Below are 48,876 nucleotides of genomic sequence, written 5' to 3'. Positions count from 1 at the left end.
GTGTGGCCGAGTTGGTGTACACCTTCGATTCCGTTGGACCGCACGAGATCCACGTCGTCTACTCCGGTGGCCCGGGTGTGGAGGGCTCGACCTCGCAGGTGCAGGTGCTCGACGTCACCGAGTCCGGTGACTCGGGTGAAGGTTCGTTGGGCAGCCTGGACATCGCGGATATCGCGGGCGTCCTGGGCATCCTGGGCGTCCTGGGCAGCTTGGGCGACTGATTCACAGTCCTGACGGCTGACGCATGAACAGGCTGTGGGCCTCTGCCCGGGCAGGGGCCCACAGCCTTCATGGACACACGAGCATCTGGGTCCTTGAAACTCCCTGATTCCGCTCATCCGCAAAAGAAAGCGACTGAGCGTTTTGTCCGAAAAGTTGACACACGTTCCAGTTTTGCCAGCTATCGTGCTCGGGCACGGGTGTTGAACCCGCTGAGCACTTTTCGATTGTTCTTTTAGGAGTCCGGTGAATCCCTCTTTAGCGAAGCGCTGCGCCGCAGCGCTCACAGGTGCCGCCCTGACGATGGGCGTGATGCTGGTCGCCGCCCCTGCGGGTGCGGAAACGTCCACTCTCGAGTTCAAGAACACTTGTAGGGCTACCCCCGGTATCGTCAGTCCGGTCGACCAGACTCGAGACACTGCGATCACTGTCGATGCGCCTACGACCGTGGCGCCGGGTGAGACCTTCTCCTTCCGGTTGCAGACCGGCGGCCAGTTCTACCCCGACACGGAATCCATTGCGACGACGACGTATCTGACGCGGCTCAAGAACGACTACGAGATCCCCGCGAACGCCACCTTCGTCAGTGCGGAGATCGTCCCGAACACGGGGATCCATTTGGAGGGCGTACCGCCGAGTGTGATCCGGGTCAACGACGACGGACTGCCCGACGCGAACGGCAACATTCTGCGGATCTCCGGCAACAACGAGGTGATTGCCAACGGTGCCTCGAACAGCAAGAGCAAAAAGGGTGGGATCACCGCTACCAAGACCAAGAGGGATCTAGACGGCAACCCGACTTCGAACGGTGATTCCTGGTTCCGGATGCCGGCTATCGAAGTGACCATGGTGGCCGGTCAGTCCGGCGTCATCGAGCCGAAGCTCCGCACGAGCGGAGACGCGGGCAAGTTCGACAACGACAAGAATTTCAGCACGCAGTTGGCGCTCGCAGATGCGGGGATCTTCGGCGATCAGTGGACGCCGACACGCTGCAGCCCCCGCAACTCGGCGTCGAGCGGTCTCAATGCCGGGGCAGGGCCGCTGGCAACCATCGAGATCGTCGCCATCGAGACATCCACCACGCTGACCGTCCCGGACACCACGCCGACCGGCACCTCCGTGCAGCTCAGTGCGACGGTGGAACCGGCCGACGCATCGGGCACTGTGCAGTTCAAGGACAACGGCGACGCGATCGGCGCACCGGTTCACGTGTCCAACGGCACCGCGACCCTGGAGCATTCGTTCGGTACCCTCGGCGCCCATAGCATCACCGCCGAGTTCTCGAGCACAACGGGTTTCGCGTCGTCGACGTCGGAGGCACGGACAGTGACGGTGACGCCGCCCGCCGTGGCGACCACGACGTCGGTCACGGTGCCGCCGACCGCGACCAGTGGTCTCGCTGTCGATCTCGTCGCGGCAGTGACCCCGCCCGGCGTCGACGGAACGGTGCAGTTCAAGGACGGTGACACCGAGATCGGGGATCCCGTTCCGGTCGCCGGGGGTATCGCGACGCTCTCGCATGCCTTCACGACGACGGGTGACCACAGCATCACCGCGGCCTTCTCGGGCAGTGCGGCCTACGCGCCGTCGACCTCGGGTGCGCGCGTGGTAGCCGTCTCGGAGCCGCTACCGGACGCCGTGGCGACCACCACTGAACTCACCGCGCCCGCCACCACAGAGGTCGGTGCGGAAGTGACGTTCTCGGCCACCGTTTCCCCGACCCCCGTCGACGGCACCGTGCAGTTCCGTGACGGCGCAACGAATCTCGGATCACCGATTCTGGTCGTGGACGGCGTCGCGAGTCTCTCGCATACCTTCATCCGAGGCGGATCGCACCCCATCACCGCGGTCTACAGCGGAGGTGTGGGTTCGCTGGGTTCGACAGCTACTCCAGTGACCGTGGAAGTAACGGCGACGAACATCGGCACCGCCACGTTGCTCAACGCGCCCGGTGAGGCGAAGATCGACAAGCCGGTGGACCTGTGGGCGAGCGCGTTCGACCTGTGGGACGGAGCCCCGGTACCCGAGGGGGGCACGGTGCAGTTCCGTAACGGCGGGGCTCTCATCGGAGGCCCGGTTCCCGTGGTCGACGGTTTCGCCAAGCTGACGCACACCTTCGACTCGACTGGCGTACACACGATTTCGGCAGAGTTCAGCGGAGTGGGTGTCTTCGAAGGCTCGACCACCGACTCTCAGGACATCAATGTGACAGTGCCGTCGGCCGCTGATCTCGCGACGGCAACCGAACTGGGATTGCCGGCAGTCGGTACTGAGGGTGAGCCAATGATCCTCGACGCGCGCGTCGTCGCCCCACAGACCCCGAACGGCACCATTCAGTTCTTCGCGGGTGACAAGCCGCTCGGCGAGGCAGTGCAACTCGTCGATGGATACGCAAGCCTCACGCACACGTTCGCCGAGGCCGGATCCTACGAGATCACCGCAAAGTACAGCGGCGCAGCTGGATTCACGGAGTCGACATCCGTCCCCGGAACCCTTGTGATCAACGAGGTCTCGAGCTCGCTCGGCACCATGTTCGGTTCGTGAGCGGAGATGACGATGCGACAGGAAATTTCGAAGGCAGCGACAGCGCGAGAAGGACGGGCGATCGGGATGACTGGTAGGACGAGTCGGCGGCTGACCGCCGGTGCGGCCGTGGCCGCGCTGTCAGCAACCCTCCTCGGAGGATTCAGTCCGGGTGTGGCCAGTGCGGCATCGGAAACGGTGTCGTGGTCGGACGCCTCCACCCACTTCACCCGCACGATCAGTGACACGACGGCGTCGGTGGGTCAGATCATCGAGGTGAAGACGAAGATCGAACGTACCGGTTCCGTCGTGACCCTCTCAGAGGTTACGGACTTCCGTCCGGCGTGCTGGGAGTTCGTGAGCAGCAACCGGTCCAACCCGATAGTGGAGGAGACCTACACCCGGGTGCGGGGGTCGTGGACTGTCTGGCCGAACCTCAGCCCGAACTCGCAGACCTTCACGTTCGAGTATCGGGTGACCGCCGAATGCGAGCGCGACACTCCGTTGGACAACGGGATGGGCTACGTCATCGGCATTCGCGCCAACGACTTCCAGACCAAGGGTCCGGCGGTCACGGTGGCCAAGGACACCACCACGACATCACTGTCCGCGACGACCGACCCGGTGGTAGTGGGTCAGGTAGTGACGTTGACCGCCACGGTGACCGGTGGCGCGCAGGGTGATCCGGTGGACTTCTACGACGGGGACACGAGGATCGGTTCCAGCGAGCTGGATGCGTCGGGTGTGGCGACGTATGACTGGGCGCCCCCGCCAGGCGCCCGGTCGGTCCAGGCGAAGTTCCCTTCCACCGCTACGGCGAAGTCGTCGGAGTCGGCCGTGCAGACGGTGCAGGTGAACGAACCCGTGTCGACGGGTGTCGTCGTGTCGGTCCCCGGAACGGCTGTGGCCGGTGAGGCGGTCGATCTGACCGTGCAGTTGTCGCCGACGGACGCGCAGGGCACGGTGCAGTTCGCAGACAACGGGGCTCCGATCGGGGACCGGGTTGAGGTCGTGAACGGGGCGGCGACCCTGCCGTACACGTTCACCGCCGGGCAGCACAGCATCACCGCGGAGTTCTTCGGCGGGCTTGGGTTCACGAACTCGACCGCAGCGCCGCAGACGGTGGTAGTGACCGATGCGGAGACCACCGCGGCCGTCACCGCGCCCCAGGCGGCGCGGACCGGTGACCCCGTGACACTCTCGGCGTCGATCAGTCCGACGCCGACGGGTGGAACCGTGCAGTTCAAGGACGGCCTCGCCAACATCGGTGCGCCCGTCGAGCTCACGGACGGAACCGCGATTCTCGAGCACACGTTCACGTCCGTCGGAAGCCACGAGATCACCGCCTACTACTCGGGAACGGCAGGCTTCGCGCCCTCGACCGCACCCGCTCAGTCCGTGTCCGTCACCGACCCGGTGGTGGCTCCCCGAGACACCGTGACCCTGCTCAGTGTTCCCGGAGAGGCCAAGACCGATGAGGTCGTCGACCTGTGGGTGACCGTCCTGGACGCCGCTGGGGAGCCCGTCGAGGGAGGAACCGTCCAGTTCCTTACCGCAGGCCAGGACCTGGGTGACCCGGTAGCGGTGAGCGACGGTGTCGCGCGGTTGCCGCACACGTTCACTGAAGTTGGCACGCATGCCATCTCGGCGGTGTTCTCCGGCACGGAAGCGCACGACGGTTCCACCACGGTGACTCGGCACGTGAACGTGTCGAGGCCGACAGTGGTCGACGTCGACACCGCGACGGCGCTGACCGTGCCCGCGTCGGCAGTGGCCGATGACACCGTGACGTTGTGGGCGTCGGTGGTGTCGTCCGTGCCGGTCGAGGGAACGATCCAGTTCTTCGACGGTGAGACCCCGATCGGAGAGACGGTCGATCTGGTCGACGGCACCGCGACACTCGACTACGCGTTCTCGACCACGGGTGCTCACTCGATCACCGCGGTCTACTCGGGTGCGGAGGGGCTGAAGGGCTCGACCTCGGAGCCTCGGACGCTCGACGTCGTTTCTGTCGATTCCGGTACCGGTAGCCTGGCTGGACTTCCCTTCGGGTCCTGAGGGATCGGCGCGGTTGCATAGCAGCCTCCCCGATCTGACGTAGCGAAGAGTTCGAGGCCCCCGGCGTGCACGCCGGGGGCCTCGTCTCGTCTGTTCGTCCGTGCAGGGGTCGGGAAGTGTCTCGCCCACGAGCGGCCGACTAGGCTTCAATCTGTGGAACCCTTCTACCGAACGATCATCGGCCTAGCCCGCACCGTGTTCGCAGGCCAGGGGCTGAAGTTCACCGTCACCGGCGAGGAGCACATTCCCGCGACGGGAGGTGCGGTGATCGCCATCAACCACACCGGCTACATGGACTTCACCTACGCGGGTCTGCCGGCCCGCGCCGTCAAGCGCTATGTCCGGTTCATGGCGAAGAACGAGGTGTTCGTTCACAAGATTTCCGGCCCGATGATGCGCGCGATGAAGCACATCCCCGTCGACCGAGCCGCGGGTGGCGAGTCCTATCGGGCCGCGGTGCAGGCGCTGCGGGACGGTGAACTGGTAGGCGTGTTCCCGGAAGCGACTATCAGCCGAAGTTTCGAACTCAAGGGCTTCAAGTCCGGTGCTGCCCGCATGGCGATCGAATCGGGGACCCCGGTGGTCCCGATGGTTATCTGGGGCTCGCAGCGGGTGTGGACCAAGGGCTACCCGAAGCGTCTGGGCCGGACCAACACTCCGATCTCCATCGCCGTCGGGGAGCCGATCGCGCCGTTCGAGCCGGCGTCGGACATGACGGCGCTTCTGCACACGCGGATGGAAGAACTGCTGCGCGGCGTGCAGGCGAGCTATGAGCACCCGGCGGACGAATACTGGGTGCCGGCGCGACTCGGTGGTGGGGCGCCGACCCTCGAGGAAGCCAACGCAATGGATGCGGCGGACGCCGAAGCGAAGGCTGCACGACGCAGCAAGGAGACCGAGGGGAAGTAGTCGTGGAGCCGGTCTATGCGGCAGTGGAGTGGGCCGCGCAAGGCATGAGCACCTTTCAGGGCCTTCGGTTCACGCGCGTCGGCGTCGAGAACCTGCCGCGTGATGGTGGGGCGGTGCTGGCCATCAACCACACCGGCTACCTCGACTTCGTGTCGATCGGGCTCACCGCACGCAGTCGGGGTCGTCGAATCCGCTTCATGGCCAAGGCAGAACTCGCCGACAATCCGGTTCTGAGGTTTCTGATGCGTAATACCCGCACGATCGCGGTGGATCGCGCCGCCGGCACCGCGTCGTATCGTTCGGCGGTCGAGGCGCTGAAGGCCGGTGAGCTGGTCGGTGTCTATCCGGAGGGCACGATCAGCCGGAGTTTCGAACTCAAGAAGTTCAAGTCCGGTGCAGCACGGATGGCGCTCGAGGCCGGAGTGCCGATCGTGCCGTCCATCGTGTGGGGCGCCCAGCGGATCGCGACCAAGGGGCAACCGCTGCGCCTGGGTCGGCACCGCATCCCCGTCACGGTCGTGGTGGGGGAGCCGATCGCTCCCGACGGCGGACCGGAGTCGCTCACGGCGACCCTGCACGAGCGTATGGCGGCCCTGCTCGCCGAAGCGCAGCGCGACTACCCTCATCCGGTTGGCGAGCCGTGGGTACCTCGGCGTCTCGGGGGAACGGCGCCGACGCTCGCCGAGGCCACCAAGCTCGACGAGGACGAAGCCCGCGCGCGTCGCTTCCGTGCGTCGTGAGTTGCCTCGCATCCAGGCGTTCTCGTTCCTCGGATGTCATCGGACAGGGCAGAATGACCCGGTGGACCACGAACTTCCCAGCCTCGTCGCCAGCGATGTCGACGGCACCCTGATCGACGACGCCGAGCGTATAACCGCCCGGACCCGCAAGGCGGCGAGCGCCGTCGTCGAGTCCGGCACGCCGTTCGTCCTTGCTACCGGGCGCCCTCCACGTTGGCTCGACCCGGTGGTCGATGGACTCGGATTCGCACCGCTCGCGGTGTGCGCCAACGGCGCGGTCCTCTACGACGCCGAAGCCGATCGGGTCCTCGAGGCCGCGATGCTGTCGGTGGACACCCTCGCCTGGATCGCCGATCTGATCGAGTACGAGCTGCCCGGGGCGGGCCTGGCGGCCGAGCGCGTCGGTTCCACCGCGCACGACACCGCGACCCCGCAGTTCGTGAGCGCACCAGGGTACGAGCATGCCTGGCTCAACCCCGACCACGTCGAAATGGCACCGGAGGACATCCTGTCCGCACCGGCGATCAAGATGCTCATCCGAATCCCCGGCGCCAGCAGTGCCGCCATGGTCGCGACACTGCGGCCGCTGTTGGGGGAACGGGCGGATCTGACCTACTCGACGAACAACGGCCTGATCGAGGTGTCCGCGCCCGGCGTGACCAAGGCGTCGGGGCTGAGGCTGATCGCCCGGCGGCTCGGCGTGAGCGAGTCGGGAGTTCTCGCCTTCGGGGACATGCCCAATGACATCGCCATGCTGACGATGGCCGGACACGGCGTCGCGATGGAGAACGCGCACCCGGATACGAAGGCGGCGGCGGACGAGGTCACGGCTACCAACAGCGACGACGGCGTCGCCCGCGTCCTCGAGCGGATCTGGGTGAGCTGAGAGAACGAAACGCCTCTGTTCCCCTGTGTTTCCTGGAAAGGCGATTCCTGGAATGGGTGATTCCCGGCGGAACAGAGGCGTTCGTTCGGATCCCGGTGCGGATCAGTTGATCCGCACCGGGGTCTCACCAGGCGGAGCCGTCGGTGAAGGAGCTGTCGGGGCTGGAGCTGTCGGGGCTGGAGCGGAGGCAGCGCCTGGGGCCGGCTTGGTCACGACCGTGGTGATCTGCTGGGTCGCTTCGTCGTAGAGCATCGAGCCGTTCTCGAAGTCGCTGCGGAAGCCCCCGTCCACCCGGTACTCGTCAGTGACCGGCAGGCCGATGTCGGCCAGGACCCCGCCGGCGTTCTGCCAGGCGTTGAAGATCTCGCCGAGCATCGTCACCACGTCACCGTTCGGGGACGTGACCAGCGCGCCGTTCTCGAAGAACGCGTACAGCGATCCCGCCGCGGTGGTCAGCAGGCCGGTGATGGCGTCGCCGAGCATGCCGCTGTCCCCGCCGAGGGCGAGCCACTCGCGCACGATCGGGTTGGAATCGGCCATCGACAGCAGGCTGTCGATGGCGGCCGGGATCTGCGCGTCCAGGTCGAGCGAACCGACGTTCACCCCGACATCGGGGCTGGTCCCTCCGCCCGGACTGGGGGCGGGAGCCGGTACGCTGCCTGCGTTCCAGTTGCCCGCGGCGATGTCGCGGACCTGGTCCATCTGTGCGTAGGCGGAGTCACCCGGGCATACGGTGTAGCCGACGTCACGGTGCGCGAAGATGATCGGAAGGTTCACCGCCTGCCCCTTCGGGTACTTCGTGTACGAGGTGCCCTCGGAGTACATCGTCGTCCAGCCCTTGGGATTCAGGTTCGCGAGCTTCAGTCGCCACCCGAGGAACTTTCCGAGGGACTCGATCGTCGCGGCCGGGGCCGCCACGTTCTGGAAGTTGCCCATCATCGCGATGCCGATGGTGTTCTCGTTGAAGCCGCCGGCGTGTGCGCCCCGAACCGGGCGGTCGAGACCGCCGTAGCGACCCTCGAAGATCTGGCCGAACCGATCGACGAGCACGTTGTAGCCGATGTCGCACCAGCCGAGGGTCTGCGCGTGATACGCGTAGATGCCGCGCACGATGCCCGCAGACTCCCGCTTGGTGTAGTTGTTGCTCTCGGCGGTGTGGTGCACGGTCGCGCCACCGAGAGAATCGTCATAGATCGGGTCAGAGCATCGGATGTTCTCGTCGGCTCCCCACCCGCTGCGCGAGATGATGTTGATGCCGTTCACGGACGCGGGGGTGGCGATGTCGGCGAGGTTCGAATCCTGCGGTCCGGTGCCTGGGGTGATGAGCACTGCGGAGATGTCGTCGGCGGTGATGGTCGCTGCGGGCAGCGGGTTGGACACAGCTGCGGGCAGCGGGTTAGACACAGCTGCGGGCAGCGGGTTGGACACAGCTGCGGGCAGCGGGTTGGACACAGCGGCGGGGGCGTAGCCGAGCGGTTGCGAGGTCTCGGGCGCCGGCGAGTTGGCAGGCGCGGGGGTCTGTGCCGCCGAGGCTCCCTCCCCGCCCGGCGCGGTCTGACCGGTGGTACCGGAATCCTTGGGTGCCACGAGTATCTGCATAGCGTTGGTTTCGCCGACGTAGACAGGATCGCTGCCCTGTTTGCCGGACACCGTCGCCATGTCGGCGGTTTGGCTGTCTATTCCCTCGGGAGCGAACCACTCGCCCCACGTCCCGTCTTCCAGCTTCACGCGGAGCTTCGTAACCACCGACTCGAGGTCCGCGGAGGTCAGCGCAACCATGGAGAACGGCTCGTCACGCGTGATCTCCTTGACCGTGGCGCCGAGTTGATCGGCCAGGGATGGGACTGCCGTTTCGGACGCCGGTGCGGGGACCGCGACGTCACCGGGGGCTGCGGGGACATCGGGGACTGCAGGGTCACCGGGGATGGCCGGTGAGGTCAGCGGCGACAGCGGGATCGAACCACCTCCGGGCAGTGGGATCTCGGTCGGCAGCTGAAGATTGCGCAGGTCGATGTCCGGAATGTCGAGCCCGGTGATTGCCTCGAGTTCCGCGAGCGGAACGACGACTTCGGGAACGGACGTAAGCAAGACCTCGGCAATCTCTGTCGGGATCGACGGCGAGGTCCCATTGATGAAGCGGACGGTAATCGAGTCACTGCCGAGGGTCTGGACGGCGAAGGGCGCTGCAACAGCCACTGCGGCGACTGTGGCTATGACGATCGAATTCTTGGGTCGACGGTGCGGCAAGGCGGGTTCTCCTCGAGTTCGTGCACGGGGCGTTCTTCGTGCGCTGCGAGCGACCTTCCGGCTGAACCGATCCCGGCAGGGTCGGGGTTCGGACTAAATCCTCGGTGCCGCCCCGGGAGGGAGTCCATAGATCATCCGAGGATGTCTGCAACTTGTGATGCCTATGTTACCAACGTGACTGTAGGTGTTTTTGGTTTACGTGTTGCTAACATCAGTCACTGTTGTCACACTAGCCCCACCAACTTTAACTCTCAACCTTAGATTGAGTCTTTTGTGGAGCGTCCGGGCGACGACCGCTCTGTTCGCTTCCTCGTGGCCGTCCGACCCCTGTCAACCCGGAGCTCAAACGACGTCCGGACTTCAGTGATGAGGAGTGCCGTATGGCGAACACCCGCCTCCGCGCGATCGTGAATCGTGGTGTCCGGACCCATCGGAGACGATTCACCGCGGGTCCGTCGACGTCCTTCACCAAGGCCATCGCGCTGGGTCTCACCCCGGCCCTCGCGGTGGGTGTGGCCGTCGGTCTGCGTGCCGTGGACCGTGGCGTGGACCCGGGCATCGCGCCCGCGGTAGCAGCCGGCACCCCGATCACGATCAACGGCCGCGGCTACGGGCACGGCCGCGGCATGGGGCAGTACGGCGCCTACGGCTACGCGAAGAACTACGGCTGGTCGGCAGAACAGATCGTCGGGCACTACTACGGCAACACCACTCTCGGGCCGATAGACGACCCCTGGGTCGAGGTGCGACTCGTCGGCCGTGACGACAAGCGACTCGAGGTCTACTCGCAGACTGGCCTGAATGTCGCCGGTCAATTCTTCGGGCCGAACTCCGCCGCGCGCCTGACTCCCACACCAGGTGGGGCCGAAGTGGTTGTCACCGATGGGTGCAACGGGCGCGAGCTCTTTCGAACTTGGACCAATGTTCCGTGGGTCGATCCGGTGAACCTCGACGGGAACCGACCGGCGGGCGAGCACCTGCGACTGTGCGACGGCGGCGCCCCGTATCGCGGCGCGATGGGGGCTCTGCTGGACGGCAACGGAGCCTGGCGGACAGTCAACAGGGTGTTGATGGAGGACTATCTCTACGGTGTCGTACCGACCGAATCGATCCCGTCGTGGGCCGACACCGGCGGGCGGGAAGCACTGCGCGCCCAGGCAATAGCCGCACGTTCCTACGCCGCGGCCGAGAACCGATACTCCTACGCGCAGACCTGCGACACCCAGTCTTGTCAGGTCTACGGTGGCTCGTCCCGGGAGGACCACCGGACCACCGACGCGGTGAACAGGACCGCCGGCACGGTGATAAAGCGGGGCAACCAGATCATGGCCGCGGAGTTCTCGTCCTCGACCGGGGGATACAGCGCCGGCGGGACATTCCCGGCGGTTATCGACCTCGGTGACGTGGTATCCCCGAACCAGAACTGGACGAAAACTGTCACGGCCGGTGCCATCGCTAATGCGTTCGGTGTCGGCGAACTGATTTCCTTCGAGGTCATCGGGCGCAACGGTCTGGGCGCCGACGGTGGCCGTGTGACCAAGGTCAGGGTCGTCGGATCGGAGCGCACTGTCGAGGCGTCCGGCCAGGACGCACGGTGGAAGCTCGGTCTCAAGTCGGACTGGTTCACCGTCGGTGGTGAGGGAGCGCCGCCGGGATCGATCCCGGGCTTGCCGCTGCCTGAGGACTGGCTCGACTTGATCCCGCTGCCCCCGGGAATCCCGCCGGGCTCGATCGAGTCGATCTTGCCGCCGCTACCGCCGCTACCGCCGCTGCCGTCGTTGGCCGACCTGCAGCCCCTGCTGGCGTCGAGCGGGCCGTTGCCGGTCGCCGAGGCGATTGCGGATCCGGGTGCCGTGCCATTTTCCTCCGATCACGAGTCACTGATCGAAGCGAAGTACCGTGAGCTCGGCGGACCGGCCGGAAGCCTCGGTGAGCCGATCGGCCCGGAGTTGGTGCTGGCTGACGACTCGGGCACGTTCCGGACCTACCAGGGCGGCACGATCGTGTGGACGCCGACGTTGGGCGTGCAAGTCGTCGACTCGAGCGTGGTGCTCCAGCAGACGTCCCAGCCCCAGCAGACGTCACAGGAGGAGGCCGGCCCCGCGACATAGACCGGCAGATATTGGAATCGGGCGCGCTCTTCACCGGGGCGCGCCCGATTTTGCTCTTCCGGGAATCGCCGCCAGCCAGTTCCGGCCTTGACCTTGACGTTGCGTCAACCTGCACGCTGGGGGTACCGACGAAGGATCGAGGAGGTGCGAGCCGTGACCCGAACCGGGGAATGGTCGATTCAGCAACTGGCGCGAGCCGCCGGGACGACGAGCCGGGCATTGCGGCACTACGACGGCATCGGCCTGCTCGAGCCCAGCAGGATCGGGGCCAACGGCTACCGGTACTACGACCAGGCGGCGCTGGTGCGCCTCCAGCGGATCCTGTTGCTGCGCGAACTCGGGCTCGGACTGACCGCGATCGCGGCCGTCCTCGACGGCGCGAACGATGCTGCGGTCGCGTTGGGTACCCATCTGGAGCTGCTCGAGCAGGAACAGGCTCGTCTGGAACGGGTGATCGCGTCGGTTCGCACAACCCTGGAGAAGACGAGGAAAGGTGAGCCACTGATGGCCGAGGAGATGTTCGACGGATTCGATCACAGCCGCTACAAGGACGAAGTGATCGAGCGTTGGGGCGAGGCGGCCTACCGGGACGGCGACACCTGGTGGCGATCGCTCTCCGACCGCGACAAGTCCGGCTACCGGCAACGGCAACTCGACATCGCGGCTGACTACGGGCGTGCCCACGCCGCGGGCCTGGCGCCGGACAGCGCCGACGTGCGCAAGATCACTCGTCGGCACTACGAATGGGTCACCGAGGGCTGGCAGGGCCGCCGGCCCACGGCGGACGCGTTCGCCGGGCTGGGCGAGATGTATGTGGCAGATCCCAGGTTCGCGGAGAAGTACGACCGCCACGGCCCTGGAACTGCCGCATTCGTTCGAGATGCCATGCTGACCTTCGCGCTGGAACTGCAGTAGAGGCGGGCCGCGCGTGCCCGGTGGTTCGCGCCACCGGGCACGCGCCCAGCCGTCTCTTTCGCCTACCCTGTCTTCCGTGACCTCCCCGAGCCCTTCCTCTGCTATGCCCGAGCCGTCCCCAGATCGATTCGACCTCATCGTCGTCGGATCGGGATTCTTCGGTCTGACGATCGCCGAGAGGGCTGCGACACAGCTCGGCAAGCGGGTGCTCGTGGTCGAACGTCGTCACCACCTCGGCGGCAACGCGTACTCCGAGGCGGAGGCCGAGACCGGCATCGAGATCCACAAGTACGGTGCGCACCTCTTCCACACCTCCAACAAGCGGGTGTGGGAGTACGTCAACCAGTTCACCGACTTCACCAGCTACCAGCACCGCGTGTTCGCCATGCACAAGGGGCAGGCCTACCAGTTCCCGATGGGCCTCGGTCTGGTCTCGCAGTTCTTCGGCCGCTACTTCACGCCGGACGAGGCGCGTGCCCTGATCGCCGAGCAGGCCACCGAGATCGACACCAAGGACGCGAGCAATCTCGAGGAGAAGGCGATCTCCCTGATCGGTCGCCCCCTGTACGAGGCGTTCGTCCGCGACTACACCGCCAAGCAGTGGCAGACGGATCCCAAGGAGTTGCCCGCCGGCAACATCACCCGCCTGCCGGTGCGGTACACGTTCGACAACCGGTACTTCAACGACACCTATGAGGGCCTGCCCGTCGACGGCTACACCGCGTGGCTCGAGAACATGGCGAAGGACTCGAACATCGAGGTCCGCCTCGACACGGACTGGTTCGACGTGCGTGAGGAACTGCGTCGGCAGTCCCCGTCGGCCCCGGTTGTCTATACCGGACCGCTCGACCGCTACTTCGACTACGCGGAGGGCGAACTCGGCTGGCGAACCCTCGACTTCGAGACCGAGGTGCTCGCGACCGGTGACTTCCAGGGCACGCCGGTCATGAACTACAACGACGCCGATGTCCCCTACACCCGCATCCACGAGTTCCGCCACTTCCACCCGGAGCGGGACTACCCCAAGGACAAGACCGTCATCATGCGCGAGTACTCGCGCTTCGCGCAGAGTGGTGACGAGCCGTACTACCCGATCAACACTCCCGAGGACCGTGCCAAGCTCGAGGCGTACCGTGCCCTCGCCAAGGCCGAGGCCGCGTCGTCGAAGGTCCTCTTCGGTGGCCGCCTGGGCACCTACCAGTACCTCGACATGCACATGGCGATCGCGAGCGCGTTGTCGATGTTCGACAACACGCTCCGGCCCCACCTCGAGTCGGGTGAGCCCCTGGCCGGAGACCTCGCGTGAGCGCGCTGCTGCAGCGGGTGCTGCTGCCCCGTGCCGGTGAGCCCCTCGACGTCCGGAGCCTCTACACGGACGAGTCCGAGACCAACGCGCGTCGCGCGCACGCCACGTCGCGCACGTCGGTGTCGATCGGCGCCGAGTCCGAGGTGTCGTTCTGCAGCTACTTCAACGCCTTTCCGGCGAGCTACTGGCGTCGGTGGAGCATCCTCGAGTCCGTCGTGCTGCGAATCGATCTGACCGGGCACGGCCGGGTGGACGTCTATCGCTCCAAGGCTGATGGCTCACGAATTCACGTCGAGGGCAAAGAGTTCCGCGAAGGCGCACTCGATTTCGAGGTCGATCTCGGCCCATTCGAGGACGGCGGCTGGATCTGGTTCGACATCACCACCGATACCGACGTCGAACTGCGCAGTGCCGGGTGGTACGCGCCGATCGACGCGCCCGGTGAGGCGAATGTCGCGGTCGGTATCCCGACGTTCAACCGTCCCACCGACTGCGTCAAAGCCCTGAAGGCGCTTGCGTCGGATCCGCTGGTGATGGACGTCGTCAAGCACGTCATCATCCCTGATCAGGGCACCCGCAAGGTTCGTGACGAGCCTGGCTTCGACGAGGCCGCGGCCGCGCTCGGTGGCAAGCTCGCGATCCACGACCAGGGCAACCTCGGTGGCTCGGGCGGCTACAGCCGGATCATGTACGAGGCGCTGAAGAACACCGACTGTGAACAGATCCTGTTCATGGACGACGACATCGAGATCGAGCCCGACTCGATTCTGCGTGCGCTCGCGATGTCGCGGTTCGCCAAGACTCCCATGCTCGTCGGCGGGCAGATGCTCAATCTGCAGGACCGCAGCCACCTCCATGTGATGGGTGAGGTGATCAAGCGCGAGAACTTCATGTGGACCGCGGCCCCCAACGTCGAATACGACCACGACTTCTCCAAGAAGCCACTCCGCAAGTCCAAGCTGCTGCACCGGCGCATCGACGTCGACTACAACGGTTGGTGGATGTGCATGATCCCGCGGCAGGTCGCCGAGGAGATCGGGCAGCCGCTGCCGCTGTTCATCAAATGGGACGACGCAGAATACGGACTGCGCGCAAAGGAAGCCGGCTACCCGACGGTGACCATGCCCGGTGCCGCGATCTGGCACATGGCGTGGAGCGACAAGGACGACGCCATCGACTGGCAGGCGTACTTCCACCTCCGCAACCGGCTCGTCGTGGCAGCGCTGCACATGTCCGGAAGCTCAACCGGTCTGATCGCGAGCACCGTGAAGGCCACGGCCAAGCACCTGCTGTGCCTCGAGTACTCGACCGTTGCGATCCAGAACCTGGCGATCCAGGACTTCCTGGCCGGACCCGAGCACGTGGCCGACCTGCTGCCGACTGCCCTCGGCACCGTGCACGCGTTGCGCAAGGAGTACCCCGACGCCGTCGTGCTGCCGTCGTCGACGAGCCTGCCGCTGCCGTCTCGCGCGGATGTCGGCAACGTGGACCTGCCGACCAACAAGGTGGCCATCGCCACCCGCCTGGTCAAGGGGTTGGTCCACAGCGTCAAGAAGGCCAAGCCCGAGCACCTCGAGACGCCCCAGCTGAACGTGCCGACACTCGACGCGCGCTGGTTCCTGCTGTCGCAGGTGGACGGGGTGACTGTCACCACCGCGGACGGGCGCGGTGTCGTCTACCGTAAGCGGGACCCGAGGATCGCTGCCCGGCTGTTGAGCGAATCCCTGCGCCTGCGCCGCGAACTCGCAGAGCGCTTCCCGGATCTGAGGCGCGAGTACCGTGCCGCGGTGCCAGAGCTGACCAGCAAAGAGAGGTGGGAACGTGTCTTCGGCATCTGAGGTCCGGGTCCTGCAGACCGTCCAGGGAACCGTCGGTTCCAGGCCCGTCGTCGTTCGCGCGGCCCGCGGCTTGTCGCACTTCGGTGAACACGCGCTCGGCTGGGTCGCGGTCGCCGGAGCCGGTGCGGTACTCGACAAGCCGCGCCGGCGTCGCTGGGCCGGTGTCGCCGCCGGTGCCGTCGGCGCCCACGCCGCGTCGATCATCATCAAGCGTGTCGTGCGCCGGCCCCGCCCGAACGATCCGTCGGTGCAGGTGAACGTGTCGACGCCGAGCAAATTGAGCTTCCCCTCGTCGCATGCCACCTCCACGACCGCGGCGGCGGTGCTCCTCGGTCGACTCACGGGACTACCCTTGCCTGCGGTACTGGTCCCGCCGATGCTGCTCTCGCGCCTCGTCCTCGGAGTGCACTACCCCTCCGACGTGCTCGCGGGGTCGGCGCTCGGCGCCGTGTCCGCGGCTGCGGTGCTGCGGGCTGAGCAGAAGTTTGGAGTGAAATGAGCGAGGAGCCGGCGGTCGTCACCGGACCCCCGAAAACCCTGGCCGGCGGCATCGTCAAGGCCGTCCGCCCACGGCAGTGGGTCAAGAACGTGCTCGTGCTCGCCGCACCGCTCGCGGCCGGGTCCGTCACCGAAGGCGATGTGCTGCTGCCGGTTGCGCTGGCGTTCGTCGTGTTCTGCATGGCGGCGTCGGGCATCTACCTCGTCAACGACGCGATGGATGTCGAGGCCGACCGGGCACACCCGACCAAGAGGTTCCGGCCGATCGCGGCCGGGGTGTTGCCGGTCAACATCGCCTACGGCCTGGCGACCGTCCTGCTGGCTGCTTCGATCCTGCTGTCGTTCGTGGCGAACTGGCAACTCGCCGTCGTCATGGCGGTGTACGTCGCGATCCAGCTGGCCTACTGCTTCGGCCTCAAGCATCAAGCGGTTCTCGACATTTGCATCGTCTCGTCGGGCTTCTTGATCCGGGCGATCGCCGGTGGTGTCGCCGCCGAGATCCCTCTGTCGCAGTGGTTCCTGCTGATCATGGCGTTCGGGTCGCTGTTCATGGCGGCCGGCAAGCGGTATGCCGAGCTGCAGCTGGCCGAGCGGACCGGTGCGAAGATTCGTAAGTCGTTGCAGTACTACACCGGCACATACCTGCGGTTCGTGTGGACGCTGTCGGCTACCGCCGTCGTCATCTGCTACGGACTGTGGGCGTTCGAGCAGGATCGCGCCAATGACACCACCATGTTCGCGATCTCCATGGTGCCCTTCACGATCGCGATCCTGCGCTATGCGGTTGATGTCGACGGGGGCGAGGCGGGGGAGCCGGAAGAGATTGCCTTGGGCGACCGGGTGCTCCAGTTCCTCGCAATAGCCTGGATCGGAGTGGTAGGTGTCGCTGTCTACCTGGTCTGATCCGACACGCACAATCGACGAACGCATCGTGGAGCCGCGCCCGCGGGGCGCCCGGATCTCTGGTGCAGTGTTCGTCGGCGGCGTCGTGCTCACGGCGCTGCTTTTCGCGTGGGGTACATGGCAGCGACGGTGGATCGCCGACGACGGACTGATCGTGCTCCGCACGGTGCGGAACCTGCTTGCCGGCAATGGTCCGGTGTTCAACGCCGGCGAACGGGTGGAGACGAACACCAGCACGCTGTGGACGTACCTCGTCTACGCGTTCAGTTGGCTCACCCAAGCCCGGCTCGAGTACGTCGTGCTGGGACTGGCGCTCGTTTTGTCCGTTTCCGCCGTGGTCATGACCATGATCGGCACCGCCCGTCTCTATAGAGCTCGGTTCGGCGGCGGTGCAGTACTGCTTCTTCCGGCCGGCGCGATCGTCTACATCGCGGTACCGCCCGCCCGGGACTTCGCGACCTCTGGACTGGAGACCTGCCTGGTCATCTTCTGGATCGCGCTGTTGTGGCTGCTGCTGGTCCGCTGGGCGCAGACCCCAGCGCCGTCGTGGCGCTCTGTCCTGCTGCTCGCGTTCGTGGCTGGTCTCGGACCGCTCGTCCGGCCTGAGATGGCGATCGTCGGGGGGCTTGCGTTACTTCTGATCTTCTTCTCGCCCATCAGTTGGAAGTTGCGAGCGTGGATCGTCGCGGCGGCGGGCGTCGTCCCGGTCGCTTACCAGATCTGGCGCATGGGCTACTACGGCCTGCCCTACCCGAACACCGCCGTCTCCAAGGACGCGGGCGGTGCCAAGTGGTCTCAGGGACTGGCCTACCTCTGGAACCTGGTGGGCCCCTACCTGCTGTGGCTTCCGCTGCTCACGGTGGCTGTCATAGTTGCGATGGCATGGTGGCGCAAGTCACCACGACCCACCCCCAACCCGATGAGTGATGTGGATCACAGTGGCGGAAGTGCGTGGGGGCGCTTCTCTCGTCGATTGCATACCCCGGCGGGGATCGTCGTCTTCATCCTCGCTTGCGGATTGATTCTCGCAATCTATTCGATACGTGTCGGCGGCGACTTCATGCACGGCCGCGTTCTTCTCCCGTCCCTATTCTGCCTCCTTGTGCCGATTTCGGTCGTGCCGGTGCGTATTCTCCGGCGCTCGGAATGGGGGCGGAACAATGCAACGCTCGTATTCGGGGTGTCCACGGTGGCGTGGACGGCGACGATGGGCTGGGCGGTCATTGCGGCGAACACTGTCGGGATGCCCGACGGGGCGGTCGTCGGAAAGTCGGGGATCGTGGACGAGCGCGCGTTCTACTCGCTCAACACCGGGCGCCAACACCCGATCCGTGCCGAGGACTACCTCGACTACCCGCGGATGCGTGCGATGGTCGAGACCATCGCGGATACCCCGGACGGCGGTTTGCTGCTCCCGACGCCGGCATTCACCAGCTGGGACATCGTCCCCCCGCCGCTGCCGATCCCCGAGGGAGGCGTCGGGCACACCGTCTACTTCCTCAATCTCGGCATGACGAGCATGAACGTAGGCCTCGACGTGAAGGTCCTGGACCAGATGGGGCTCGCCTACCCGATCGCGGCCCACACCGAGCGGCTGGACGGCGGCCGTATCGGCCACGACAAGGTGCTCTACCCGGACTGGGTGGTTGCCGACACCGGAATGGTGCCGGTCCATCCGTGGCTGCCGTGGTACCTCGACGAGAAATGGGTCAGGCAGGCACAGGTGGCACTCACGTGCCCTGAGACCGTCGAACTGAAGGAGTCGTACCGCGCCGAGCTGACGTGGCCACTGTTCGAGCGAAATCTGCTCAACGCTTTCGAATACGCCGGCTACCGATTCGACCGCGTGCCCAAGTACGAGATCCAACGCTGCGATCTCGAGATGCCCGAGGCCCCGGCCGGCCGGTAGGGGTCGTCCCGGTATCGCGAACGAATGCTTGCGACCATCCGTGAAACTCGTGCCCGGAAGGCTGAGGCTCCCGCCTATCTCCAGCGAGTCGCACACCCATCACCGTTCATGGATCATTGATCTCGGATCTGTAACGACGACGAGGTGCGCACCGATGTCTGGGTAGGCGCCAAGGCACCCGGCAGCGGAATCGGACTGTTTGTCACAGTCCGGTCCGTCGCATACAGTCCACGACGCGCAGTGTGACTGGTGCAGACTGTCCGCCGCCCTGAACGGGGTGGTGAACAGGGTGATCTGCCCGCCGACGGAGTCCACCGGGCCGCACGACGGACGCCGGAGATGAAGAAAGAGAGCAGTTTCATGCGTTTAGCTCGACCAAGGCTGCCGCAGCTTCTCAAGCAGCGCTTACTCGGCATTTCCGCCGCTGCGCTGGCCGTACCACTGGCCGTCGGGGTCGCTGGCGTGACCACCGCATCGGCCGCACCCCTCCCGCAGCAGGCGCCGGCAGGCGGCTACGAGGAGGTCTCTGTCGACTCGAGCATGGGCCCGATCAAGGTCCAGATCCAGTGGGCCGCCCGGGGCGGCAACGCTGCTCTCTACCTGCTCGACGGACTTCGCGCCCGTAACGATCGCAACGCCTGGAGCTTCGAGACCAACGCTCTCGAGCAGTTCCGCGACGACAACGTCACCTTGGTGATGCCGGTGGGCGGTGAATCGAGCTTCTACACCGACTGGTACCGGCCCAGCAGCACTAACGGCCAGCAGATCACCTACAAGTGGGAGACGTTCCTCACCCAGGAGCTTCCCGCCTACTTGGAGACCCGCGGTGTCTCGCGGACCAACAACGCCATCATCGGCCCGTCGATGGGCGGCTCGGCGGCCCTCACTCTCGCCGCCTACCACCGCGACCAGTTCAAGTTCGCCGGCTCGCTCTCCGGGTACCTGGACATCAATGCGCCCGGCATGCGTCAAGCGATCCGCGTGGCGATGCTCGATGCCGGCGGTTACAACGTCGACGCGATGTGGGGCCCGCCGGGGAGCGCAGCGTGGGAGCGCAACGACCCGATGGTCTTCGCCCCCAGCCTCGCGGGCCTGTCGATGTACATCTCGGCGGCCAGCGGCGAGCCCGGCGACTACGACAACCCCGAGCGGGCGATCGAGTACTTCAACACCCAGAACGCGTCGGGCCTCGAGGCGATCGCATACTCCAACACACGCGCCTTCCAGGAACGTTTGCAGGAGCTCGGCATTCCGGCGACATACAGCTTCCCCGACACCGGCACCCACTCGTGGCCCTACTGGTCGACAGAGCTGGGGAAGGCCCGGGGACAGATTCTGGATGTCCTCGACGCGCGGTGACCTGACCGCGACGGTGGCCTGGACGGCACGGACGGATCACTCCGTCCGAGATTGACTTCACGAATTCACCATCCAACCAGCGTGGCAACCGCACCTGGGCATCCGTTTCGTGTAACAAGGAACGGATGCCCTGGTGCAGCAGGGTGTCTACGCAATCACGAAGGAGAGTTATCCGGATGCGATTAGGTCTCGAGCGGCCAGGGCGCCGCGGCGGCGCCAGTGGCGGGCGGCGTAAACGTGCGCTGAGTGTCGCCGCGGCCGCACTCGTACTGCCGATAGCCGCCGGTCTCACATCGGCCGGGGCCGCCGGGGCACAGTCGCTCGGTACGCCGGGCGGGTCGACGGAGACGGCTGAGGTGCAGTCGGGGCCCGGCATGGTCGACCGTGTCGACTGGCTCACGGACCGTCGAGTCGCGATCTGGGTCAACTCTCCGTCCATGGGCGTCCCGATCCAGGTCCAAATGCTGTTGGCCCGGGACTGGAATGCCCAGCCCGACGCGAGGTTCCCGGTCGTCTACATGCTCGACGGCATGCGCGCACGGGACGACGAGAACGGTTGGACCCTCGAGACTGACGCCGAGGCCTTCTTCGCCGACAAGAACGTCAATGTCGTGCTGCCGATCGGTGGTCAGTCCAGCTTCTACTCGGACTGGATCGACCAGAACAACGGTCAGAACTACATGTGGGAGACCTTCCTCACCAAGGAACTCCCGCCGATTCTCGAGAACGACTTCCGCAGCACGCAGACCCGCGGGGTCGTGGGCCTGTCGATGGGTGGCACCTCGGCGATGATGCTCGCCGCGCGCAACCCGGGCTTCTTCCAGTTCGCCGGCTCGCTGTCCGGCATCCTCACGACCACCACGCTCGGCATGCCGCAGGCCATCGCGCTCGCAATGGCGGATGCCGGTGGATTCGACGCCGACGCGATGTGGGGCAGCCCCCGCAACGACGCGTGGGAGGCACACGATCCCTACTTGCTTGCTGAGGAGCTCGAGGGTGTCAGCCTCTACATCTCCAGTGGTAGTGGCACGACCGGTCAGTACGACCAGCCGTCCGGCATCCCGGGCATCAGCACCAACTACGCGGGTATGGGTCTCGAGATCCTGTCGCGCCTGACGTCGCAGACGTTCATCACCAAGTTGCGCAATCTGGATATCCCCGCAACGGTCAACTTCCGCCCGTCGGGCACGCATTCCTGGCCGTACTGGGAGTTCGAGCTGCACCAGCTGTGGCCGCAACTCGCGGACGCGATCGGTGTCGAGGCCGGCAAGCCGGCGTGCGGCCCGGGTGGCGCCATTGCACCGGTCGCAAACGGCAACAACTGGATCGGCGACTGCGTCACTGGCGAGTACTCGGTGCCCGGTGGTGTCGCGCAGGACTACCGCTTCGGCCGCATCTTCTACTCGGGCGGCAATGGTGCGCACGCGGTGGCGGGTGGCATCGGCGGCGAGTACCAGCGGGCCGGCGGCCCGAGTGTTCTCGGTCTCCCCACCACGGGCGAGATCGCACTCGCTGACGGGCGCGGTCGCTTGAACCACTTCGAGAATGGTTCGATCTACTGGACCCCGCAGAACGGCGCCCACGCTGTCAGTGGCCCGATCCGCCAGGAGTGGGCCGCGCAGGGCTGGGAGAACGGCCCACTGGGCTACCCGGCAGCCGAGCAGGCCAAGACTGCGAGCATGAACGGGTTGGTTCAGGGCTTCGACATCGGTGCGATGTACTGGAGCGAGGACACGGGGGCCAACGCGGTACTGGGTCTGATCATGGGGAAGTACGCCGAGATGGGCTTCGAGAACGGCTGGCTCGGCTTCCCGCTGACCAGTGAGATCCCGATCAAGGACAACGGCCGCTTCAACCGGTTCCAGAACGGCAACATCTACTGGAGTCCCGCGTCCGGCGCCTGGGCCGTCCAAAACGGGCCCATCTTCGACGCCTGGGCTTCGGAGGGCTACGAGAACGGTCGCCTCGGCTACCCGATCTCCGACCAGTTCGACATCCCTGGTGGGGTTCAGCAGAACTTCCAGTTCGGTGTGATCACCATCAGGGACGGCGTGCCGTCGATCGATTGACCGTGAGTTGACGTGTGCGGGCGGTGCCGGATCTCACGATCCGGTCACCGCCCGCCCGTCATCTGTAGCCTGTTTCCAGAGTCCGAAATCAGTACTTGTTCCGATACGACACAACACAGCAATCCCGAGGACCGATATGTCGCACTTCCCCCGCCCCAAATCCGCGCGATCTGCGCTGGCCCGCAACTTGGCCGTCGGCGCGCTGAGCCTCGTGGCCGGTGGCCTGCTCGTCGCCTGTGGCAACGACTCGTCGGCTACGGGGTCCCCGACGACCACGGCAGCGGCGCAGAGCCCCTCGACGGCGCCGGAGACGGACGGTATGACGGACGAGGCCCAGGGGTCCATGGACGACGGGTCCATGGACGAGCAGTCCATGAACGAGGCGTCGGACGAGCAGCCGCAGGCGTTGCCGAGCGACTTCCCCGGCCCCACCGAGATCGCGGTCTCTTCGAATGGTCAGGCATTTCTGGACGCGCTGAGGCAGGAGGGCATCACGCCCGCCGGGGACGGCGTCATCGCTCTGTCCACGGCTGACTACATCTGCGCGGCCCAGGAGCAGGGCGGCTCGGACGCCGCAGTCACGACGTTCGTCACCGCAGCGGTCGGCAGCGAGGCCAGCGCGGCGGGGCAGGAACTGACGCCGGAGCAGGCCGGTGAGAACGCCGAGATCTACATCCGTTTGGCGAAGTCCGAATACTGCAACAAGTAAGTTCGCATGACTGTCAGCGGAACACGGAAGTCCAGGATCAGCAGGGGGCGTAGGCGCTCAGGAATCGTCGTCGTGGCGATCCTGATACTCGTCCTGCTGCTTCTGGCGATCTGGTACCTGATGGCGGGGCGGGTTCCGCCACCGACGCCCCCGACACCGCCGGGACCGCCGCCGCCGAGCGCACAGCCGGCGCACTGCCCGGACGTGCAGGTGATCTCGGTGCCCGGCACCTGGGAATCGAGCGCCACCGACGACCCGCACGACCCTTCGGCGAACCCGGCGTCGCTCATGCTCAATGTCACGCGGCCACTGCAGGAGAGGTTCTCGCCGCAACGCGCCGACGTCTACACGGTTCCGTACGTGGCGCAGTTCTCGAACCCGGTCGCTCTTCCGCCGGACGGCCAGGAGTCGTACAACGACTCCCGCGCTGCCGGTACCGCGGCGACGATGGACGTCATCGAACGCCGGCACGCCGAGTGCCCGCTGACGACCTACCTGCTCACCGGGTTCTCGCAGGGCGCGGTGATCGCTGGCGATGTCGCGGCCCGGATCGGCGCCGGAGACGGTCCTGTTTCGTCGGAACTGGTACTCGGTGTGGGCCTGATCGCGGACGGACGGCGTGACCCGGCCGCTGCACCGACCATCGGGCCTCCGGTCGTCGGTGTCGGTGCCGAACTCTCGCTGGACGGGCTCAAGCTCCCGGGCATCACGATGACCGGTGCCCGGCCTGGAGGCTTCGGTGCGCTCACGGACAGGGTCGTTCAGATCTGTGCGCCGAGTGACGGCATCTGTGATGCACCTGTCGAGGCCCTCAAGCCTGGGAACTGGCTCAGCAGTGCGGCCCGGCTCGGCGAGTACTACAACAACCCGGCCCACGCCAAGTACAACTCGTTCGTCGTCGACGGCAACGGGACGACCGCGACACAGTGGGTCACGAACTGGGCGGCCGAGAAGATCGACAAGGCCCCGACCCCTGCGCACGAATAGCGCGACTCAGCGCGACTCCCTTTTGCGCTCCGCTAGGAGTCTGCTCGGAGTGCGCTCCGAGTCAGCTCGGAGTCTGCTGAAAGCCGCTACCCGAGCTATGCGTGGACGGTAATGTCCGACCTCGCAGCTCGACGACGGGCGCACGAGCGGGTCCTATGCTGGTGGGTTGGCGCCCGCAAGGCGTCACCCACCTCTGCATGCGTGAAATGAGGAAGAAGGCTCAGATGAGTTCCACTGGCGGCCAAGTACGCCGGGTGGCGCCCCAGACCGCCACCGATGGCAGTACGGCGTCGTCAAGCGCCACTATCCGTCAGGCGTCACTATGGAGGAGAGGACGAGCAAGCGCGCCGAATGGATCCGTGACGCCGCCGGCGATCGCTTCGAAGACATCGAGCTCAATTGGACCATCACGATGATCATGGCTACCGACGACCGCGAGCAGGCAGTAGAGACGGTGCCAGCAGCCCTCGAGCAGGGTTTCCCGACGAATATCGCGGTGGAAGTCCAGTCGTCGGTCGAGCAGATTCTGAACTCGCCCTATCCGGCAATCGGTACATATGAACAAATCTCGGACGAGATCCGTAACGGGCGGGAGAAGACGTCGATGTCATATGTGGGCGTGTTCCCGACCCAGTTGCAGGCGTCCGCGTCGACGCATTCGCGCCAGCAGTTCCTCTGCTGCGGGGCGAGTGGGCCGATGCGCATCTGTAACATGTTGCTGGTTTCGAGCCGATGGACTGATTCGTAGGTGGTTTGTCTGCGTCCGGGCGGCTGAGTGTCGCTGCAACGGGGCACACGCAGGGACGAACAGCAAGAACAGCAGGCAGTACCGAATAGCAGGCAATACCGACGGAGAAGTGACAATGCAAATGAATCCTCGTGGCGAAGGAAGTCTGGAGCGCAATCATGTTGGCTGATGGTTGTGTGATCGCTTCTACAGGAGAAGGAATGATCGCGATGTTCGACGACTATCTCGACGAACAGGGACAGATCCGGCTCATCCCGGGTCACACGCTGGTCGACTATGTCGACGACCACACGCGTAACAACGCAGGCGACCTGGTGTACCGCTACGTCGACTACTCGCGAGAGCGCGACGGTGAGGTGCACGAGCTCACGTGGGGTCAGTTCGGTCTCCGCCTTCGTGCCGTCGCGGCGCGGCTGCAGCAGGTCACCGAGTACGGCGATCGGGTCGCGATCCTCGCCCCGCAGGGTCTCGACTACGTGGCATCCTTCTTCGCCGCCATCCACGCCGGTCGAATCGCGGTGCCGCTGTTCGATCCGGACGAACCCGGACACACGGACCGTCTGCGCGCAGTCCTCGGTGACTGTGTGCCGGCCGCGATCCTCACCTCGACATCGTCCGCGGCCGGGGTGCGTCAGTTCTTCCGTTCGCTGCCAGCCGCCAAGCGGCCCCGAATCATCGCTGTCGACGCCATCCCGGACAGTGTCGGCGATTCGTGGGTGCGCCCGGAGGTGGGCCTCGACGACATTGCGTACCTGCAGTACACGTCCGGCTCCACGCGTACACCGGCTGGTGTGGAGATCACCCATCGCGGTGTCGCGACAAATGTTCTGCAGATGGTCGACTCGCTCGGGCTGACCGTCGATTCGCGCGGCGTGACCTGGCTGCCGCTCTACCACGACATGGGCCTGTTGACGGTGATCCTGCCCGCGCTGGGCGGCCAGTACATCACGATCATGAGCCCCCGTGCGTTCGTGCAGCGGCCGTACCGATGGATCCGCGAACTTGCCGCGATCTCCGACGGAGCCGGCACCTACGCCGCGGCACCCAACTTCGCCTTCGAGCACGCCGCGGCCCGTGGCCTGCCGAAGGATGGCGAGCACCTCGACCTGAGCAATGTCATCGGTCTGATCAACGGCAGCGAGCCGGTGACCGTCTCGTCCATGCGCAAGTTCAACGAGGCCTTCGCCCCCTACGGTCTGCCCAAGACCGCGATCAAGCCGTCGTACGGCATGGCGGAGGCGACCCTGTTCGTTTCCACCACGCACCCCGACGAAGAAGCCAAGGTCGTCTACGTCGATCGCGACCAACTCAACGACGGCCGCATGATGCCGGTCGATCAGGACGCACCTGGCGCCGTTGCGCAGGTCGCGTGTGGTTCGGTCGCCCGCAGTCAGTGGGCCACGATCGTCGATCCGGACACCGCGTCCGAGCGGCCCGACGGCCACGTCGGCGAGATCTGGCTGCACGGCGACAACGTCGGACAGGGCTACTGGGGTCGTGAGCAGGAAACGGCCGAGACGTTCCACAACAAGTTGCTCGAGCGTCTCCCGGGGACCTCGCACGCCGATGGTGCGCCCCACGACGCCAACTGGCTGCGCACCGGTGACTATGGCGTCTACTTCGAGGGTGATCTGTACATCACCGGCCGCGTCAAGGACCTGGTGATCGTCGACGGCCGCAACCACTACCCGCAGGACCTCGAGTACTCGGCGCAGGAGGCGAGCTCAGCGCTGCGCCCCGGCTTCGTCGCCGCGTTCGCGGTGCCGGCGAACCAGCTGCCGGCACAGGTGTTCGAGAACTCGCACTCGGGGCTGGAGTTCGATGCGGACGACGCGTCCGAGCAGCTCGTCATCGTCGCGGAGCGCGCACCGGGCGCCGGCAAGGCCGACCCGCAACCGATCGCGGACACCGTCCGTGCGGCCATCTCGTCGCGTCACGGCGTCACCGCCCGTGACGTGCTGCTGGTGCCGGCCGGCTCGATTCCTCGCACCTCCAGTGGCAAGCTTGCTCGTCGAGCATGCAAATCGGCCTACGTCGAGGGGACGCTGCGTGGTGGTCACGCCCAGACCGCTTTCCCGGATAGCGTTTCCGACTGAGTCCATTTCCTAAACGGAGATCTTGGTGAGTTGATGGCTGAACACGAGATGACGGTCGCGCAGCTGCGCGAATGGCTGCGTAACTGGATCGCAGAGGCCACCGGGCAACCGGCCTCAGCGATATCCGAGGATCGACCCTTGGAGGAGTTCGGCCTCTCCTCCCGCGACGCGGTCGCGCTGTCAGGTGAGATCGAGGATCTCGTGGGTGTCACACTGTCGGCCACGGTCGTGTACCAGCATCCGACCATCGCCTCGCTGGCCACCCGCATCATCGAGGGGGAACCGGACGCGCCCGAGGACAGCGAGGACGGCGCGTACTACCGCGGCGTCCCGACCGGGCAGTCGCACGACGTCGCGATCGTGGGACTGGCGACCCGTTTTCCGGGCGCCGGGCACACCCCACAGGAGATGTGGAACCTGCTGATCGAGGGCCGCGACGGGGTCAGCGACCTCCCCGAGGGTCGTTGGAGCGAATTCGCCGCAGATCCGTACGTGGCCAACGCGATCGAGAAGGCCGCTACCAAGGGCGGCTACCTCGACGACGTGCAAGGCTTCGACGCCGAGTTCTTCGCGATGTCGCCGCTCGAGGTCCAGAACGTGGACCCCCAGCAGCGACTCGCGCTCGAACTCAGCTGGGAGGCGCTCGAGCACGCCCACATGCCGGCGAACGAGCTCAAGGGCCGCGATGTCGGCGTGTTCTTCGGCTCGTCGGCCAACGACTACCAGTTGCTCGCGGTGAGCGATCCGTCGACCGCGCATCCGTACGCGCTGACCGGCACGTCGACCTCGATCGTCGCGAACCGCGTCTCGTACTTCTTCGACTTCCGGGGTCCGTCGGTGGCGCTCGACACCGCTTGCTCGTCGTCGCTGGTCGCGGTGCATCAGGCGGTGAGCAGTCTCCGCACGGGTGAGTCCGAAGTGGCGCTCGCCGGCGGCGTCAACATGTTGATCGCCCCGCCCGCCACGCTCGGCTTCGACCAGGGCGGTGTCCTCACCGAGGACGGCAAGATCAAGGCGTTCTCGTCCGACGCCGACGGCATCGTCCGTGCCGAGGGCGGCGGTGTCGTCGTGCTCAAGCGGCTCGAGGACGCCGAGCGAGACGGTGACACGATCCTCGCTGTCATCGCCGGTTCCGCTGTCAATCAGGACGGCCGGTCCAACGGATTGCTCGCGCCCAACCCGGACGCGCAGGCCGACTGCCTCCGGCATGCCTACCGGGACGCGGGCATCGTGCCGTCCGGTGTCGACTACATCGAGGCGCACGGCACCGGCACGATCCTCGGCGATCCCATCGAGGCGGACGCGCTCGGCCGCGTTGTCGGCCGCGGTCGCGAGGCCGACAAGCCGGCCCTGCTGGGCTCGGCCAAGACCAACTTCGGCCACCTCGAGGCGGCCGCCGGCGCAGCAAGCCTGATCAAGGTCGTGCTCGCGATGCAGGAGGACGTCATCCCGGCGTCACTCAACTACGCGGGCCCCAACCCGTACATCAAGTTCGACAAGGCGCATCTGCAGGTCATCCCCGAGGCGACGCAGTGGCCGCGCTACACGGGCAAGGCCGTTGCGGGCGTGTCGGGCTTCGGCTTCGGTGGCACCAACGCGCACGTCGTGGTCCGCGAGTACCGCAAGGATCCGGATCCGACACCCGCTGTCGACACCCCGGAGGCCGCCGGGATCGACCTCGACTACGAGAGCACCACGATCGAGTCCGAGGCCGCGCGGATGCTCGCCAATGCCGCCGAGTCGGTCGGGCTCACCGAGGCGGACGCTGCCCCGACCACCGTCTTGCTGCCGGTATCGGCGGCGATGCCGTCGCGCCGCCGCCGCGCCGCGGAGGATCTGGCGAACTGGCTCGAGACCGAGGAGGGCAGCCGTACGCCGCTGGCCGACGTCGCCCGTACCCTCGCCAAGCGCAGCCACGGCCGGTCTCGGGCCGTCGTCATCGCCGAGACCCACGCCGAGGCCGTCACCGGGCTGCGAGCGGTCGCCGCGGGCAAGCCCGCCCAGGGAGTGCTCACCGCCGACGCGCCCGCCACGAAGGGGCCGGTTTGGGTGTTCTCGGGCTTCGGCTCGCAGCACCGCAAGATGGCGAAGCAGCTGTACCTGGAGAACTCGGTGTTCGCGGCCGCGGTCGACGAGGTCGACGCGCTGATCGAGTTCGAGACCGGCTACTCCATGAAGGAGAAGTTCCTCGACGACTCGGTCGAGTACGACGTCGAGACGGCGCAGGTCGGCATCTTCACCATCCAGGTCGCACTGGCAAAGACGCTGCGCCACCACGGCGCGAATCCGTCCGCGCTGGTCGGCCACTCGATGGGCGAGGCCGCCGCGGCCTATGTCTCGGGTGGCCTCTCACTCGAGGACGCCGTCCGCGTCATCACCGCGCGTTCGCGGATCATGGGTGAGGCCGAGGGCCTGCTCTCGGGCGACGACATCCGCCTGATGGCGCTCGTCGAATACAGCGCCACCGAGATCGAGCAGGTGCTGCCGGACTTCCCGAACCTCGAGGTGTGCGTCTACGCGGCGCCCACCCACACGGTGATCGGTGGTCCGGAGGCCGAGGTGAACGCGATCGTCGCGCGCGCCGAGGCCGCAGAGAAGATGGCCCGCGTGCTGCAGACCAAGGGCGCGAGCCACACGTCTCAGGTCGACCCGCTGCTCGGGGAGCTGGCGGCCGAGCTGGCCGGTATCGAGCCGCACAAGCTGAAGGTCGGCGTCTACTCGTCGGTCGACAAGGACGCGTTCTACCCGGCGGGGCACGCCTCGATCCATCCGGTCGAGTACTGGACCAAGGGCCTGCGCCACAGCGTGTACTTCACGAACGGCGTCAAGAACGCCGTCGACGCCGGACATACGACCTTCGTCGAACTCGCGCCGAACCCGGTCACGCTGATGTCCGTCGCCGCCACCGCGTGGGCGGCCGGCGTCGCTGACACGCAGCTGATCCAGACCCTCAAGCGCAAGGAGGACGAGCCGCTCGGGGTACTCACCGCTCTCGCGCAGCTGTATGTCCACAGTCATCCGGTCGACTTGCCGTCGCTGCTGCCGGCCGGCGCCTTCGCGGAGCTGCCACGGACGGCGTTCCTGCGCAAGCGGCACTGGATCGATGTGCGGGTGTCGTCCTCGGGTAACACCCGCGTCCCGGGTGCACATGTCGCACTTCCGGACGGCCGGCACGCCTGGGAGGTGCAGGCGTCCGCCGTGTCCGACCTGGGCGCCCTGGTGACTGCGGCAGCGTCGCAGTTGTTCGCCGATGTCGCACTGACCGGCGCCGTCGCGCACGGGGAGGTGCCGTCGACGGGAACGCTGACCACGACATTGGTGCCGCATCTCGGGGGTGCCTCCGTCCAGGTCCACGCCAAGGGCCGGGCGAGCGGAGCGACGGGGAGTTCTCACAGCAGTGCGTTCGCGTTGCTCTACGACGCGGTCGTGTCCTCCGGTGAGGCACTGCCCGAGCCGGTGGTCGCCGCTGTCCCCGCGAAGCCGAGCGTGTCGGACGAGGTCCAAGACGACCCCGCTGAGAGCCACGGGGACCGGTGGGACCCAGAGGGTTCCCAGAGCATCGAGGATCGTCTGACGCTGATCGTGGCGGAGTCCATGGGTTACGCGCCGGAGGACCTGCCTGGAGAGATTCCCCTGATCGACCTGGGTCTGGACTCGCTGATGGCGGTGCGGATCAAGAACCGCGTCGAGTACGAGTTCGACGTCCCACAGCTTCAGTTGACGGCGGTGAAGGACGCGAGCCTGCACGATGTCGCGAAGTACCTGCGCTACGCGGTGGAGAACCGCGAGGAAGTGCAGGCGCTGGCCGACCAGCAGCAGGCCGGTGAGTCCGGGGACCTCCCCGCACCCGGGCCCGCCGCGACTATCGACGCGCCAGCCGAATCCGGTGACGCCCAATCCGGTGACGTCGACGTGCCGCCCCGCGATGCGTCCGAGCGATTGACGTTCGCGACCTGGGCCGTCGTCACCGGCAAGTCGGCGAAGAGCATCTTCGCGACCTTGCCGACCCTCGACGACGAGACCGCCGAGAAGATGGCCGCACGTCTCACCGAGCGTGCCGGTGGCGAGATCACCGTTGACGACGTGGGCGGCGCCGGGACCATCGAGCAGCTGGCCGAGAAGGTGCGTCAACACCTCGAGGACGGCGAGAGGATCGATGGGCTGGTCCGCACGCTGCGGCCGCGTGCCGAGGGTTCGGATGCCGTGCCGGTGTTCTTGTTCCACTCGGCCGGAGCCTCGACGGTGGCGTACGAACCGCTGCTTAGGCGCCTGCCCGCGCACACACCGGTGTACGGCCTCGAGCGCGTCGAGGGCCCGATCGACGAGCGCGCCAAGGCATATGTGCCGCTGCTGCGCGAGATCCAGGGGGACGGGCCGTACGTGCTCGCCGGCTGGTCACTCGGCGGTGTGCTCGCCTATGCGGTGGCGCGATTGCTCCGCGAACAGGGTGCAGATGTCCGACTCGTCGGCCTGATCGACACCGTCATGGCGGGAGAGAAGGTCGAGGACACCCCGGAGGAGATCCGGGCACGCTGGCAGCGCTACGCGGCGTTCGCGAAGAAGACGTACGGCATCGACGCACCCCTGCCGCTCGATCAGCTGGCGGCGGCGGGCAGTGACGAGCAGCAGATCCAGCTCCTCATGGACCTGATGAAGCTGAGCGGAGCCCAAATCCCCGGCGGCATCATCGAGCACCAGCGCACGTCCTGGCTCGACAACCGGGCCATCCAGACTGCCGAGCTGAAGCCGTACGACGGTGACGTCGTGCTGTACATGGCAGACAGCTACCACGACGACGCCATCGCTCTCGAGCCCGCGTTCGGCACCCGGCAGCCCGACGGCGGCTGGGGTGACGCGGCGAAGAACCTGGAGGTCGTCTACATCGGGGGCGACCACATTCAGATCGTCGACGAGCCGTACATCACCAAGGTCGGCGCGGACCTGTCCAACAAGTTGGCCGACATCGAGGAGCGGAGCACCGAGTGAGCACCACCACCGCGCAGAAGCTCGCGGAACTGCACGACAAGCTCGAGAAGTCGAAGGCCCCAGGCAACCCGAAGGCGATCAAGCGGCGCCAGGAAAAGGGCTTGCCGACGCCGCGCGAGCGGATCGCGATGCTGCTCGATCCGGGCACTTTCGTCGAGACCGGGCAGCTCGCCCGTCAACCAGGCGACGAGTCCAACCCGTACGGCGACGGTGTCGTCACCGGTCACGGCCTGGTCGACGGACGTCCGGTTGCCGTGTTCGCGCACGACCAGACCGTCTTCGGCGGCGCGGCCGGTGAGATCTTCGGCCGAAAGGTCGCGGCCATCATGGACTTCGCGATCAAGATCGGCTGCCCCGTCGTCGGCATCAACGAGTCCGCGGGTGCCCGCATCCAGGACGCGGTGACTTCACTCGCGTGGTACGCGGAGATGGGCCGTCGCCAGGAACCGCTGTCGGGCATGTGCCCGCAGATCTCGATCATCCTCGGCAAGTGCGCCGGCGGAGCGGTGTATGCGCCGATCAACACCGACATCGTGATTGCGACCGAAGAGTCGTACATGTTCGTCACCGGGCCGGACGTCATCAAGTCCGTCACCGGTGAGGACGTCAGCCTCGACGAGCTGGGCGGCGCCCGCAACCAGGCCGAATACGGAAACGTGCACCACGTCGCGCCGGACGAGAAGTCCGCGTTCGAGTACGCGCGTCAGTACCTGAGCTACATGCCGTCGAGCTGCACGGAGAAGCCCCCGGTCATCAACCCTGGCCTCGAGCCGGAGGTCACCGAGGACGATCTCTCGCTCGACTCGTTCATGCCCGACGCCGACAACGCCGGCTACGACATGCACGACATCCTGATCAAGATCTTCGACGACGGCGAGTTCCTCGAGGTCCGCGGTCAGACCGCGCTGAACATCATCACCGGGTTCGCCCGCGTCGACGGCCGCCCGGTCGGTGTCGTCGCCAATCAGCCGCTGCACCTGTCCGGTGCGCTGGACGCGGCGGCGTCGGACAAGGCCGCGCACTTCGTGCGGGTCTGCAACGCATACGACATTCCGCTGGTGTTCGTCGTCGACACGCCCGGCTTCCTCGTCGGTGTGGAGCAGGAGAAGGTCGGTGTCATCAAGCGTGGCGGCCGGTTCCTGTTCTCCTATGTCGAGGCGAGCGTCGCGAAGGTGACGGTCGTGGTGCGCAAGTCGTACGGCGGCGGCTACGCGGTGATGGGTTCCAAGCAGCTCGGCGCCGACGTCAACCTCGCGTGGCCCACCGCTCGCATCGCGGTCATGGGTGCCGAGGGCGCCGTAAACATCATCGGGCGCAAGCAAATCGAGGCCGCCGGTGACAATGCAGCGGCTGTCCGCGCGCAGCTCATCAACTTCTACAACGAGAACGTCGCAACGCCCTACATCGCAGCCGAGCGGGGCTACATCGACGCCGTCATCGAGCCGTCGGCCACCCGCCTCGAGATCCGCAAGGCGCTGACCCTGCTCCGCGACAAGAAGGTCTTCCAGAACCCGCGCAAGCACCACTTGCTCCCGTTCTGATCCGGCTCCGGCGACGGAACCTGCGGGTTTCGTCACCGGGCTGGCGACCTGTTGCGGCAGACTGATCCGATGGGCACTCCGTCGGGTCGTCGGTGGGTGCTGCACGTCGATCTCGATCAGTTCATCGCTGCTGTCGAGGTGCTGCGCAACCCCGACCTGCGCGGACGTCCCGTCATCGTTGGTGGTCGGGGCGATCCCAGCGAGCGCGGCGTCGTGTCGACAGCGTCTTACGAGGCGCGTGAGTTCGGCGTCGGATCGGGGATGCCGCTACGGACGGCGGCACGAAGAATCCCCGACGCGGTCTTCCTGCCCGTCGACGCCGAGGCATACAGGGAGGCGTCCACGGTCGTGATGAACACGCTCCGCGGGATGGACGCTGTCGTCGAGGTGGCGGGCTGGGATGAGGCGTTCCTGGGAGTCGAGACCGAGGACCCCGACGCCTTCGCCCGCCGGATCCAGAGGGCGGTCTTGGACGCGACCGGCCTCCACTGCTCGGTCGGCATCGGCGACAACAAGTTGCGCGCCAAGATCGCGACCGGATTCGGTAAGCCGCGGGGCATCTTCCGGCTGACGGCGGAGAACTGGTTCGAGGTGATGGGGGACCGCGACACTCGTGAGCTTTGGGGTGTTGGCAGCAAGACCGCCAATAAGCTTGCGGCACTGGGCTTGAACACCGTGAGCGAATTGGCGTCGGCCGCCGATGAGGATCTGGCGGCCAGATTCGGTCCGACGATGGGTCCGTGGTTCGGCCGCCTCGGCAAGGGAATCGACCACTCGCCGGTGACCGCCGAACCCTGGGTCGCGCGATCCCACAGTCGCGAGACGACGTTCCAGGAGAACCTCGACGATTGGACCGCCGTCACTGTCGAGATCAGACGGCTCGCGGCCCGGGTACTCGAAGACATCGTCGCCGAGCAGCGCCCAGCGGTGCGGGTCGCAGTGAAGGTGCGCTACGCGCCCTTCACCACCCGGAGCGCCAGCAAAGCCTTCCCGACACCGACGTTCGACGCGGATGTGATCGCCGACGCGGCAGCCGCGCTCGTGGCGCGGTTCGACCACACCCGCGAGGTGCGTCTCCTCGGTGTGCGGTTGGAGATGACGCCGCCGAAGGATGGGTAGTGGCGGGTCGCTCGGGCTTCGGGTCCGCTGCGTTCAACCCGGCCGAAACCCACGGCGTTCAGCCCGGCAGAAACACGGCGTTCAGCCCGGCAGAAAGCTGAACCGAACCCGCCGAACCGGGTTGTCGATGTTGGTGTCGACCAGGCAGATGGATTGCCACGTCCCCGTCGCGAGGGTCCCGTCGACGACCGGCACCGACGCGTACGGCGGCACGAACGCGGGCAAGACGTGGTCGCGGCCGTGCCCGTGGCTGCCGTGCTGGTGCCGCCAGCGGTCATCGCGCGGCAGGAGCTCGTCGATGGCCGTGATCAGGTCGGCATCGCTTCCGGCGCCGGTCTCGATGACGGCCAACCCGGCCGTTGCGTGCGGCACCCACACGTGAAACAGGCCCTGCAACAGATCACTGTTCTCGCCCGCCGCCGCGAGGAACTTCTCGATCTCGTGCGTCAAGTCGCGCACGACAGGTGAGGAACCGGTGCGGATCTCGATCTCGGTGGTGAACATGGTCACGACGCTAGAGGCATCCGGACGATCGCGCCGGTGTTGCCCATAGACCGTGTTGCCCATAGACCGTGTTGCCCACAGGCGGCACCGCCCATGGACGGCGCCGCCTACAGACAGCGCCGCCTACAGACAACGCCGCCCGAGTTCTAGGGCTCGTACACCCGCATCGTTCCCGGCGACCACAGCCCCGAGCGGTTGACCTGCTCGGTTTCGATGGCGACGGGTTCGGCGTCCGGGTAGTGCCGGTTGTACCGCTCCAGGGAGCCCCAGTCGCGCGCCCAGTCGTTCTTCAGGTACGTCGGGACGGTGGTGGCACCGGCGAGCATTTCCGTCCAGCCGAGGGGCCCGCCGGCCTCGAGGGCCTGCCAGGTGTCGGTGGAGCTGACGGCAAGCGGACGGTCCGGCAGGATCCGGTAATTCGGCATCTCGCCGACCCCGTTGAGGTGATCGAACGGGCGTTGGCACGGGAACTGCAATCCGACGGCCCAGTCCAGCAGGACGGGCTGTTCGGTGCCGACGACGTTGCCCAGCGTCTCGAGCTTCGGCACGCGCGGCGGCGTGAAGGCCAACCACTGGTCACCGGTGAGGTTGGGGTCGGACGCGTTGATCCGCACCACGTCGGTGTCGGCGGGCAGTTCGTCGAGCGGGATGCGCAGGTTGCGCCACGACGGGGCGGGTCCGATGTCACGGGGCAGGTAGGTGCCCTGAATCTCGACGCTGCCGTCGGGTTGCTGCTTGCCGTACTCGAGGTCGAGTGGCTGCCCGTAGGTGGCCTTGCCGGTGTCGTCGACGGACCAAATACGTCCGGCCGCCGAGATCACGATGAGGGGTGCATCGTCGCTGCGTTCGGGCAGCTTGTACCAACTGGAGACGACGGACGCCTGCTGCTGGACGCCTTCCTGGTAGCTGCCGAGGACCGGCGTGCGGGCAGGGTCGAGGCCGAACGGCAGTTTGACGGTGCTGCCGTTGATGCCGCGGGCGCCCTGACCCCCGGTGGTCCCGGCGCCCGCGCCGGTCGCGAACGCCGGGCCGACGCTCTGGTTGTCGGTGTTGCCCATGCCGGCCTGGACCTCGATGTAGTCGGCGGTGAGGTCGCCTGGGACGCCGTTGGGGGTGAAGCCGACGGGCTTGGCGCCCGCGAGCGGATCGTTCGGATCGGCGAGCGGGTTCTGTGGATCGAAGACCGGAGTGAGCGAGCCCACGTTGGGGTCTTGTTCCACCAGTACGTCCTCAGCGAGGCCGCAGGTGTTGCCGGCGAGTGCTTCTACGTTGGAGCGACCGATCGAGTATGCGGGGTACTGCGACACCGCACCCTTGAGCATCGACAGCACCTCGAACAGCACCATCACGCCGGCCACGACGGTCAACGGGGCGGCGGCGAACTTGCGGATTCGTCGCCCCTTTGCGGTGCCCGCTTTGGCAGGCGGGGGCGCATAGCCCTCGCGCAGGTACTGCCATGCCACCACAGCTAGTGACAGCCCGAACAACGCCAGGAACAGGGTGTTGGATTCGCGGCCGTTGAGGGAGACGGTCTTGTCGAACCACGGCACGCCGTAGCTCGAGACGTACCAGTAGCCGTTGATGCCGGAGAACGACAGCGCGAGCACCATCAGCAGCCCGGCCGCGAAGACCGTGCGATTGCGGCGCGACCGCAGCGCGCTGGCCGACACGACGACGGCCGTCAGCGCTGCCAGCGAGCCGGCGATGCCCGCGTACGCCCCGAAGTGGTGGGTCCACTTCGTGGGGTTGAACATCATGAAGAAGATCGTTCCGAAGACGATGCCCATCAGTCGCCACGAAGGTCCGGTGGCGACGCCGGGGACCCGCCTGCGGCGCAGGAACACGAACAGCACCGTGAACAGGCACAGCAGCATCGTCAGGAACGCGAACCGGCGGGTCAGTGAGCCGTCGGTGGTGGGGACGAACAGGTAGTAGTAGCGCAGGAAGTCCTGGTACCACTCGAGATTCGGGCCGATGATCGTGCGGACACGGGTGGCCTCCATGACCGCGGCGAACGTCTGGTCGACGAACACGACGACGAGGACGAGGGTGCCGGCTGCCGCGAGCGGCAACAGCTGTGACACCGTGCCGATCTGGTGCCTGCGGCGCACAATGATCCGTGTGATCGGGCGCAGTCCGGCGAGCAGCGCCGCGACGCACATCAGGCCGGTCGGCGCCGCCGCGAGAGTGAATGCCCCGATGAGGGCCGCGATCGCGGCCGGTAGCAGGCGCCCGGTGGCGATGGCGCGTTCGATCGAGCACCAGGTCAGCAGAGCTCCGACGGCGACGATCGGTTCGGGGCGCAGACCGTTGTTGAACGGCAACCAGAACGCGAGGAACACGAGACCGCCGGTCCACAGCGCAACGGCGTTGGTGCGCACCGCGCGGCCGAGACGCGGCACCACCTCGCGGCTGATCACCATCCAGCACAGGACCGCGGCGATCAGGGCGGGCAGGCGCATCCACGGACTCGCGGTGGAGATTTTCGCCATCGCGGCGAGGACCTCGTAGTACCAGCCGAACGGGGCCTCGGGAACGCCGAACCAACGGAAGTAGTTGGCCATGTACCCGGCGTTCTCGGAGGCGCGGGCCATGTTGAGCAGATAGCCGTCGTCGGAGGTGTTGGCGCCGAAGAAGTGCCAGCCGACCAGGGTGCCGACGACGACGGCGTCGACGCCGGTGAGCTTCCACCAGCGGGTCGGCAGGAACCGACGGGCTCGACGGCCGTCGACCCCGTCGAGGCGGTGCAGTGCGACCAGCGACACGGTCGTCGCCAGGACGGCGCCGAGCATCGCGACGAGCTTGATCAGCGTCGGGCTCGACGAGAACCGCGAGTCGACGTCCATCGTGAAGTTCAGACCCGGCACGGACTTGCCGGCGAGATCGGAGAAGATGCCCACAACCTGCGGGCGGTAGTCGTGGACGAGCCCACCGCCGACGGTCTCACCGTCGTCGTTGGTCATGCCCGCGAACTCCGCGTTGGTCTTTCCGACGTCGGAGGTGATGACGATCTCCGAGCACTGCCCGGACGCGACGTCCGCGCGCGGCGCCGATGCGATGACGACGTTGCGGTCGAGGACGTCGACGGACTCCTCCGAGGCGCGCACGAACATCGCGTTCAGCGCGGCTCCTTCGCCCTGTGCGGGCGCGGTGGCGAGCAGCATGCCGCCCTCGGGGGGCAGCTCGTTGACGGCGCTACACGGGATCGTCGCCGACAGTGAGACCGGGACCTGCGAGACCAGCGGTGCCTCGACGTTCGCGGCGATCCCGTTCTCGGGCCATGACACCGTCGCGGCAGTCTGGGTGACCGGCAGAAACGGGGTCGCCACTGCCAGCAGCAAACCGAGCAGGCCGGTCACGGTGGCGATCAGACGAGCCCTGCGGAAGTCCGCGTCGGAGACCGTCGAAGCCGGGGGTAGAGCGCGGGCTTCAGGGCCGGGCGCCGGGGCTGTTACTACATCTGCCACGGCTGTGATAGTAGCGAGACCTTATCGTCATCTGAAAAAAAGCGGCCGCTCCCAGCTAGTTCACAGAATGCTCAGGCGGGAGGCGCGTTCCGGATGTGACCGGGCGACCACAAACCGGAGCGAGTGGTCTGCTCGACGTCGACGGTCGCCGGCCGGGTCGAAGACGCGATCGGGGTGAACCGTTCGAGCGAGCCCCAGTCGCGGCGCCAGTCGCCGGCCAGATAGGTCGGGATCGTCTGCGCCCTGAGAAGCAGCGAGGTCCAGCCGAGCGGTCCGCCGCCGATGGCGTCCTGCACCGCTGTGGTGCCGACGGCGCCGGGTCGGTCCGGCAGGATCCGATATTCGGGCGCCTCGGCGATACCGTCACGGTGATCGAACGGACGCTGGCACGGGAATGCCAGGCCCACAGCCCAGTCCAACAGCACGGGGGCGTCGCTGCCGACGACTTCCTGCAGGGTCTGCATGCGCGGCACGCGCGGCGGGGTGACGGCCAGCCATTGGTCGGGTGCGAGGCCGGTGTCGGACGCGACCAGGCGGACGGCATTCGCATCCGCCGGCAATTGATCGAGCGGCACCCGCAGGTTTCGCCAAGACGGTGCCGGGCCGATATCGATCGGGGTGATCCGGCCGAGTGCATCGACGCTGCCATCGGCGGTGCGGGTGCCGTACTCGACTTCCAGTGACTGTCCGTCGGTGACGATTCCGTCGGCGTCGACGGAGTAGATGCGTCCGGCGGCGGCGATCGACAGGATCGGGGCGTCGTCACTACGTTCGGGGAGTCCGTACCAGCCGGTGACGAGATCGGCGGTTTCTTGCGCGCCTTCCTGATAGCTGCCGAGGATCGGTGTGGTCGCCGGATCCAGCCCGAACGGCAGCGACACTGTGCTGCCGTTGACGCCGGCGCTGGCTGCAGTGCCGCCGCCGGTGCCGGCGCGGCCACCGGTCGAGGTCGTCTGCGAGTCGGTGTCGGTGTCGGTGCCGGTGGCGAAGCCGGTCGTGCTGCTCTCCTGGTCGGCGGTCAGGTCGCCTGCCACGCCGTTCGCCGTGAACCCGGTCGATTCGGTGGCGCCGAAGGCCGCGGCGCCGGACTGATTGGTGGGTGGGTTCAACAGCGTCAGCATCGACGCGTTCGGATCGTTCTCGACCAGCACGTAGTCCGCGAGGGCGCAGCTGTTCCCGGTCGCCGAGCGCACGTTCGACAGCGCGATGGAGTAGGCCGGGTATTGCGCGACCGCACCCTTGACGAGCGAGAGCACCTCGAACAGCACGATGCCGGCGGCAGCAAGGGTGAGCGGCGCGGGCGACCAGCGTCTGATCCGCGCGCGACGACCGCCGTTGCCATTTCCGTTGCCGGCAGCCCGGTTCTTTTCGTAGGGCTCGCGGATGTGATACCAGGCTGCCAGAAGCAAGGCGAGCAGCGTGAGTCCCAGCAGGGCGGTCGAGAAGCCCTTGCCTCCGATGGACGGCGCCTTGTCCCACCACGGGACGCCGAGGCTCGAGACGTACCACCAGCCGTTTGGTCCGGCGAACGACATTGCGAGGACGAACAGCACGCCGGCGGCGAACAGTGTCCGGTTGCGTTTCGACCGCAGGCTCGCACCGGCCACCGCGACGGCGGCGAGCGCGGCCAGCGAGCCCGCGAGGCCCGCGTACACGCCGAAGTGATGGGTCCACTTCGTGGGTGTGAAGCTCATCAGCAGCAGCGATGCGAAGACGATGCCGAGGATGCGGCGGGACGGCCCGGGTGAGGTGCCGGGTATGCGGCCACCGCGGCGCAGCATCATCATCACGCACACCACCAGGCACATCAGCATGACGAAGACGCCGAAGCGTCGGGAAAGCGAGCCGTCGGGGGAGATGCTGAGCAGCGCATCCCAGCGCACCCGCTCGTCGAACCAGGGGACATTGGGCCCGACCGCGGTGCGGACACGGGTGGCCTCTCGGACCGAGGCGAACGTCTGGTCGGCGAACACCGCCACGAGGACGACGGTTCCGGCGGCGAGGATCGGTGCGATCTGTCCGAGGACGCCGACCTCGCGGCTGCGGCGGACGATCGCCTGCACGATCGATCTCGCGCCGGCGACGAGCGCGGCGACGGCGATCAGGCCGGACGGCCCGGCGGCCAGGGAGAACGCGGCAATCAGGACGGCGATCGCGGCCGGTAGCACGCGCCCGGTGGCGATGGCACGTTCGATCGAGCACCACGTCAGCAGCGCGCCGAGCGCGATGACCGGTTCGGGGCGCAGACCGTTGTTGTACGGCAGCCAGAACGCCAGGAACACCAGGCCGGCCGTCCAGATCGCGACTGGGCTGCGGCGCACCATCGTCCCCAGCCGCGGGATCACCTCGCGACTGATGATCATCCAGCACAGGATGCCGGCGATCAGAGCGGGCAGGCGCATCCACATGCTCGCGGTGCTCACCTGGGCGAACAGCACGAGCACGTAGTAGTACCAGCCGAACGGGGCCTCGGGAACGCCGAACCAACGGAAGTAGTTGGCCATGTACCCGGCGTGCTCGGAGACGCGGGCCATGCTGAGCAGGTAGCCGTCGTCGGAGGTGTTCGCGCCGATGACGTGCCACAGCAGCAGGACGCCGATGACGACCCCATCGACGGCGGTGAACTTCCACCAGTGGGCGGGCAGGAAGCGCCGGGCGCGGCGGCCGTCGACGCCGTCGAGGCGGTGCAACGCGACCAACGACACGATCGTCAACAGTGCCGCGAAGATCATCGTGACGATCTTGATCGAGGTGGCGGACGACGTGAACCGGGAGTCCAGGTCGGCACGCACGTCCAGGCCCGCCGGCGGGGTGCCCTGCAGGTCGGAGAAGATGCCGACCATCTGGGGCCGGACGTCGCCGGTGATGGTGGTGGTCTGCTCGTCCGGGAGTCCGGCGACGGTGGCCGTGGTGCTCTGGGCGTCCGAGGTTACGGAGATGTCGGTGCAGCCCTGCAGCTCGCTGAGCGGCGCCGACAGCAGCGAGGTGTCACGCAGGATCGCCCGCAGCGTCGCCGGTTCGCTTCCGGTGGCGGCGTCGACCTTGATTACCAGGCCGTCGGCCTCGGCGCGGCCCGCCTGCGGCGGGGCGGTCGCGATCAGCGCTCCGCCCGAATCGGCGAGCTGCCCGACGGCGGTGCACGGAATCGTCACATGCAACTGCAGCGGCGTATACGAGATCAGCGGCGCCTCGACACTCGTGAGGTCACCATTCTGCGGCCAGCTCAGGGTGGCGACGTCCTGCTTGACGGGTAGAAACGGCGTCGCAAGCGCGAGGATCACGCCGAGCAGCCCACTGACGATGGCGACGAGGCGGGCGATTCGCACGTCCTTGGCGGAGGCGCGTTCGGCAGCCGGGGCTGGAGCGGTCAGGACGTCGGGCACGTTCATCGACTCTATGCGAGCGGGACGGATCAGGTCAGATTCCGCACGTCCCAGACCCAGACGCCATCGACGTGTGTGCCGTCGATGCCCAGGAGCTGGTTGACGGTGGCGCGGAGAATTCGGTCGTTCTTCCCGGGTGGCAGCACCAGGACGTCGGCGTCCCAGAACTCCAGATCAGCCCGCGCGTCAGCGCGGGCGGCGCTGTCGACGGGTGGGACGACTCCGCTCTGCTGGGTCTTGCCCAGCAGCAGTGAGGTCGGGCGGTCGTCGGGCCCGTACTTACCCTTGGCCTCGGGGCCGGCCGGGCCGACGAAGTAGCCGCCGGCGATGGGGAACCCGAAGTTCTGCTGTACCTGCCATTGCAGCGCCTTGGCCTCCTCGGGCCGGGTCGGCGGGACCATCACGACGGAGCCGTCGGACACGTACGAGCGCCAGGTGCCCACGGCGAAGAAGTCGGGGGCGGGGGCGCGGTGCGCGAGCGCGGCCGGCGTCGGCGCGAGCGGCAACAGTGCCACGACAAGCCAGCCCACCCACAGCAGGGTCGTCGGCCGCTGTCCGATGCGTCCGGCGGCGATCGCGCGGTCGGTGCCGAGTGCGAGCAGGATCGCGATGGCCGGGATGCAGCCCATCGCGAACCGGGATTCGAGGACCGATTCGAGCAGCGGCAGCTTCGCGAACCACGACCACGGGAGGGTGATCCCGGTGTCGTTGTGTGCGACGGTCAGTTCGACGCCCATGGAGAGCACGGCCATGACGGCGACGGTGGCGGCCGCGGCGCGTGCCATCGGTAGCCGCCACAGCCACACCGCGGTCATCGAGACGAGCAGCAGCAGCGGCCAGCCGAAGAACGCGTTCTCTTCCGTGGCGTTCATCGACAGTCCGGCAGCGGATCCGGGGTCACCGGCGAGTGACTGGGTGGGGAAGCGGGTGAACGCGAGTGCGTCGTTGCCCACCGGTCCGTGTTCGATCACGCGGTAGCTCTGTGGTCCGAAGAACTGCCACCACAGCGGAACTGCGACGATCGCGAGTGCGACGGCACCGGCCACGCACAGTCCCTTGACGCCGCGGAGAGCCGCCTTGACCGCCTCGCCGGGATGTGATGCGCCGTAGGCGATTCCGAAGACGATGAACGCGATCGAGTAGATCAGCAGCGGCTCTTCGCCGAGAAGGATCTGGTACGCGACAACCAACCCGAGCAAGACACCGTTGCGGACGGGACGCTCGCCACTGCCGAGGCGGATCACCAACAGTGCGATGAACGGCAGCAGGAACAGTGCGACGAAATTGGGGTGACCGTTGCTGTGCGAGATCATTGCCGGCGCGAAGCCGCAGAACACGCCACCGACGGCGGCGGCGAACTTGGAGGCGACGACGTGCCGGGACAGCACCCAGTACCAAGCTGTAGCGGTGCCGGCCAGTCCGAGCGTGAGCGCAAAGGCGAACGTGACGGTAGGCCCGAAGAGCAGGGTGATCGGTGCGAGCGGGATGCTCACGCCGAACATCGCGGTGTTGGCCATCATGTTCACGCCGAGCGGGTAGTTCTGCAGCGTGCTCGACAGCGGATTCTCGAGATGCGTCAGCGAGTGTGCAGTGACCGCGAAGAACCACTCCCACATCGTCTGGTCCTGGCCGCTGGTGATCAGGTAGCCGTCACCGAGATGCCGCCACTGGCGCCAGAGCACGAACACCGCGAGCGCGACGAACGACGCCGGGGCGACGACATCGGCCCAGGTGAGTCGGACTCGACGTGCGCGAGTCGGCGCCGATGTAGCCGTAGGCGGCGAGGCTGAGGGCTTCCCGTCGGCCAGATTCAGGGTCTCGCTCACACATCGCCCCCTTCCGCTTCGCAGGACGGCGGGGCAGGACGCCACCCGACCGCCGGTGGCCAGACGCGAGAATACCGCAGCTAACTGGGGGTAATTGCGGACAGAGACCGTCCTGGAACGGGCAGCGGTCAAAGCGGGCGGGGCAATCCGGACGAGCAGGGCATCCCGGTCGCAGAGAGTGGCCGTCCGGAGCGGGTCAGGATGCGCGCCGAGTCGCCCGATCCGGGGTGGCCGCGCCCGTGTCGAGGGCCGCGGCGATGCGGTCGAGGGAGATGTCGAGGACACGCGCGACGGCGGCGATCGTGAAGAATGCCGGCGTCGCGATGCGTCCGGTCTCGATCTTGCGAAGGGTTTCCACGGAGATGCCGGCGTCGAGAGCGATTTGGACCATGCTCGCCTCGCCCCTCGCGGATCGCAGCAACTCACCGAGCCGCTGTCCCCGCTCCTGTTCCTCCGCTGTCAGCGGCACACGCACCATGACCCATATAGTAATACCGGTATAGTTATTCGAGTTGGAAGGGCTGATCGTGGTTGAGTTGAAGACCGAGGCGGAGATCCACGCGATGCGGGCGGCGGGTGGGGTGGTCGCCGACGCCCTCGCCGCGGTGCGCGAGCATGCGCAGGTGGGGGTGACCCTGGTCGAACTCGACGCTGTCGCCGCGGGAACCATCGCCGATGCCGGCGCCCGCCCGGTGTTTCTCAACTATCACCCGAACTGGGCGCCGAGCCCTTTCCCCGGGGTCATCTGCGCGTCCGTGAACGACGCTGTCGTGCACGGTATTCCGTCGAGCTACCGGTTGCGTGACGGCGACCTGGTGAGCATCGACTGCGGTGCGACGCTGGACGGATGGTGCGGCGACGCGGCGATCAGTTTCGTCGTCGGTGCCGTGGATCCCACGGACCGGGCCCTAATCGCGGCGACCGACGAGGCGCTCCGACGCGGGATCGCAGCCGCGCAACCCGGGAACAGTCTCGGCGACATCGGTGCCGCTATCGGTGAGTACGCCCGACGTCTCGGCTACGGACTGCTCGCCGACCACGGCGGCCACGGCATCGGCCGGGTCATGCACGAGGATCCGGACGTGCCGAACGAGGCCCGAGCAGGCCGAGGCATGCGGTTGCGGCCGGGTCTCGTCCTCGCGATCGAGCCGATGCTCATCGCCGACGGCACCGACGACTACCACCACGACGCCGACGGTTGGACACTGCGGACGCGTACCGGCGCCCGCGCAGCGCACAGTGAGCACACCGTGGCAATCACCGTCGACGGCCCGGTGGTGCTCACGTCGCGGCACTAGGCTGCACGTATGCCGGATCGGACGCCGATCTCCGTCGCGCTGCGGCGCGCGGGGATCCGCGACGTCCGCGACGACCGCACCACGCGGGCGTTGTACTCCTCCGACGCCTCGCTGTACCGGGTGCCGCCCGAAGTGGTGGTGTGCCCGCGTTCGCCGGACGAGGTCGCTACGGTGCTCGACGTCTGCCGCGCCGAGGGGATCCCGATCACGGCGCGCGGCGCCGGGACGTCCGTTGCTGGCAACGCGGTCGGCCCAGGTGTGGTCCTCGACTTCAGTCGCTATCTCTACCGGGTGCTCGAGATCGACCCCGTCGAGCGCACGGCCGTCGTCGAACCGGGCGTCGTGCAGGCGGCACTGCAGCGCGCCGCCGCACCACACGGGCTGCGATTCGGCCCCGACCCGTCCACGCACAACCGATGCACCATCGGCGGCATGATCGGCAACAACGCCTGCGGCGCAAGGGCTCTCGGCTACGGTCGCACCTCCGACAATGTCGTCGGTGTGGACATGTTGACCGGAGCAGGTGAAGCGCTGTCGCTACCGACTCCGACAAGCGTCCCTGTTCTCGACGGCCTCCGCGACGTCACCCACACCGGGTTGGCCACCATCCGAACCGAGTTCGGTCGCTTCGGCCGCCAGGCGTCCGGGTATGCACTCGAGCACCTGTTGCCGGAGAACGGCTTCGACGCCCTCCGGTTCCTCGTCGGCAGCGAGGGCACGCTCGGAATCATCACCCGGGCCACGGTGCGTCTCGTACCGGATACGGCGCACCGCGTGCTGGTCGTGCTCGGCTACCCAGACATCGCATCAGCCGGCGACGACTCGATGACGGTCCTCGGATTCGGCCCCACGGCCTGCGAGGGCATCGACTCGAGAGTGGTCGACGTCGTCCGCGAACGCCGAGGACCGCAGGCGGCACCACCGTTGCCGCGGGGCGCGGCATGGCTGTTCGTCGAGATCGCCGGTGACTCGCCCGGCGAGGTCGTCGAGCGAGCGGCCGCCCTCGCACGGGGATGCGGTGCCATCGATGCGCTCGTCGTCGAGGACCAGGCCAGGATCGCCGCACTGTGGCGAATCCGAGAGGACGGCGCCGGTCTGGCCGGACGTAGCCCCGCCGGTAAGCCCGCCTACGCCGGGTGGGAGGACGCCGCGGTACCGCCCGACCAGATGGGTCCGTACCTGCGTGACTTCGACACCCTGCTCACCGACTTCGGCATCACCGGCCTGCCGTACGGGCACTTCGCCGACGGCTGCCTGCACATCCGACTCGACCTGCCGATGGACCGACCGAACGGCGTCGACGTCTTCCGGCGGTTCCTCGTCGCGGCTGCCGAACTCGTCGCACGATACGGCGGGTCGCTGTCCGGCGAGCACGGCGACGGCCGGGCCCGCAGCGAACTCCTGCCGATCATGTACTCGCCCGACGCGTTGAAGCTGTTCGGTGCCGTCAAGCACGTGTTCGACCCCGACAACATCCTCAATCCCGGCGTGCTCGTCGATCCCCGTCCGGTGGACGCCGACCTGCGGGTTCCACAGACCTCGCCACTGCGAACGAACCTGGCTCTCGCGTACGCGGACGACGACGGCGACTTCGCGCAGGCCGTGCACCGCTGCACCGGCGTCGGAAAGTGCCGGGCCGACACCGCCGGCACCGGGGGCGTCATGTGCCCCTCCTATCTGGCGACGCGGGAGGAGAAGGACTCGACGCGCGGGCGTGCCCACGTCCTGCAGGAGATGGTGAACGGCAGCCTCGTGAGTTCGGGCTGGCGATCCGCGGAGGTGCACGACGCGCTCGAGCTGTGCCTGTCGTGCAAGGGCTGTGCCTCGGACTGTCCGACGGGTGTCGACATGGCTTCCTACAAGTCCGAGGTGCTGCATCAGAGCTACCGCCGGCGTCTGCGTCCGGCATCGCACTACTCGTTGGGGTGGCTGCCGCGGTGGGCGGCGCTCGCGGGCCGGGCGCCCCGCCTGGTCAACGCCTTGACCCGGCTTCCCGGCGTGGCCCCTGCCGCGTTGACGCTCGGCGGTGCCGATCGGCGACGCCGCGTTCCGCAGTTCGCGCCGACGTCGTTCCGACGCTGGTACGCCTCGACCGCGGCCGAGCGCCGCACCACCGGCGATCCCGTGGTGCTGTTCGTCGACACCTTCACCGACCACTTCGCACCCGAGATCGGAATCGCGATGGTTCGGCTGCTCGAGGATGCCGGCTACCGGCCGCGGCTCACCCCGAAGAGGCAGTGCTGCGGACTGACGTGGATCACCACCGGTCAGCTCGACGCCGCCCGCCGCATCCTCGGCCGCACCGTCTCCGCGCTGGCGGCCGAGGGATCGCCGATCGTGGGCATGGAGCCGTCGTGCACGGCCGTCCTCCGCGCCGACGGCCTCGAGTTGCTCGGTACCGAGGCCGCACGGGCGGTCGCCGATTCCACTCGGACCCTGGCCGAACTGCTCACCGACCGTCACGGCTGGAATCCGCCGGACCTGTCCGGCACGACTGTCGTCGCCCAGCCTCACTGCCATCACCATGCCGTGATGGGGTGGGGTGCCGACGCCGAGCTGCTGCGACGGGCCGGTGCCCGTGTGCAGCGGCTCGGCGGATGCTGTGGGCTGGCCGGAAACTTCGGTGTCGAGCGGGGACACTACGACGTTTCGGTCGCGGTCGCGGAGCACCAGCTCCTTCCGGCGATAGCCCAGACAGACGCGGATACGGTGGTGCTCGCGGACGGCTACTCGTGCCGGACCCAGATCGCGGATCTCGCCCGGAGAAGCGGCGTTCACCTGGCCGAACTCCTCGCCCAGGGAGCACGCCCCTAGGGCACAATCCCAGGCATGGTCTCCACACCGCCCAGCGGGAGCAGCTGGCCCGCCGACTGGCCGACGACCGCTCGCCAGATCGCCGTCGCCACGGACGACGCGATAACCGCTGCCCGCGCGGCCTCACGTGAGGATCTGAGCCAGGCGGTGGAGGAACTGATCGATCTGCCCTTCGAGCAGGTGACGATCGTCCACGCCGGCGTCGTCCGGGTGCTTCTCGAAGAGCTCCACCCGGACGGTCTCTCCGGGGAGGACATCCAGCGTGGACTCACCCATGTCGCCGGCTCGGCGATCGCTTGGCTACCGGACCTCGACGTCGAGGCGCTCGCCGTCGTCCTCACCGGTTCGCTCGGACTCACGGAGATGAGCGAGGACGCCCAGAAGATCGGGCAGGTGGACTACCTCCGTGGCGCCGTTCTGGTCATCGCAGATCTCCTAGCGGCCGCCGACACGGTTTCCGAGGGATATCTCCGTGCGGCAATCGGCGAAATTGCGCGGGCCGAGACCATGGAGATGCCCTGACGGAAAGTTCGAAGAAATACGCCATTTGCCCGCTATGACCTGGCGATTTGGTGTTCTGTGGGGGTTCGCGTAACTTATTCCGAGTCAGAGCGACACGGACACCGACCCGGACGCGATCGTTGGTTGATCGGCGTGGGTAAACGAGGTTGGACGGGGAGCGCCTGATTTTCCCGGTTGGTTGGATCGCCCTCCCTTGTGTGGGGGTGGTTGTACTGTGCCGGGCGTACCCCGGAGTGGGGAATCTACGGGTTCCTTGTGATGGTGTGTGCGTGTTCTTTGAGAACTCAACAGTGTGTCGATGAATGTCAGTGCCAAATTTTTTTGTTTGGTGGCCTGCATCCTTTTTTGTGGGGGTGTGGGTGTTGCTGGTCGTCTCGTTTCTTCCG

At 67.0% G+C, this 48,876-nt stretch carries 30 protein-coding genes and 1 pseudogene; 25 read left to right on the top strand and 6 right to left on the bottom strand.

Annotated features, from left to right (window positions below):
• The 6 genes from EF834_RS18265 to EF834_RS17950 form a co-directional block, all read left to right on the top strand.
• On the top strand, positions 1-221 hold a 221-nt coding region (locus tag EF834_RS18265), incomplete at its 5' end, for an Ig-like domain-containing protein (RefSeq protein WP_164874176.1).
• 244 nt (positions 222-465) lie between these two features.
• Positions 466-2,763: an Ig-like domain-containing protein gene (locus tag EF834_RS18645; protein WP_127948631.1), complete on the top strand. Its 2,298-nt coding sequence runs from the start codon at positions 466-468 to the stop codon at positions 2,761-2,763.
• A 66-nt stretch (positions 2,764-2,829) separates the two neighbouring features.
• Positions 2,830-4,800, top strand: coding sequence for an Ig-like domain-containing protein (locus tag EF834_RS17965; protein ID WP_235871297.1), 1,971 nt, complete (start codon positions 2,830-2,832; stop codon positions 4,798-4,800).
• Positions 4,801-4,953: 153 nt separating this feature from the next.
• Complete coding sequence (locus tag EF834_RS17960; RefSeq protein ID WP_127948627.1) at positions 4,954-5,709, top strand: lysophospholipid acyltransferase family protein; 756 nt, start codon at positions 4,954-4,956, stop codon at positions 5,707-5,709.
• A 2-nt stretch (positions 5,710-5,711) separates the two neighbouring features.
• A complete protein-coding gene (locus tag EF834_RS17955; RefSeq protein WP_164874175.1) occupies positions 5,712-6,449 on the top strand; it encodes a lysophospholipid acyltransferase family protein in 738 nt (245 codons plus the stop codon).
• Between the two features lie 61 nt (positions 6,450-6,510).
• The gene (locus EF834_RS17950; RefSeq protein ID WP_127948625.1) at positions 6,511-7,335 is read left to right on the top strand and encodes an HAD family hydrolase; all 825 of its coding nucleotides are present in this window, start codon (positions 6,511-6,513) and stop codon (positions 7,333-7,335) included.
• 102 nt (positions 7,336-7,437) lie between these two features.
• Here the strand turns inward: EF834_RS17950 and EF834_RS17945 are convergent, their stop codons facing one another.
• On the bottom strand, positions 7,438-9,582 hold the full coding sequence (locus tag EF834_RS17945) for an N-acetylmuramoyl-L-alanine amidase (RefSeq protein WP_127948623.1): 2,145 nt from the start codon (positions 9,580-9,582) through the stop codon (positions 7,438-7,440).
• Between the two features lie 380 nt (positions 9,583-9,962).
• Here EF834_RS17945 and EF834_RS17940 point away from each other — a divergent pair, with 380 nt between their 5' ends.
• From EF834_RS17940 to EF834_RS17865, 16 genes and pseudogenes are all read left to right on the top strand, one after another.
• Complete coding sequence (locus EF834_RS17940) at positions 9,963-11,693, top strand: SpoIID/LytB domain-containing protein (protein ID WP_127948621.1); 1,731 nt, start codon at positions 9,963-9,965, stop codon at positions 11,691-11,693.
• Between the two features lie 153 nt (positions 11,694-11,846).
• On the top strand, positions 11,847-12,608 hold the full coding sequence (locus EF834_RS17935; protein ID WP_127948637.1) for a MerR family transcriptional regulator: 762 nt from the start codon (positions 11,847-11,849) through the stop codon (positions 12,606-12,608).
• A gap of 103 nt (positions 12,609-12,711) precedes the next feature.
• Entirely contained in the window at positions 12,712-13,914 is a 1,203-nt protein-coding gene (glf, locus tag EF834_RS17930; RefSeq protein ID WP_127948635.1) for a UDP-galactopyranose mutase, read from the top strand.
• Complete coding sequence (locus EF834_RS17925) at positions 13,911-15,752, top strand: glycosyltransferase (RefSeq protein WP_127948619.1); 1,842 nt, start codon at positions 13,911-13,913, stop codon at positions 15,750-15,752. Before glf ends, EF834_RS17925 begins: the two co-directional genes overlap by 4 nt.
• Positions 15,736-16,251, top strand: a complete 516-nt coding sequence (locus tag EF834_RS17920; protein ID WP_127948617.1) for a phosphatase PAP2 family protein — start codon at positions 15,736-15,738, stop codon at positions 16,249-16,251. The genes EF834_RS17925 and EF834_RS17920 overlap by 17 nt, the downstream gene beginning before the upstream one ends.
• Entirely contained in the window at positions 16,248-17,153 is a 906-nt protein-coding gene (locus tag EF834_RS17915; RefSeq protein ID WP_127948615.1) for a decaprenyl-phosphate phosphoribosyltransferase, read from the top strand. Before EF834_RS17920 ends, EF834_RS17915 begins: the two co-directional genes overlap by 4 nt.
• Positions 17,131-19,062 (top strand): flagellar motor control protein ZomB, encoded by a 1,932-nt coding sequence (zomB, locus tag EF834_RS17910; RefSeq protein WP_408014537.1) that lies wholly within the window; start codon positions 17,131-17,133, stop codon positions 19,060-19,062. The genes EF834_RS17915 and zomB overlap by 23 nt, the downstream gene beginning before the upstream one ends.
• Positions 19,063-19,422: 360 nt before the next feature.
• A complete protein-coding gene (locus tag EF834_RS17905) occupies positions 19,423-20,421 on the top strand; it encodes an alpha/beta hydrolase (RefSeq protein WP_127948611.1) in 999 nt (332 codons plus the stop codon).
• Between the two features lie 176 nt (positions 20,422-20,597).
• Complete coding sequence (locus EF834_RS17900) at positions 20,598-22,490, top strand: alpha/beta hydrolase-fold protein (protein ID WP_127948609.1); 1,893 nt, start codon at positions 20,598-20,600, stop codon at positions 22,488-22,490.
• 136 nt (positions 22,491-22,626) lie between these two features.
• Positions 22,627-23,199, top strand: coding sequence for a DUF732 domain-containing protein (locus EF834_RS17895; RefSeq protein WP_127948607.1), 573 nt, complete (start codon positions 22,627-22,629; stop codon positions 23,197-23,199).
• Between the two features lie 120 nt (positions 23,200-23,319).
• Entirely contained in the window at positions 23,320-24,186 is an 867-nt protein-coding gene (locus EF834_RS17890) for a cutinase family protein (RefSeq protein ID WP_408014539.1), read from the top strand.
• Positions 24,187-24,496: 310 nt separating this feature from the next.
• Positions 24,497-24,897, top strand: a pseudogene (locus tag EF834_RS17885) (LLM class F420-dependent oxidoreductase); the annotation flags it as partial.
• A 237-nt stretch (positions 24,898-25,134) separates the two neighbouring features.
• Positions 25,135-27,030 carry a long-chain-fatty-acid--AMP ligase FadD32 gene (fadD32, locus tag EF834_RS17880; RefSeq protein WP_127948603.1) on the top strand — a complete coding sequence of 632 codons (1,896 nt, stop codon included), beginning with the start codon at positions 25,135-25,137 and terminating at the stop codon, positions 27,028-27,030.
• A 48-nt stretch (positions 27,031-27,078) separates the two neighbouring features.
• Positions 27,079-32,016 carry a polyketide synthase Pks13 gene (gene pks13 / locus EF834_RS17875; RefSeq protein WP_127948633.1) on the top strand — a complete coding sequence of 1,646 codons (4,938 nt, stop codon included), beginning with the start codon at positions 27,079-27,081 and terminating at the stop codon, positions 32,014-32,016.
• Positions 32,013-33,557: an acyl-CoA carboxylase subunit beta gene (locus EF834_RS17870; protein ID WP_127948601.1), complete on the top strand. Its 1,545-nt coding sequence runs from the start codon at positions 32,013-32,015 to the stop codon at positions 33,555-33,557. The genes pks13 and EF834_RS17870 overlap by 4 nt, the downstream gene beginning before the upstream one ends.
• 69 nt (positions 33,558-33,626) lie before the next feature.
• A complete protein-coding gene (locus EF834_RS17865; protein WP_127948599.1) occupies positions 33,627-34,676 on the top strand; it encodes a DNA polymerase IV in 1,050 nt (349 codons plus the stop codon).
• An 81-nt stretch (positions 34,677-34,757) separates the two neighbouring features.
• Here the strand turns inward: EF834_RS17865 and EF834_RS17860 are convergent, their stop codons facing one another.
• The 5 genes from EF834_RS17860 to EF834_RS17840 form a co-directional block, all read right to left on the bottom strand.
• Positions 34,758-35,180, bottom strand: coding sequence for a YjbQ family protein (locus tag EF834_RS17860; RefSeq protein WP_127948597.1), 423 nt, complete (start codon positions 35,178-35,180; stop codon positions 34,758-34,760).
• Between the two features lie 146 nt (positions 35,181-35,326).
• The gene (locus tag EF834_RS17855; RefSeq protein WP_127948595.1) at positions 35,327-38,647 is read right to left on the bottom strand and encodes an arabinosyltransferase domain-containing protein; all 3,321 of its coding nucleotides are present in this window, start codon (positions 38,645-38,647) and stop codon (positions 35,327-35,329) included.
• A gap of 71 nt (positions 38,648-38,718) precedes the next feature.
• A complete protein-coding gene (locus EF834_RS17850; protein ID WP_235871295.1) occupies positions 38,719-42,030 on the bottom strand; it encodes an arabinosyltransferase domain-containing protein in 3,312 nt (1,103 codons plus the stop codon).
• A gap of 29 nt (positions 42,031-42,059) precedes the next feature.
• Positions 42,060-43,856: a glycosyl transferase gene (locus EF834_RS17845; protein ID WP_127948591.1), complete on the bottom strand. Its 1,797-nt coding sequence runs from the start codon at positions 43,854-43,856 to the stop codon at positions 42,060-42,062.
• A gap of 196 nt (positions 43,857-44,052) precedes the next feature.
• Positions 44,053-44,334 carry a helix-turn-helix domain-containing protein gene (locus EF834_RS17840; protein WP_127948589.1) on the bottom strand — a complete coding sequence of 94 codons (282 nt, stop codon included), beginning with the start codon at positions 44,332-44,334 and terminating at the stop codon, positions 44,053-44,055.
• A gap of 49 nt (positions 44,335-44,383) precedes the next feature.
• Between EF834_RS17840 and map the strand changes: the two genes are divergently transcribed.
• Genes map through EF834_RS17825 form a run of 3 tightly spaced genes read left to right on the top strand, consistent with a single transcriptional unit; the run spans position 44,384 to position 48,490 of the window.
• Positions 44,384-45,154, top strand: a complete 771-nt coding sequence (gene map, locus EF834_RS17835; protein WP_127948587.1) for a type I methionyl aminopeptidase — start codon at positions 44,384-44,386, stop codon at positions 45,152-45,154.
• Positions 45,155-45,163: 9 nt separating this feature from the next.
• Positions 45,164-47,968 (top strand): FAD-binding and (Fe-S)-binding domain-containing protein, encoded by a 2,805-nt coding sequence (locus tag EF834_RS17830; protein WP_127948585.1) that lies wholly within the window; start codon positions 45,164-45,166, stop codon positions 47,966-47,968.
• Positions 47,969-47,983: 15 nt separating this feature from the next.
• Complete coding sequence (locus EF834_RS17825; protein ID WP_127948581.1) at positions 47,984-48,490, top strand: hypothetical protein; 507 nt, start codon at positions 47,984-47,986, stop codon at positions 48,488-48,490.
• Positions 48,491-48,876: the final 386 nt, after the last annotated feature.

Source organism: Rhodococcus spongiicola (genome assembly GCF_004011835.1).
GTDB classification, from domain to species: domain Bacteria; phylum Actinomycetota; class Actinomycetes; order Mycobacteriales; family Mycobacteriaceae; genus Prescottella; species Prescottella spongiicola.
The sequence above is the reverse complement of the archived record's forward strand: the minus strand, read 5'-3'. Positions and strand labels throughout refer to the sequence as shown.

Excerpts from the sequence above, each read along its gene's own strand:
- fadD32 (WP_127948603.1), top strand. The coding sequence starts at position 25,135 with ATGATCGCGATGTTCGACGACTATCTCGACGAACAGGGACAGATCCGG.
- EF834_RS17840 (WP_127948589.1), bottom strand. The coding sequence starts at position 44,334 with ATGGTGCGTGTGCCGCTGACAGCGGAGGAACAGGAGCGGGGACAGCGG.
- pks13 (WP_127948633.1), top strand. The coding sequence starts at position 27,079 with ATGACGGTCGCGCAGCTGCGCGAATGGCTGCGTAACTGGATCGCAGAG.
- EF834_RS17865 (WP_127948599.1), top strand. The coding sequence starts at position 33,627 with ATGGGCACTCCGTCGGGTCGTCGGTGGGTGCTGCACGTCGATCTCGAT.
- EF834_RS17895 (WP_127948607.1), top strand. The coding sequence starts at position 22,627 with ATGTCGCACTTCCCCCGCCCCAAATCCGCGCGATCTGCGCTGGCCCGC.
- glf (WP_127948635.1), top strand. The coding sequence starts at position 12,712 with ATGCCCGAGCCGTCCCCAGATCGATTCGACCTCATCGTCGTCGGATCG.
- EF834_RS17825 (WP_127948581.1), top strand. The coding sequence starts at position 47,984 with ATGGTCTCCACACCGCCCAGCGGGAGCAGCTGGCCCGCCGACTGGCCG.
- EF834_RS17940 (WP_127948621.1), top strand. The coding sequence starts at position 9,963 with ATGGCGAACACCCGCCTCCGCGCGATCGTGAATCGTGGTGTCCGGACC.
- EF834_RS17905 (WP_127948611.1), top strand. The coding sequence starts at position 19,423 with ATGCGTTTAGCTCGACCAAGGCTGCCGCAGCTTCTCAAGCAGCGCTTA.
- EF834_RS17830 (WP_127948585.1), top strand. The coding sequence starts at position 45,164 with ATGCCGGATCGGACGCCGATCTCCGTCGCGCTGCGGCGCGCGGGGATC.
- EF834_RS17915 (WP_127948615.1), top strand. The coding sequence starts at position 16,248 with ATGAGCGAGGAGCCGGCGGTCGTCACCGGACCCCCGAAAACCCTGGCC.
- EF834_RS17860 (WP_127948597.1), bottom strand. The coding sequence starts at position 35,180 with ATGTTCACCACCGAGATCGAGATCCGCACCGGTTCCTCACCTGTCGTG.
- EF834_RS17900 (WP_127948609.1), top strand. The coding sequence starts at position 20,598 with ATGCGATTAGGTCTCGAGCGGCCAGGGCGCCGCGGCGGCGCCAGTGGC.
- EF834_RS17890 (WP_408014539.1), top strand. The coding sequence starts at position 23,320 with ATGGCGGGGCGGGTTCCGCCACCGACGCCCCCGACACCGCCGGGACCG.
- EF834_RS17965 (WP_235871297.1), top strand. The coding sequence starts at position 2,830 with ATGACTGGTAGGACGAGTCGGCGGCTGACCGCCGGTGCGGCCGTGGCC.